Consider the following 56,386-nt stretch of genomic DNA (forward strand, 5'->3'; position numbering starts at 1 on the left):
CCCTCGGCTGGGGGCTGGACGAGCTGCCGGGCGACCGGCTGGAGGAGATCGTGGCCGCTCATCCGCGCGGTGATTTCAAGAAGGATTTCCTCCAGGCATTCGTCGACGGCCTCAAAGACCGCCCCGACACCACCTACGGAACCATCAACGCGGATGTCCTGGAGCATTTCGTTCCCGGTTTCCGCCGTGCCTCCATGGTGGAGCGCATCATCGACGCTCCCTGGCCACGGTGATCGGACCGCGGCGCGGATCGATCCGATTTCGGCCAGAATTCCCGCCGGTTCTCCCGGTCGTCACACACCAAGAAAGGAATGACCGGAACTGCATCTGGTCGAAGGCCACGATGACGACGGCCTGGCCGTCCGTCGCCGCTACTCCGCCCACGGTGAGTCGAGGATGGTGCGGACGAAGTCGCCGCGCCGGAACCCCGGGGCGTAGTGCTCGAGCACATCGGCCTTGACGTTGCCGAAGGTGGTCTCCGGCCTCGGGCGAAGGCCGTCGGTGAAGGCGCCAAGGATGCGTCGCTTGAAGTCGGGGCGGGGATGCAGGGCGACGATGTCCTGACGGTCGATGTCGGAGATGTCCGCGTACCCGATGCCGAGGACGTCGTACTCCACGCCCGCGGTCACGAGCGCGACCTCCGGTTCCATGAACTCGGGGATGCCGGGAGTGGTGTGCAGCGCGATGGCGGTCCACACCCGGCGCACGCTGTCCTCGGGCACGCCGTACGACTGAAGGAAACGACGGGCCTCGTCGGCGCTGTCGACCTCGAAGCGCCGTCCACTGCCGCGGAACCGCTCGTTCAGGCCGAGGTCGTGGAACATGGCGCCGACGTACAGCAGCTCCGGGTCGAAGCTCAGGTCCCGGTTGCGGCCCTGGAGACTGCCGAAGAAGTACACGCGGCGCGAGTGGTGGTAGATCAGCTCACTGGTGCTGTCACGGACCAGCTCCGTCGCCTCGCGGGCCAGCTTCGTGTCGGGCACCTGGATCCCGGACGTGGGGGTCGTGTCCGTGGGCATGGCGGGTCACCTCGTTCAGTGCGGATGCGGGCGCCGGGATGTCGGCGCGCAACCAGTGTTCTGCGCGGGGAGCCGTGCCGGCCATGTCCGTCGAGCCATGTATCCCTCGGATACGGACATGGTCCGCCGGAGAGCGAAGCACTTAATGAGGTGCCCGTGGCCCGCGGCCTGCACTACGGTTGGCCGTGGTTCAGGTGCGACGGCTGCGGCTACTTCTCCTGTAAAGAGAGCAACGCGGGTTCGAATCCCGTCGCCGGCTTCGGCCGGTGTCGTCCAGCGGCCCAGGACGCTTATGTGCCGCCGCCGAACTTGATCTCTGAACCTCTGACGGCATCAGCCGCCCGCCGCGTGGGAGAGCGGGCGGGCGGCTCGCCGGATCTCACCCCCCGCCTTGAGGCCGTCGTTCAGTGACGGCGATACCCGGCCGTACGGCCGACCGTCGCGGCCAGCTTGCGCAAGGTGCGCCAGTCCAGGCGGGGTTGCGGTCGGACCACCCCCGGGCGCCTGCGGGGCACGCGGACGCGGAGTACGCCGGGTGCGATACGGCAGCGGACCGGCGAGGGAAGGACGAGCGCCTCTCCGTCGAGGCCCACCTCCACCTCCCCGCCGTCCGCTTCGACGACGACCTCGCGGGCGGTCAGGACGGTGAGCGCGGCGGGCTCCGGGCCCAGCAGCAGCGCGGCGGCGTCGGCCGCGCCCTCCACTCGTATCCCGAGGACCCCGAGAGCCCCGGAGTCGAGCCGGTCGCGTCGGCCGAACCCGAAGGGATCGCCGGTCCGGTAGGGGTTGTTGCTCACCAGGACCGCCTGCGGGGACTCGAGTACGGTGTCCCCCGCCCGCACGACGAGCCGCGCGCCCTGCTGCCCGGTGAGCAGGTCGGGCAACAGCTCCAGGCTGGTGCCGATCTTGTCGTCGCGGTAGGAGGGGCTCTGCACGATCGCCGCGTACGCGCCGAAGGAGGCGTTGTTGACGAACGGGCGGTCGCCGGCGAAACCGAGGTCGACGCGCAGCTCGACACCGTCCCTGAGCGCGTCGAGGCAGGCACCGGGGTCCTCACGGTCGAGGCCGAGGTCCAGGGCGAAGTGGTTGCGGGTGCCGGCGCTGATCACGAGGAACGGCAGGCCGTGCTCGGCGGCGACGGCCGCGACCAGCGCCTGCGTCCCGTCGCCACCCGCGGCACCGAGCAGATCCGCGCCCTCCGCGACGGCCTGGCGGGCCAGCGCCGTGACGTCCTGACGGTCGTCGGGATCGAGCAGCACCACCCGCGCGCCGAGCCGCTCGGCCTTCTCCTTCAGCCCGAAGCGGTCCACCTTGCCCCCGCCCGAACGCGGGTTCATGATCAGGAACGGTCGGCGCGGCGGGGGCGTACGGCGTTCCTTTCTCCGTATGCGATGGGTGCCGGCGTCCCGCAGCGCGTACCGGCCGCTCCACACGGCCACGCTCCACAGCGCCAGCGACACCGGCAGAGCCCAGAACAGGGTGGTGGCGAACAGGGCGATCAGCCCGGCGGGGACGGCCAGTGTCAGCAGGCCGGCCGCCCACCGCAACGGTCCCCGCAGCGTCAGCGCCCACCACAGCGCCGCTGCGGCCATCGCCAGGCCGAGGGCCCCGCACACCAGCAGCAGCAGACCGGCCAGGCCGCCGTATCCCAGGGGGACCAGGACCGCGAGGACCGCGGCGGCCAGCGCGGCCCTCGCCGCCCACCGCTGTGCCCGGTACGCCCGCGCGCTCACATCCACGACCCGCCACCTCTCACACCACAGGACATCCGCCTGGACCCAGTACGACGGAACACTGGCAGATCCTCTGGGGATCCTCTGCCCCGGTAGGGCCCGCACGCACTTCGTCACCGCCGCCGCCCTTACGGTGACGGCGAGCGACGGCCGGTCTGTCGGCGCCGGACGCGGGCAGCAGCACCCCATGACACCCGCATCGCGCTGCACGCTGGCCGCGACCACGCTCGACGCCCCCGACCCGCATGAGCTGGCGCGGTTCTACCGGAGCCTGCTGGGGTGGCTGCTGCGGAAGGAGGAAGCGGACTGGGTCGAGATCGCGCCGCCCGACGGCGGTGCCGGACTGTCGTTCCAGGCGGCGCCGCACTTCACCCGCCCGCGCTGGCCCGCCACGCGGTCCGAGCAGCAGATGATGATGCACCTGGACATCGAGGTGGCGGATCTGCCGTCCGCCGTCGAGCACGCTGTCGCGCTGGGGGCGACCGTGGCGGACTTCCAGCCCCAGACCGACGTGCGTGTCCTGTGCGACCCGGCGGGCCACCCGTTCTGCCTCTTCACCCGCACGGTCCCGAGCGCCTGACGGGCCCTTGCCGGCGCCGTTGCCGGTCCGGGTATGGGCGGCGGTCAGGCGCATGGGTGACTCGGCGCCCTCCGCGCGGGTAGCCGGGGCCGAACGCCGGAAGAACAGACATGAGCACGCATTCCTCCGGCGAAAGGGAGACGCGCATGTCCGAGTGGCGAGGCTCACGGGACCGCGCGATGAGGCCGGCCGTCGAGGAGCCGATCCCTTCGCAGCCGCGCCGGTTCTACGACGGTGGCGTGGACGCGGTCGACGGGCAACCGGCGGCCCCGCCCGACCCCGGCCGCGATCCGCGGATCGAGCTGGTCCGGGTCATCGAGGACGGCTGCGAGACGTTCTGGATGCGGCGCCGTATCGCCTACCTGGACCGGCACCTCGGTGAGCTGCTCGTGCCCGGGGAGACGCGCACGTTCCGCAGCGATCTGACCTCGGTGCCCGCGTTCTTCACCTGGCTGGTGCCGAAGACCGGGGAGCACCTTCCCGCGACGCTGCTGCACGACGGGCTGATCCACTGGCCGGGCGCCCCGACGTACCTCTCGACCGACGGGCACACGGTTCGGCGTGCGGACGCCGACCGGGTCCTGCGTGACGCGATGGCGGACGCCGGGACGGGCGTGATCCGGCGCTGGCTGATCTGGTCGGCGGTGGCCACGGCGACGATGTTCAGCGGCGCGGGCACGGGGTGGTCCACGGCACGCGCGTGGCGCTACCGCGTGACGGCGGCCCTGACACTGCTGTTGGTCGTCGCGCTGGGCGTCTGGGCGAGCGCCGACCTCCTCGACGTCACGCCCTCCGGCTTTCCGGAGCTGCCCTGGATGGCGGACCGGTCCTGGCCGGTGGAGCTGGCCGGAGGGTTGTCGGGCGCGATCGTGATCCCGTTGGCACTGGCGCTCCTGTGGGGACGGTTCCGGATCGCCGGCGCCGTCGTGGGTGTGAGCCTGGCGCTCCTGCTGCACGTCACGGCCGTCCTGCTGACCCTCACCGGCCTCTACCAGGCATTGGAGTGGCTCACCGCGAAGGCACCGAGGCTGGCATTCGCACTGGCGTGGGCAGGGGTGCCGGTGGTGTTGCTCCTGTTCGCCGCGGTGCTCCTCGGGAGGTGAACTCCCTGACATCTGTCAGGGACCGCTGGGGCCGACGGCCCTTTAGGTTCCCCGGTGGCGGTTCTTCCGTGTTCCACGGCAACCGCCGCTGTCTGTCGGACCGTTGTCACATGGAGGCCTGCGATTTTCGGAAAACTGGCGAGGGCGGCGGCTTCGGCCGTCGCGGTGGCGGGGGCACTGCTGGCCGTGACCGCCGGACCCGCATCGGCGACGCACACCGACTACGGATGCCCGTACGGAGCCGTGTGCATCTACAACACCGAGAACCCCAACTCGGGTATCCAGAGCGGCGGTGTCTACTGGGCGTACGGCCCGCACAACCTCAGCAATCAGTACGGCTACCACTACGTGATGAACAACCAGTACGACGACGCCTGGGTGGAGCTGTGCACCGGCTACAACGGCACGGGCCGGGGAACGACGATCATCTCCGCGGGCTGGGGGTTCGCCCAGAACCTGTCCCCGATCAACTCGATCGCGCTGGGCACCGGCGAGACCTACCCGTGCAGCCCTCCGTGACTCGAACTCAGCCGCCGGCAACGGGGCCTGATGTGACGTCAGGCCCCGACGCGAGGGGCGGCGCGGGCCGCTGTCCGAGCGCGAGCATCGCCTCCGCGACCTCGTCGACCGCCGTGGCGGGGAGCGCGGTGGCGGCCTCGTCGAGGACGAGCAGCCGGGCCCCGGGGATCTCGCGTGCGAGCGCCTCGCCGTTGCCGACGGGGAAGAACGGGTCGCGACGGCCGTGGACGACGAGCGTGGGGACGTCGATCTCCGGCAGGCGCTCGCGCCAGCGGGGTGTGCAGTCGAGCCTGGCGAAGACCATGCCCAGCTGGTTGGCCATCTGGACCGGGGGCGCGGTGCCGGGTGTGCGGTCCCAGACACGTGTGGCGAGGGCGTGCGCGGCGGCGGGGTCGTCGCCGCGGATCTGCGCACCGGCGGCGACGAACTCCGCGACCGCCGCACGGTCGGTCCAGTCGGGCATCGCCCGCGCGAAGAGCTGTCTCATCGTGGCCCCGTCATGGTCCGGGAGGTCGGTGTCGACCGGCCCGGGGGCGATCGCGCGGGTGCCGGCCAGGGTGAGGGCGGAGAAGGTGCCCGGATGGTCGAGCACCGCGACCTGGGCGACCATCCCGCCGACGCCGGTCCCCGCCAGGTGCGCGGGCGCGCCGCCGAGCACCTCGGCAAGGGCCGCCGCGTCGTCGGCGAGGTCGCGCAGGGTGTACGCGGGCGCTTCCGGGTCCGCCGTCGTCGACTCCCCGCTGTCGCGCAGGTCGTAGCGCACCACACGGCGTCCACCGGCGGCGAGGCGCTCGCACAGCGCGTCCGGCCAGGACAGCATCGTCGTCCCGCCGACGAGCAGGACGAGCGGCGCGTCGTCGTCACCGAACGACTCGATGCCCAGGGCGATTCCGTTGGCGTGGACAGTGGTCATCGGATCACGTCGTAGGTGAGGTGTGTCGCGGTCGAGGTCGCGATCACGTCGCGCTGCACCAGCGTGCGCGGCGCTCCGCCGGTGAACAGGGGTGTCCCGGCGCCCAGTACGACGGGTGCCAGGTGCACGATCAGCATGTCGACCAGCCCTGCCTCCAGTGCCGAGGCGATCGTGGCGCCGCCGCCCATGAGGACGACGTCGAGGTCCTCGCCGCGGTCCGAGGACGCCGCCTCGGCTCGCTCGCGTGCGGCGGCGACGGCGTCGGGCAGGCCGGTGGTGACGAAGGTCCAGTCGAGGTTGGTGGTCCGCACCGACTGCGGCGCCGAACTCGTCACGACGACGAACGCGGGCCTGCCGACCTCGCCGGCGCCGTAGCCGGTGGTGTCGTCCCAGCCCTTCGGTCCGTCGACCACGTCGAAGAGGCGGCGCCCGAGGACGACGGCGCCCGAGCGGGCGGTCGCCTCGCGCAGGATCCGGCGGTCGTCGGGGTCGGCGGAGAACGCCCACGTGTGCAGGGCCTCGCCGCCGGTGCCCAGGCCGCTGTCCGGGCCGGGGTCGGGCCCGGTGACGAAGCCGTCCAGAGAGACCGAGATGTCAGCGATGATGCGCGTCATACCAGGGCAGACCCGGCCCGCGAGCAGAACTCATCGCTTGCGGGTGAGGAGCCTGCGGGGGAGGAGAGCGATTCATCGGATCCGCGGGCAACCCTCCGCGGCCCGGACGGGTGGTTAGGGGCAACGCACAGACAAGTCGGTGAGAGCGGGGGAACGAGAGTGGGATCCACAGCACGAGGGAGAACGGCGGCCATGGCCGCCGTGGTGGCCGGGGTACTGGTCACCGGGGCGGTCGCAGGGGGAGGCCAGTCGGCGGGCGCCGCGGACGGCGGAGGACTCGACGGGGCGAAGGCCTCGACGACGGCGAAGCCGCCCGCGACGGTCACGCTGATCACCGGGGACCGAGTGAGCGTCGATTCCGACGGCCAGGTGGTGTCGGTCGACCGCGGCGAGGGGCGGGAGGGGATCGGGATCTCGGTACGGCGTGCGGCCGGCCACACCTACGTCGTCCCGCAGGACGCCCTGCGTCTGGTCGCCGACGGGGTGCTGGACCGCAGGCTCTTCGATGTCGCGGGGCTCGTGAAGGACGGCCACGACGACGGGCGCCGCTCCACGCTGCCGCTGATCGTCGGCTACCGCCAGGACGGCGCGGGGACGACGACGGCCCTCGGCGCCGCCCGCGATCCGTTCGCGAGCGTCGTCGTCCGGGAGCGCCGCCCCTTGCCGGCGGTCGGCGGCGAGGCCTTCAAGGCGCCCAAGTCCGGCGCCGCGGCGCTGTGGGCGGCCGTGACCGCCCATGCCCCGGCCCGTACGGTGAACGGGGCGACCGCCTCCACGCGGTCCGTCGCCCACGTCTGGCTGGACGCGAGGGTCCGGGCCTCCCTTGCCGAGAGCGTCCCGCAGATCGGCGCACCCACGATGTGGCGGTCCGGCTACACCGGCAAGGGTGTCAAGGTGGCGGTCCTGGACACGGGGGTGGACCAGACCCACCCGGACCTCAAGGGTGTCGAGATCGTTCAGAAGAACTTCTCCGAGGCCCCGGACACCAAGGACCGCTTCGGGCACGGAACGCACGTGGCGTCCATCCTCGCCGGCAGCGGCGCGAAGTCGGGCGGCCGTCTCAAGGGCGTGGCGCCCGACGTGCAATTGCTGGACGGCAAGGTCCTGGCCGACCACGGGTTCGGAGACACCTCGGGCATCGTCGCCGGCATGCAGTGGGCCGTCGACCAGGGCGCGAAGATCGTCAACATGAGCCTGGGTTCCCCCGACACCCCGGGTGTCGACCCGATGGAGGCGGCCGTCGCCCGGCTGTCCTCCAAGGCGCTGTTCGTGGTGGCCGCCGGGAACGAGGGCGACAAGCCCAGCACGCTCGGGACGCCCGGCAGCGCCCCCGCGGCGCTCACCGTCGGTGCCGTGGACAAGCAGGACCAGATCGCCGACTTCTCCAGCCGGGGTCCGACCCTCGACGGCAGGCCCAAGCCGGACATCACCGGCCCCGGCGTCGACATCACCGCCGCCCTGACGACACAGCGCGCGGAGCCCTCGGACGAGGGGTACTGGGCGCAGTCCGGAACGTCGATGGCCGCTCCCCACGTCGCCGGTGCCGCCGCGCTCGTGCTCCAGCAGCACCCGGGTCTCAGCGGAGCCCGGCTGAAGGCGCTGCTGACGGGTTCGGCCAAGCCCAACCCCAACCTGAACGCCTATCAGCAGGGCGCGGGCCGGGTGGATCTGGAGCGGGCCGCCACCGCCGCGGTGGTCTCCGAGCCGGGCTCGGTGGGCTTCGGCCTGCAGTCCTGGCCGCACGCGGACGACAAGCCGGTCGCCAAGACCCTCACCTACCGCAACCTCGGCACCCAGGCCGTCACCCTGAAGCTCACCACCGCCGCGGTCGGCCCCTCCGGCGCCCCGGCCCCGGCGGGCATGTTCACCCTCAAGGACGCCCAGCTCACCGTGCCGGCGGGCGGCACCGCGAAGACCACCGTCACCGCCGACACCAGCAGGGGCACCGTCGACGGCGTCTTCGGCGGCACCGTACTGGCGTCGGGCGACGGCCAGCAGGTACGCACCGGCCTCGCCGTCGAGCGCGAGGTGGAGTCGTACGACGTGACGGTGAAGCATCTCGACGCCGCCGGGACGGCCCCGGCCGGCTACACGACGGTGATCAACCGCGCCGACGGTGAGGGCGGGTACGTCGAGCTTCCCGCGCGCGCGGACGGCAAGGTGGTCCAGCGGCTGCGCAAGGGGACCTACCAGGTGGACAGCATGGTCCTGGGCGAGGACAACACCCTGGGCTTCTTCGTCCAGCCGGTGCTGAAGCTGACCGGGAACGTCACGGTCACCCTGGACACCCGCAAGGCGAAGCCGTTCGCGGTGAAGGCCCCGGACCGGGCCGCGAAGATCGTCTCCTCCGTCGTCGGGTACTACGACGAGACGGTCGGCGTGAGCAACGTCTGGTCCACGATCGGAGTGCCGCAGATCCGCACCGCTTCCCTCGGCCCGGCGTCCGACGCGATGCGCGCCCAGTTCCACGGCGTGTGGAAGAACCCCGGCACGGCCGGCAAGAACGTCGACCACCGGCTCGCCTTCCACCGCAAGGGCAGCTTCTTCACCGGTCTGAACCGCACCGTCACCCGCGCCGAGGTCGCCGAGGTGAAGCTCGGTTTCGGCGCGTCCGTCACCGACGCCAAGGGGCGGGTGGACATCAGGCCCCTGGACGAGCGCGGAAGCGGCTTCGACATCGAGGAGGCGCGGGCACAGAAACTGCCGCAGTCGACCACGCACTACCTCAGCACGGAGGGCGTGCGCTGGTCCTGGACGGCCGCGCAGCTCAACGCCCGCAACGAGGAACGCATGGTCTTCACCAAGCAGAAAGTGACCTACAAGCCGGGCTCCAGCCAGACGCTGAGGTTCAACACCGGTGTGGTCGGTCCCGACCTGGCGGCGAAGAGCCCGGACGGGAAGGGCGCCGAGCGGACCGGTGACTACATCAGCGCCAGGATCCCGCTGTTCAACGACGGCAGCGGCAACACCGGGTCGTCGGTCGTCACCGGCGGTTTCGCCCGGCTGGAATCCGGCGGGCAGATTCTCGGGGAGGGCCCGGCCACGGAATGGCTCAGCGCCCAAGTCCCCGCCGCCAGCGCCGCGTACCGTCTGACGGTCCAGGCGAGCCGCGCCGCCGCGGACACCTCCACCAGTACGAAGGTGACCGGGGTGTGGACGTTCACCTCGGCCCGCCCGACGTCGGACGTCGCGACCTGGCTGCCGCTGTCGACGGTGCGGTTCGCGCCGAAGCTCAGCCTGCGCGGCACCGCTCCCGTGGGCAGCACGCTCAAGGTGCCGCTGAAGCTCAGCGGCCCGGCCGCCGCGACCGGTCAGGTCGCCGCGCTGAGCGTGAACGTCTCCTACGACGGCGGCCGGACCTGGAAGCCGCTCACCGTGACGACCGACGCGCAGGGCGCGCGCTCGGTGAGCGTGAAGCCTCCGGCGAGCGCCAAGGCCGTGTCCCTGCGGGGGGACCTGAAGGACAGGGCCGGCAACACCGTCCGCGAGACGATCACGAACGCCTACCGGCTCACTCGGTGAGCTGACCCCACGAGGGTGACTGCCACCCGGCGCCGGTAAGCGCATCGGCCTCTCCCTGGAGGGCCGAAGCGCTTACCGGCGCCGGGCTCGCTTCCAAGTCCTGGGCTGCGGCTGTGCGGGTGATGGCGACCGCGCACGCTCGGGCGGAGTGGCGAGGTCCCTCGTCCAGGCCCAGGGTGAGGGAGTGGATGTCGATCAGGTCGCCGGAGAGCTGTACGCGCTGAGGCCGCAGGAGTTCGTCGCGGCGCGGGACGCACGGGTCGCCGAGGCCCGGCGCGCCAAGGACATGGCGGCGGCGCGCAGGATCGGCGCACTGCGGCGGCCGACGACGGCGGCGTGGGCCTCGAACCTGTTCGTGCGCGAGCGCCCCGAGGAGGCCGAGCGGCTGCTCGCGCTGGGACAGACGCTGCGGGAGGCACACCGCACGCTGGACGCCGGGCAGTTCCGGGAGGCCAGCCGGCAACAGAACCAGATGATCACCGCGTTGGCCCGGGAGGCCGCCACCCTCGCCCAGCAGGCCGGGCCGGCGCTGACCGAGTCGGTACGCCACGAGGTCGAGCAGATCCTGCACAGTGCCCTCGCCGACCCCGCGGTCGCACAGGAGTGGGCCGCGGGCCGGCTGACCAAGGCACCCGACGCCACGGTCGGCTTCACCGCCGTCACCCCCGACACCGTTCCCACCCGACGGCCGGCCCCCGAACCCCGGCCCCCGAAGAAGCCCCCGGCGAAACGCCCGAACCGCCAGGACGCCGCCCGCCGCAAGCAGCTGGACGCCGCCCGGCGGGCCGCGCAGGACGCCGCCGCGGAGGCGGCCCGCAGCGAGAAGGAACAATCCAGGGCCGAACAGGCCCAGGAGTCCGCCGCCGCCCGAGCCGAGAAGGCCGGGGCCCGGGTGAGGGAGCTGGAGGAGCAACTGCGGCAGGCCCGCGAGGACGAACGTGAGGCACGCGCCGCCGCGAGCTCGGCCCGCGACGCGGCACAGCGGACCCGCCGCACCGCCACGACCGCCCGACGCACCGCCGCCCGCGCCGCCGAGAAGCTGGCGGAACTCGGCGAAGCCACGCAAGGGAAGTAGCGCAGGGCGGAGGATTGTTCTGCGGCCGTCCGGCGTCGGCTTCACAGGGGCGGCGGGGTCAGTGCGCCGAGGTCCGGCAGGCGGTGTGGGTGGTAGGTCGACAGGGCCGCGCCGGTGAGCCACCAGCCGCGGTGGACCAGGGCCCGGCACAGGGGTTCGTCGAGTTGGTCGAAGACGGTCGGTACGAGGGACAGGTCGCGGCCGTCGTAGGCACGGTGTTCGGGAAAGGCGTCCCGCCACATGGCCAGGGGCCCGGTGCCCTGGTCGGGGAAGTCCGTGGCCAGGGCCATCAGGACGCCTCGGCGGGAGCCGGGGGGCACGGGCTCGCCGGGGCCGGCGCTGTGACCGCGCTGGAAGCGCTCGACCATCAACCGCGTGCGCAGCGCCGTGCTTTGGCGGTACAGCAGGGAGTTGGCGCGGGCCAGGTCCCGGACGATCGGCAGGCCGCCGTACGCTCCCGGTCGCAGCAGCCCGCCGGAGTTGAGGACGAGCAGGAAGACATCGCGGTAGCGCTCGCTGTCGAGGGCTTCCGAGCCGGTGTTGTCGTAGACGCCGCCGTCGAGGAGGGCGGGCGCGTCCGTGGCGCAGGGAAAGTCCGCGCGGTGAAGGACCAGGGGCGGGAAGGCGCCGGGTACCGCGGCCGAGGCGGCGGCCGCGACGCTGAGCCTCAGACCGGTTCGGGCCGTCGGGGCCAGACCGATGGTGTAGTCGCCGTAGACGTCACGTTCGAAGGTGAAGCGGGCGCCCGTCGTGAGGTTGGCGGCGTTCAGGATCCACCGGACCTGCGGGTCGAGATCCGCCAGCTCGATGCCGTCGAAGAACCACTCGTCCAGGCGCCGGGCAAGGAGTTCGGTGCGCGTCGAGGACCCCACGGTCCGCCACAGGCCGCGTAGGAGTGCCTTCTTGAGCGAGCGGGAGCTGATCTTCCTGATCGTCGGGTCGGTGAGCAGTTCGTCGACCGCCGCCGGGGTGAAGCCCCTCCGTCTCAGGGCGGGCCACCGGGCGGCCAGCAGGCCGTTGGCGATCGAACCCCCGGACACCGACGACGCGTAGCGCAGCTCGGGCAGCATCCCGGCGTCGGCGACGAAGCGCAGGACGCCCAGTGCGGAGAGCGTCGCCCGGAAGCCGCCTCCGGAGAGTGCGACGGCGACCGGGGCGTCGGCCGGGGGCGGCGGGGCGGGGCGCAGGGTGTCACCGCAGGGCCGCGCGCGCAGGCCGGTGCCGCCGGCGGGGGAGTCCACGGCCCAGCGGCTGTCGGCATGACGGGAGCGGGTCATGGCTGCTCGCCGACCTCTATGACCTCGGCGAGGTCCGCGGGCGGGCGGACCCTGACCGTGAAGCGCCGGTGGTGGTGGAGATCCGCGAGGGTGTCCTCGGCGAAGTCGATCCGGTTCGTCAGATGGATGGTGTACTCGTCTTCGCGGTCGCGTGACTCGACCAGCATGCGCAGGGTGTCCTCGCTGGGGTGATGGTGTTTCACCCCGTCGGCCGAGATGACGTAGTGGTCGGCGTGGACATGGTCGAAGAAGTCGCTCTTCACGTTGCGGTCGCTGCCGTGATGGGGCAGTTTCAGCAGGTCGACGTGGAGCGGGCCGGCGCCGTCCAGCAGTCCGGTGTCGCGCAGCCCGGCCAGGATGCGGTCGCCTCTGGCGTCGCCGGTGAGCAGTGCGGTGCGTCCGCGGTGCCTCAGCAGCAGGACGATGCTGGAGAGATTCGGTATGGAACCGTCCGTGTAGGACGAGGTGATGACGCCGGGGTCCTGGAGCCGGCGCGCCGTCAGCCAGCGGTCGGCCAGTTCCTCCAGCGCCGTCTCGTCCGGGGCGACCACGGTGACGTGCAGCTGGTCCAGGGTCGCCGCCCCGCCTGTGAGGAGCGGCCCGTCGAAGAGGGGATTGCCGTCCAGCCCCAGTGCGGCCGCCGCGTCCCGGATGGCCCGTCCCTGGTTGTAACTGGCCCGGACGGCGCCGCTCTCGGCGCTCGCGCGGTCGACGAGCTCCCGCGTCGAGGCACTCAGCCCCTCCTCCTCGTGGTCCACCAGTTCCTCCACCGCGTTGAACCAGACCTTCCGTACGGCGAAGGGATCGGCTTCCTGGTCGTCCCTGGCGTGCTGTATCCGGCGGAGCAGCTTGAGGACGCCGACCGCGTGGTCGTCGTCGACGTGGGACAGGCAGACGACGTCGATCCGCGGGACGCCCCGGGCGTCCGCCGGCAGCTGTGACAGGCGCTCGCGCAGGGACGTCTCGTACACCTGGCTCGGCCCGCCGTCGACGAGCATGACCCTCTCGTTCGCCCCCCACCGGACCAGGAAGGAATCGCCGTGCCGGGCGTTGAGGAAGTCGAAGGTGAACATGGACCGCTCCTTCGGGGGCTCGGCGCTCTCAGACGGACTGCATCGCGCGCAGGACGTCGACCAGGCCGGATCCCTGGTAGTGCCGTTCCCGGCCCAGATCCGTCGCCGTCGCGCACAGGATCTGCTTGATCCGTTCCGGGCGCCCGATCAGTTCCCGGTTGCGGGCCAGCAGCATCGCGGCGGCCCCGCTGACGTGCGCCGCCGCCTGACTGGTGCCGTGCAGCGCGGCGATGCCCTGATCGGGCACGGGCCCGTCGATGTCCTCGCCCGGCGCCAGCAGGTCCGGCTTGGGCCGGCCGTCGCCGGTGGGGCCGCGGCTGGAGAAATAGCTGACCCCGTGGCGGTGCGGGTTGGTGCGATGGGTGGAGCCGACCGTGATGACGGACTCCGCGTTGCCGGGGTCGGAGATGCTCGCACCGCGGTAGTCCCGCCCCAACGTGCGTACGGCTCCGGCGTACCCGGAGTTCCCGGCCGCGGCGACGACCACGACCCCCGACCGGACCAGACGGTCGCACTCGATGCACACCGGGGTCCATCCGGTGGAGTGGCTGGCCACGTCGTGCGGCACCGACAGGCTGATGTTGACCCCGGCGATGACGAACCGTCCCGCCTGTTCGTTGATGTACCGGATGGCCTGCAGGGCCGTCACGATGGAGAACTCGTCCCCCGTTCCCTCGTCGCCGAGGACCCGGAAGTCGTACAGCTGGATCCTCGGGCAGATGCCGCGGAACTCCTCCTCGGGACGCGGCCACCAGCCGCCGATGATCCCGGCGATGTGCGTGCCGTGCGGATCGAGCGGGGTGGTGTACCGCTGATGGCGCGGGACCTCGGCAGGCTGTGTGGTGGCCGGCGCCGCGGCGAGGTCGATCTCCGCGTACGGCAGGGCCTTGGGCCAGTCGATCCGGCCGTCGTTGAGGGCGTCGAGGGACAGGGTCCTGCGCACACCCACGAAATTGAAGGCGCGGGGGATGCGCGAATGGCGCGGCACCGGCTGCGGTGTGGCCGTGGTGTCCCAGTCGTAGAAGGCCGGGTGCCGTGCGTCGATGCCGCTGTCCACCACGGCCCAGCCTATGGAACTGCAGTTCACCGAGAAGACCTGCTCTGCGGCGTCGGCCTTGATGGTGGCCCGGGACCGTACGACCGCGGAGGAGGCCTGCCGGTTGGCGGTCACGGACAGGATGGGATACCGCTGCCTGCGGTCGAGGACGCCGTGCGCGGCCGGATCCGCGGGGGGATCGGTGTCGGACGGTTCCAGGTGGACGCCGATCAGCATCTCGGCGATCTCCGCGCTGACCTCGGGGTCCGACGACGGTCTGTCGCGCAGCGCCGGGCTCGACTCCGTGACGATCGCGCTCAGCAGCCTGAGGAACCACCTCTGGTGGCGGGTGCGCTCCTGCCGTCGCGCGGAGTTGTCGTGGACGTCACTGGCCCGCTCGGGAACGCCGCCCGGCTGCGCCGCGGCCGGAGGGTCGTCGCGCAGCGCGTCCTCGATGCCGGCGCCGCCCTGCCGCTGCGCCAGGTCGTGCGCATCGCGAAGGACGCGGTTGAGATTGGTCTTCGGCAGCACGGTCTGGACGAGCTCGCGCAGGGTCAGCTTCGCCGCGATGAAGCTGCCCGACGCGATCGGCTGGCAGTCGTCCGTCATGCGCAGGTTCCTGAAGCGCTGGAGGATCTGCTGGACGCCGTACTCCTCGTTGATCGCGAGGATCAGGTCCTCCCGCGGCTGCGCCGCGTCCTCGGGGAAACGAGCGAGGGCCAGCAGGGCGTCGAACCGTACGGGGCAGTCCGTCGCCCAGGGGACGGGCCGGGGGCCCTTGCCGTAGAAGAGTTCCTCGAGTCTGTTCCGGTCCATCTGGTCCTCACCCTGGCTCCAGGTGCCGGTGCGGATGCTGATGAAGCGCTCTCGCCCTCAGTGTGGGGTGCGGGACTGGGGCTGCACAGGGCAGAAGGACCCACACCCGGCGGGGCAGTGCTACCCCGTCCAGGGGACCGTGGGGATGATGTCGTGGGTCAGGGCGAAGCGGGTGAGATCCGCCCGGCGTCGGGAGCCGATCTTGTCCCGGAGGCGGTCCAGATGGGAGTGCACGGTGTGCTCGCTGATGCCCAGCCGGAGCGCGATGGCGTGGTCGGTCTCACCGTGGGCGACCAGCTCCAGGATCTGGCGTTCACGGTCCGTGACATGACACGACGGCTCTGTGTCCGGTCGCACGGCGAGTTCCGCGGAGATGTACGAGCAGCCGTCGGCGACGAGCCGGATCGCGGCCAGCAGCTCGCCCTCGTCGGCGTGACGGTCGAGACAGCCACGGGCACCGGCACGCAGCGCGGGCAGCACGCGGCCGTCCCGCGCGGAGGCGAAGACCAGGACCTCGATGCCCCCGGCGGCCAGATGCCCCACCGCCTCCGCCAGGCAGACCGGCGGCAGCTGGAGGTCCACGAGCGCGATGTCCCCCTGGCGCAGCCTGTGCGCGGCCTCGTCGGCGGACCGGGTGGCGAGCGCGAGCGCGAGGTCGTCGGCGCCTTCGACGACATGCGCCACGCCGGTGCGGAACAGCGGACAGTCGCCCACGACGGCGACACGCCTGGCCTCCGCACTCATCGGCACCTCACGTCCACCCGGGCCGGCGCCCCGGGCCGCGCGGGCACGGGCTGACAGCTCCAGCGTTGTGGGTCCAGTGTTGTGGGCCCGCGGCGGTCCGGCACGCCGAGGCGTGGCACGCGGGTGTGCGCGGACCGTCGGGGGCATCGGGGCGAGCAGGGCGGGGTCGATGCGGCAGGCCCGCGGGGGCGCGCACCAGGGTGGGGGTGCCGCCCTCCCGGCTGACGACTTGAAGAGCGGGGTCCGTGCGGCGCAGCGGGCCCAGGGGCCGGGGCACCAGGAGGCGCATCACGACACGGCCGGCCGGCGTGAGCCGCACGCCCTCTCCGGCGCACCCGACCGCGTTTCACCAGCGGCACCGGACGCGATTTTCGTCGCGCCCAGGCCGGCAGGTCGAGAAAGCGGCGGCGGTTCCGTCCCAGGGGTATCAGCAACCGGAGCGGACACCGCGATCAAGAAGGAGCACCCCGTGGCGATTCAGCGGATGGACAACGTAGGCATCGTCGTCGACGACCTGGAGGCCGCCGTCGCCTTCTTCACCGAGCTCGGTATGGAGCTGGAGGGCGAGGCGCGGATCGAGGGGATCGTCGCGGACCGGATGGTCGGCCTCGACGGGGTCCGCAGCGCCATCGCGATGATGCGTACGCCGGACGGGCACGGCAAGCTGGAGCTGACGAAGTTCCACAGCCCCGCGGCGATCACCGCCGGACCGCCCGCCCCGGCACCCCACACTCTGGGCCTGCACCGCGTCATGTTCGCCGTCGACGACATCGACGACACGATCGCCCGACTGCGCCGACACGGCGCCGAACTCCTGGGCGAGGTGGCGCAGTACGAGAACGCCTACCGACTGTGCAACCTCCGCGGCCCGTCGGGAATCATCGTCGCTCTGGCCGAACGGATCGGCTAGGCGCGGGTGATCGACGTCATCGTCGGGCGCCGGGCGTCGGGCCGTCGCGACATGGGGTAGAGTTGATCACGAGCTGGTCGCCGCAACTCACGTCGCCCGGTGCTGCGTTGGTGGTCCAAGGAAAGACGCCCCGCTTCCTGCGGGGAGATGCAGGTGCAAGGCCTGCCCGGCGCTCCATATGGGGCCTGTCCGCAAGCGGACAGGCCCCGTTCCTTTGCCCGCACGCGCGGACAGGGTCTGGCCTCCCTCGAAGTGCCTTCGCGCCGCGTCGTCCTTGGTCAACCCGCTCCGGCCGCACCGGAGATCGACGACCCAAGGTCAGCGCAGGGTCTGGGTGACGTACAGGGCTCCCAGGGCTGAGGCGGACGTGCCGAGCATGAGGCGCAGGGTTCGTTCCGGCAGGCGGGGTTGGAGGCGGGCGCCGAGATAGCCGCCGAGCAGTCCGCCGGTGCCGCAGGCGAGCCCGAGCCACCAGTCGGGGGCGACGTCCGCGGAACTCACCAGGGACAGCAGCGCGTAGGCGGCCGCGCCGACCAGGGACGTGACGAACGTGGCGGACAGCGCGGCCGGGGCGACCCGCGCGACCGGCAGACCGCGTCCGGCGAGGATCGGACCGAGAAGGGAGCCGCCGCCGATGCCGTACGTGCCGCCGATCACTCCGACCACCAGGGCGAGGCAGGTGAGAGTGCGTGGGGGCAACTCACCCGCAGGCAGGCGTCCCTCGTGCCGTGCCGGGGTGAGGGCGCGCAGGCAGAGCCACAGGCCGAGCGGGAGCAGCAGGACGGCGATGAGGAGGCGGAAGACGTCCGGGCCGGGGAGGGCGAAGACGCGCAGGGCGGCGCCGATGACGACGCCGGGAAGCGTGCCCAGCACGAGGCGGCGTGCGAGGTCCCCCCGCAGGGCGCCTGCGCGGCGGTAGCGCCACAGGGCGCCCGGACCCGCGACGACGTTGAACAGCAGGTTGGTGGGGGTCACCGCCGGACTGGGCACACCGAAGACGCTCAGCTGGACGGGGAGGAGGAACACGGCGCCGGACACGCCGACGGGCGCCGTCACGGTCGCGATCAGCAGACCGGCGGCCAGTCCTTGCGGCAACGTCCAGTCCACCAGTGCCCCCGTTTCGCCCGCACGGCCAGTATCAGCGGCTCGGCCTTCGCGATGAGGGGCTGCAACAGGATGTTCATGAGCGGCGGGGAGGCCGGAACGGGGATTCGGCGCCCGGGCCCGGTGACGCGGTGCATGACGAACCGGGCACCCCGGCGAACCGTCGGCGGATCAGCGTCCGCGCCTTGAGCGCTCCGGTCGGCCGGACTGGCCTGCCGGAGCGCTCAAGGGGGAGGGGCGGTGCGGTCGCGCGCCTCCGGTCAGCCGTTGGCGAGGAGTTCGAGCGTGTCGATCACGCGGTTGGAGAAGCCCCACTCGTTGTCGTACCAGGCGACCACCTTGACGTGGCGGCCGTCGACGCGGGTCAGGGCCGAGTCGAAGATCGACGAGGCGGGGTTGCCCACGATGTCGGAGGAGACCAGCGGGTCCTCCGAGTACTCCAGGACACCGGCGAGCGGGCCCTCCGCGGCGGCACGGTAGGCGGCGAGCACGTCCTCGCGGGTCACGTCCCGGGCGACGGTCGTGTTGAGCTCGACGATCGAACCGACCGGCACCGGGACGCGGATCGAGTCGCCCGACAGCTTGCCGTCGAGATTCGGCAGCACCAGGCCGATCGCCTTGGCGGCACCGGTCGTGGTCGGCACGATGTTGACGCCGGCGGCCCGGGCGCGACGGGCGTCGCGGTGGGGGCCGTCCTGCAGGTTCTGCTCCTGGGTGTAGGCGTGCACCGTCGTCATGAACCCGTGCTCGATGCCGGCCAGGTCGTCGAGCACCTTGGCCAGCGGCGCGAGCGCGTTGGTGGTGCAGGAGGCGTTGGAGACGATCGTGTGCAGCTCGGCGTCGTAGGTGTCGGAGTTGACTCCGTACGCGAGCGTGACGTCGGCGCCGTCCGACGGCGCACTGACGAGCACCTTGCGGGCACCCGCGTCGAGGTGGGCGCGGGCGGCCTTGGCCGAGGTGAAGCGGCCGGTGGCCTCCAGGACGATGTCGACGCCGAGCTCGGCCCACGGCAGCTGCGCCGGTTCGCGTTCGGCCAGCACGGTGATCCGACGGCCGTCGACGACAAGGGTGTTGCCGTCGACGGTGACGGGGCGACCGAGGCGGCCGGCCGTGCTGTCGAAGGCGAGCAGCCGGGCGAGCGCGGCGGGCTCGGTGAGGTCGTTGACGGCGACGATCTCGAGGGCGCTGTCGCGCTCCAGGAGCGCGCGCAGCACGTTGCGTCCGATGCGGCCGAAACCGTTGATGGCGATGCGAGTCATGAGTGAGGTCCCTTCCCTTCGCCACCCCAGCCTCGCGCGCGGCGCGTCCCGCTGACAGTGGCGAGATCGCCACGGTTCAAAAGGATCTCGCCACCACCGTTGCCACAGCCGCCTCCGCTGCCGTCCTCGTGCTACTCACCCCGCGTGAAGGTGCGCCGGTACTCGCTCGGTGTGGTGCCCAGGATGCGCTGGAAGTGCAGGCGGAGATTCGCCCCGGTGCCGAGGCCCACGTCGTCGGCGATCTGTTCCACGCTGCGCTCGGAGCGTTCGAGCAGTTCACGGGCCAGGTCGATGCGGGCGCGCATCACCCACTGCATCGGCGTGTAGCCGGTCTCCTCGACGAAGCGCCGGGAGAACGTGCGCGCGGAGACCCCGGCCTGCCGGGCCAGGATGTCGAGGGTGAGCGGCTCGCCGAGCCGGTGCAGCGCCCACTCGCGGGTGGTGCCGAAGCGCTCGCCGAGCGGTTCGGGGACGCTGCGCGGCACGTACTGGGCCTGGCCGCCGCTGCGGTAGGGGGCCGCCACCAGACGGCGGGCCGCGTGGTTGGAGGCGGCCACGCCGAGGTCGCCCCGCAGGATGTGCAGGCACAGGTCGATGCCGGAGGCGGCGCCGGCGGAGGTGAGCACGCTGCCCTCGTCGACGAACAGCACGTTCTCGTCGACCTGGACGAGCGGATGGCGGGCCATGAGCGCGCGTGTGTAGTGCCAGTGCGTCGTGGCGCGTCTGCCGTCGAGCAGGCCGGTGGCGGCGAGCGCGAAGGCGCCCGTGGAGATGGCGGCGAGCCGTGCGCCCCGGGCGTGGGCGGCGATCAGCGCGTCGACGACGGGGGGCGGCGGGTCCTCGCGGTCGGGGTGCCGATAGCCGGGGACGAAGACGATGTCGGCCCACGCCAGGGTGTCGAGGCCATGGGCGACGGCGTACGACAGACCGTCGCCGCCGGTCACCAGCCCCGGTGCCGCCCCGCACACCCGCACCTCGTACGGCATGCTCGCGCGGGTCGTGAAGACCTGTGCGGGGATTCCGACGTCGAGCGGCTTCGCCCCTTCGAGCACGAGGACGGCGACGCGATGCAGGGGCGTGGCTGACATGGGAAGAGGCTACGTCGGGTCCTCGACGATCCCTGACTGCCCGTCACCGCCCCGCCGGGGAGGACGCCTCGGTGTCTGAAGGCCTCGGCGAAGAGGCTACGTCGGGTCCTCGACGATCCCTGACCGCCCGTCACCGCGCCGCCGGGGAGCATGCCTCGGTGTCTGAAGCCCCGGTGAAGGGGCCGGTTCCACGCGGCTGAGTCTGTGGCGCGCCTTCCGCCGGGGGATGCCCCCCGGTGTGTCCTGCGGCTGCCCCCACCCGCGAAGCGGCGGCCAGCCCGAGTGACCCCGCCGGGGCGCGTGCCTAGCGTTGTGGCGCATGGCTTCCTCCCGCATCACCTCGACGCTGCGCAGACGGACCGGCGTGGCGGCCCTGCTCGCCGCCCTGGTCGTGCCTGTCGCTCCGGCCGCCGCACAGCCGTCCCCGGCTCGGCAACACGCCGACTGCGGACCGCACGACGAACTGCGCCGGGCACTACGGACCCTCACGGAACGCGACCGGATCACCGGGGCCGCCGTCCTGGTCACCGACACCGCCCCCGGTGCCCCCTGTCCGACCCGGACCGCGACCGCCGGGACGGCCGACCTCGGCACCGGGCGCCCCATGAACACCACCGACCGATTACGCGCGGGCAGCGTCACCAAGACCTTCACCGCGACGGTCGTGCTCCAACTCGCCGCCGAGCACCGCATCGCGCTCGACGCCCCCGTGGAGCGCTACCTGCCCGGACTGATCCGGCGCGGCGGCTACGACGGCCGCCGGATCACCGTACGGCAGCTGCTGCGGCACACCAGCGGGCTGCCCGACTACCTCGACGCGCCCGAGTGGGAGCACTTCGAAGCCCTCCGATACCGGCACTTCGAGCCGCGCGAACTCGTCGCCCGCGCCCTGGACCTTCCGCGCCCTAAGGAGGCATGGCACTACGCCACCACCAACTACCTGCTCGCGGGCCTGATCATCCGCGAGGTCACCGGCCACTCACCGGAGGCGGAGATCACCCGCCGCGTGATCCGGCCCCTGCAGCTGCGAGACACGTACTGGCCCGGGGACGACCCCCGCATCCACGGCCCGCACTCACGCAGCTACTTCACCGCCGAGGACGGCCGCCTCGCCGACGGCACCGAGTGGAACACGACCTTCGGCGGCGTCGGCGGCGCCCTGGTCTCCACGCCCGCCGACCTGACCCGGTTCGTCACCGCGCTGTTCGGCGGCAGTCTGCTGCCGCCCGCCCAACTGGCCGACATGCGGCGGACGGTGGCCGCCGACCCCGAACGGCTGTGGCCCGGCGCCCGCTACGGGCTCGGCCTGATCGCCTCCCCGCTGCGCTGCGGCGGGCTGTGGTGGGGCCACGCCGGGACCGTACCCGGAGGCCATCGCGCGCTGGCCGCCATGGGCCCCGGCGGGCGGAGCGTCGCGGTCGCACTCAACAAGGTGCCGGACACGCTCCAGAGCGAACAGGACTTCCTGGAGCTGGTCCAGACCGCCCTGTGCGAAGGGCGGCCTTCCGAAGGAACGGAACCGACAGAAGGGGAACGCCAGTGATCCGCTCAGCCCGTTCGCAGCAGGGCACTTCGAGGACGGCGAGGAAAACCGCGCTGGGCCTGGCCGCCACGGCACTCGCACTTACCGCGCTGCCCGCCACGGCCCTTCCGGCCCAAGCGGCCTCCGACCCGCTCGCGCGCTATCACCACCAGCGCCTCGCCTGGAAAAGCTGCGTGCTCGGCTCGGACGACGCGACCGGCAAGGAGTTGGAACAGGCCGGCGCCCGATGCGCCGACGTGACCGTGCCGTTGGACTACGGCGATCCGGGCGGCCGTACGATCACCGTCGCGATCTCCCGGATCCGCGCCACCGACACCGGTCACCGCGTCGGTCCGCTGTTGCTGAACGGCGGTGGCCCCGGCGGGCAGACGCTCGGTGACCCGCCGTGGGTGCGCCAGGCGATGCAGGACGTCGGAGCGCGCTATGACGTCGTGGGCGTGGATCCCCGCTTCGTGGGCCGCAGCACCCCGCTGGACTGCAAGTGGCCGACCGGCTCCGCGTTCCGCGGTGCGGGCGTCGACCGCGCCGGGTTCGACCGCGTGGCGGCGTTCTCCGAGGACCTCGCCCGGCGCTGCCGACAGCACGCGGGGGACGTGCTGCCGTACGTCACGACCCGCAACACCGCGCGGGACATGGACGTCATCCGCGCCGCGCTCGGCGAGCGGCGGATCTCCTACCTGGGCTACTCGTACGGAAGTTACCTCGGCGAGGTGTACGCCACGATGTTCCCCTCCCGTACGGACCGGGTGGTCCTGGACGGTGTCATAGACCCGGACCGGTACGGTCCCCGGCTGCTGCGGGGCACCGAGAAGGCCAACCGCCACGCCCTGCGGGACTGGGCCTCGTGGGCCGCCGCCCGTGACGCGACCTATGGCCTGGGCCGTACCCGAGGAGCGGTTCTGGCGGTCGTGGACCGGGTCCAGGCGGCCGCCGCCCGCTCACCACTGCGGATCGGAGAACACCGGGTGGACGAGCACAGCGTCCCCCTCGTCGTCCTCAACGGCCTCTCGCAGGACAACGACACCGCCTACGGTGAGTTCGCGCAGGGCGTGCGGGACATGCTGCGGGCGGCGGGCGGGCGACAGGTCACCCCGTCACCGTGGCTCGCCGGGGCTCTCTCGTTCATGCTGACGGGTGCCGACTCGCACTACGGCAGCGTCCAGACGGCGATCCTCTGCGGTGACGTCGCCGCGCCGCGGGATCGGGAGGTCTACTGGCGCGACATACAGCACGCCCGCGCCCGGGACGCGCTGTTCGGCCCCGTCGCCCACAACCTGAACCCCTGCGCCTTCTGGGACCGGCCCCGCGAGCGCCCGACCACCGTCAGGGACGACCTGCCCGCCCTGCTCGTCAACGCCACCGGGGACCCGCGCAGCACCTACGAGGGCGCCACCGCGATGCGCCGTGCGTGGCCCTCGTCCCGTCTGGTCACCCTGCGCGGCGCCGACCAGCACGCGGTGTACGGCGTGTTCGGCAGCCCCTGCGTCGACGCCACGGTCAACACCTACCTCGCCACCGGCCGCCTCCCGGCGAGGGACGTCACGTGTGAGGCGCGCGACCGGTGAGCGCGTAGGGGCGGAAAGGTCTCCGGAGCATGGGCATCGGCCCGTCATCATCCGGTTTCCCGCCCCCGCCCGACGGTGGCCGGGCCCCTGCGGGCCGGCCACCGTCGATGCGTACCGCTCGCCTACGGGGCCATCTCGTACGCGCCGGCCAGTGCCTCGACCCGCTGCCAGACGCGTTCCGTGCGTGCCGTGTCGACGACCGGCCGGCGGACCGAGCCCAGGGCCCACTCCTGCTGCCGTTCGGTCGCGGAGTCCTTGCCGTGGAGTTCGACGGCGTGGCCGGAGAAGTCGCGTACGAGGACGGCGAAGAGTTCGTCGAGGACGTCCTCGTCGAGTCCGGTGAGGGCGGCCTGCTCCAGGACGAGCTGGCCGTGCACGACGAGTGCGAAGAGCTGGCCTATGGACAGGACGAGGTCGAGGTCGCGGCTCTGGTCCGCGTCGGGCCCGGCGGTGGCGACGAACTCGCAGAGCGCGTCGGCCTGTTCGCGCAGCCGGGCGACGTTGGGAAGGTGGGCGTACGTGTCGAAGGCCGGGCGCCAGTCGTGGAAGCGCACGGAGCCGAGGCCGCGGGCGGGGCCCTGGCGGAACAGGAAGTCGTCGTCGGCCGCGTCGAGTCGGGTGGGCACGCTCGGGTAGTCGGCCGGGTCGAGGAGGTGGTTGCGCATGAACTTGAGGATCAGCGCCAGGTTGACGTGGACGGTGCCCTCCAGCTTCGGCAGGCTGCGGATCTCGATGGCGGCCTGGGCGAAGTAGTTGTCCTTCTCGAAGCCCTTGGCGGCGATCACGTCCCACATCAGGTCGATGACCTTCTCGCCCTCCGTGGTCACCTTCATCTTCGTCATCGGGTTGAACAGCAGGTAGCGGCGGTCCTCGGGGCCGGCGGAACGGAAGTAGTCGACGGCGCGGTCACTGAACAGCTTCATGCCGACGAGCCGGACGTAGGCGTCGGTCAACTCGCGACGCACGTGCGGGAAGGCGGTGACGGGGCGGCCGTACAGGACGCGGTGGTGGGCGTGGGTGACGGCCTCGTACATCGCGTGCTCGCAGATGCCGATCGAGGCGGTGCACAGGTTGAACTTGCCGACGTTGACCGTGTTGAGGGCGGCGTCGAAGGCGGCCCGGCCGGTGTGCAGGACGTCCTCGGCCGTGACGGGGTAGTCCGCCAGGCGGAACTCGCTGACGAACTTGGAGGAGTCGACGACGTTCTTGACCAGGTGGTAGTTCGGGTGGCGGCTGTCGGCGGCGAAGAACACATAACCGTCGGGGCCCTCGACATCGGTGCGGCGGCCGAAGACGGAGACGAGTCCGGCGGCGTTGCCGTTGCCGATGTAGTACTTGGAGCCGGTGGCGCGGAAACCGCCGTCGCCGTCGGGCTCGAGGAGCATGTCGGTGGAGTAGATGTCGGCGCCGTGGGCCTTCTCGGACAGGCCGAACGCGAACACCTCTCCCTGGGCGAGGAGTTCCGCGGCGCGGGCGCGGGCGGCGGCGTTCTCGCTCTGCCAGACCGGGCCGAGACCGAGGATGGTGACCTGCCAGGCGTACCAGTAGTCCAGGCCGTAGAAGCCGAGGATCTCGTTGAGGGCGGCGATGCGGGCGGTGTCCCAGCGCTTGTCCGGCTCTTCCGGTCCGGCGGCGGCGGTCGGCGTCAGGAAGGTGGCGAAGAGGTTCTCCTTCGCGGCGAAGCCGAGGAAGTCCCCGAGCCAGGCGCGCGTGCGGTAGTCCTCGATCAGCTGTCGCTTGCCGCGCTCCTCGAACCAGTCGACGGTGGCACGCAGCAGGCGGCGTGTCTCGGGGTCGAAGTGCGCGGGGTCGTACGTGCGCGGGTTGAAGAGCAGCTGGTCAGCCATGGTGAGGGTCTCTTTCGACAGACGGGCGGACGGGAATCGTGGAACCGGGTATGGGGGAGTCGGGTGGGGCGGCGGTCAGTGGCTCGGGCCGAAACGGGCCAGCGTGGTGAGCACGTCGTCCAGCCAGCCGATCATCATGCGCTCGTAGGCGATGCCGCCGCGCAGGACGACGTGCTGGAGCTCTCGCTCCGGGTCGAGCGGTGCCTTCGCGGCGGCCGCGCTCGCCTCGGGCCCGGTGAAGTCCCGCTCCTCGCCCACGAGATAGTGCTTCAGCCGCTCCTGGTGCGCCTGCCGGTGCCGCTCCACCTCGCGCACGAGTGCGGCGGGGTCGTCGAAGGCGGCGCCCCGGATCTTCACCGCCAGGTCGTGGCGGACGCTTTCCGGCTCGATCGGGTCGTGCAGCCAGGAGGACAGCGCGGCGCGGCCGAGGTCGGCGACGGAGTACTCCTTCTTGTCCGGCCGGCCTTGCTGCGGGACGTCCCGGACGTCGACCCAGCCGTCGTTCTCCATGCGCTTGAGCACGCGGTAGATCTGCTGGTGGGTGGCGGTCCAGAAGTAGCCGATGGACCGCTCGAAACGGCGGGCCAGCTCGTAGCCGGAGCCCGGCTTCTCCAGGAGCGACACCAAGATCGCGTGTTCGAGCGCCATGACACCGATCGTGCTATGCAACTCGTTGCATAGCAAGTCCCACCCGCCTCGATGCGACGTGGGTCACCCCGGAGCGCGGAGCGGGCGACCTCCCCACGGGCACCGCCCGGCACCGGCGCGAGTCCCGGCCGACCACGAAACGTTGCGCTGACTGTCGACGGACGAGCCGTTGTTGGACATTCTTTCAACAACGACGTCCCGAGTAACGCGAGGGACAGCTGCATCCGGGGTGGTGATGGGTGTGAACGACGACACGCGGGGCGCCTTTCCGGTCCGCACCGTCGGTGTGGCCGGGCTCGGCTCACCGGGGGCACGCGCCCTGCCACCCGCGCCCCGCGCGACCATCGCGCCGCGTGCCTGCGACGCGGCGTCCCGACGGGCCCTGGCGCATGGTCAGGAGCAGTTGCGCGACGGCCCCGTGGCGGATGCCTGCTCGGCGCTGCTCCGTGCCGCCGCCGGGCTGCGTGAGACGGACCCTCCGGCGGCACGCCGCGCCCTGCTGGCAGCGGCGTCGGCGGCCTGGGCTGCCGGTGACCAGGACAGCTACCGGCGCGTCTTCGCGGTGGGTCCCTGCCACGTCTGCGGGGCCGACCACACGTCCACACTGTGCGCCCCGGGATGTCCCGAGGCCGGCTGGAGAGGCCACTGGATCGGCATGAGCGCGGTGGTCCAGGGGGACTTCCCCCGCGCCGTCACGGTCCTGGAACCCCGGCTGCGGCAGGTCACGACCCGCGCGGACACCGAGGAGCTCTGCGAGGCCGGAAGCGTGGCCCTCCTCCTGGGCAGGCTGCCCCTCGCGCGCCGGCTTCTCAGCCTCGCCCTGGCGTCCGCGCGCTCGGCGGGAGCGGAGACGGCGGTCCCGGGCATCCTCGCGCACCTCGCCTGCGCCGAGCTGCGGGAGGGCCGGCACCCCCAGGCCCGCGCCCACGCCGAGGAGGGGCTGGTGCTGGCGCGGAGATTCGGTCAGCGCAACGTCGCCGCCGAACTGTCGGCCGTACGCGCGCTCGTGGTGTCGATGGCGGGTGACCTGCCCACGGTCCGCGCCCAGGTGGCGGAGGTCATGGCGGTGGCGCAGCCGCACGGGCTGGCCCAGGCCGCGTTTCTCGCCGCGTGGGCGCAAGCGCGTGCGGAACTGGGGGCGGGCAAGGTCGAGCGGGCGGCCGCCCGGCTGGCCCCGCTGGTCCAACCCGGCGCCCGGCAGGGCCATTTCGGGCTGTGGTTCCTGGCCGTGCCCTGCTTCGTCGAGGCCTGCGTCCTGTCCGACCAGGCCCTCGACGCGACCGGGATGGTCGACCTGTTCGCCGTCTGGGCGGATCTCGGCGCCGACCCGCAGGCACCGGCGCAGCTGGCGCGGTGCCGCGCACTCCTGGCGTCCGCGGACCGCAGCGAGGAGCTCTACCGTGCCGCGCTCGCCCACCACGAGCGGGCGTCCGGGCCGTACGAGCACGCGCGCACCCACCTGGCCTTCGGCATGTGGCTACGGCGTCGACGGCGGCCCACCGAGGCACGTACCCAGTTGCGCGCCGCGCTGATGGGCTTCGAGCACTGCGGCGCCGGGCTCTGGGCCAAGCGGGCGGGCGCGGAGCTCCGGGCGGCCGGCGAGGTGACCGGAGCGGGGGAGACGGGGCTGTTGTCCTCGCTCACACCGCAACAGGTGCGCATCGCCCGGGACGTGGCGCACGGCGCGACGAACAAGGAGATCGCCGCGGAACTGTCCATCAGCATCCGCACCGTCGAGTACCACCTGCGCAACGTCTTCGCGCAGCTGGGCGTCCGCTCGCGCACCGGCCTCGCGCATCTGCTGGCGAACGTCGACACGGACGAGGACGAGGAGCAGGTCCGGGCCTGAGAGCAGCCGGCACCGAACTGAGGGCGTCGCGGGGCGCGTGGGTGCCCTGTGGCATGACTGGTGATTCCACGGATGACTGACTTTCGGTCGGCTTCTACGTTGTTCACCGCCGGATGACTCGTGTCACGCCGGGCGACCGCGCCCCTCCCGCGGCGGTCGCCGCCAGGCCCGCGGGCGCCGGAACCCTCACCCTCGAAGGAGCCGTGATGAGCGACGACCCTGAGACCTTCCGTCCCCCGAGCACCCCGCACCGCCACCACCGGCGCCGCCGTTTCGGGCGCCTCGCCTCCGGCGTCGCCACGGCCGCGGCGCTCGTCGGCCTGCTGACCTCGCAGACCGGGGGCGCCCAGGCGGCCGACAACCCGTACGAGCGGGGCCCGGCACCCACCCGGGCGAGCATCGAGGCCAGTCGGGGCCCCTACGCCGTGTCGCAGACCAGCGTGTCGCGCCTCGCGGCGAGCGGGTTCGGCGGCGGCACCATCTACTACCCGACGAGCACCGCCGACGGCACGTTCGGGGCCATCGCGGTGTCACCGGGCTTCACCGCCTACCAGTCCTCGATCGCCTGGCTCGGCCCGCGGCTCGCCTCCCAGGGCTTCGTCGTCTTCACGATCGACACCCTGACCACCTCCGACCAGCCGGACAGCCGAGGAACGCAGTTGCTGGCCGCGCTGGACTACCTGACCCAGCGCAGCACGGTCCGCGGCCGCATCGACGCCTCACGCCTCGGAGTGATGGGCCACTCCATGGGCGGCGGCGGCACCCTCGAAGCGGCCAAGTCCCGCCCCTCCCTCCAGGCCGCCATCCCCTTGACCGGCTGGAACCTGGACAAGACCTGGCCGGAGGTCAGGACACCCACCCTGGTCGTCGGCGCCGACGGTGACACCATCGCGCCCGTGGCCACGCACTCCGAGCCGTTCTACGCGAGCCTGCCGTCCACCACCGACCGCGCCTACATCGAACTGCGCGGCGCGACCCACTTCACCCCGAACTCCTCCGACACGACGATCGCCAAGTACAGCATTTCCTGGCTGAAGCGGTTCATCGACAACGACACCCGCTACGAGCAGTTCCTCTGCCCGCTCCCGGCCGTCAGTCTGTCGATCGCCGAGTCCCGCGGCAACTGCCCGCACACCTCCTGATCCCCGGCCCCCGGGCCCGTCACGCTGTCGCCGTCGCACGGTCGCTTCCCGGCCGAGCGGCGGCGACAGCGCCGTCATGCGCGCTGTCCGCGCGACACCACGGGGTCAGGGCGCCCCACGAGGTGATCTACGGCCCCAAGCGGGCACCCGCACAGGTGGCCCGTCTCCGCCGGTCAGGTGACGGGGTCCGCCTGCGCGGCGGGCCGGACCGCGCTCGACGGCGGGGTGGGCACGATGCTCGACCAGGTCAGCGCCGACCTGCGCGGCACCTCGTCCCCCGACACCAGCCCACCCCGCACCAGAGGAACGCCATGACATCGACCAGCCCGTCCTCTCCCCGCGGCACCGCCCTCCTCGCCGACCCCCTGCTCAACAAGGGCACCGCCTTCAGCACCGAAGAGCGTGCCGAACTCGGCCTGGACGGCCTGCTGCCACCGGCCACGGAGACCCTGGAGGAGCAGGCGAACCGCGCGTACGAGGCACTCCTCGGGTACGACAAGCCGCTCAACCGGCACATCTACCTGCGGCAGTTGCAGGACACCAACGAGGTGCTCTTCTACGCCCTCCTCACCCGGCATCTGGAGGAGCTGCTGCCGATCGTCTACACCCCGACGGTCGGCGAGGCCTGCCGCCGCTTCAGCGAGATCTACCGCAGGCCGCGCGGACTGTTCCTCACCTACGAGGACCGGCACCGCTTCCGCGACATCCTGCGCAACCGGCCGGGCCGGGACGTGGACGTCATCGTCGTCACCGACGGCCAGCGCATCCTCGGCCTGGGCGACCAGGGGGTGGGCGGCATGGGCATCCCGATCGGCAAGCTCAGCCTCTACACCGCCATCGGCGGCATCCATCCGGCGCGCACCCTGCCGATCCTGCTGGACGTCGGCACCGACAACGAGGACCTGCTGGCCGGTGAGCACTACCTCGGCCGTCGCCGCCACCGGGTCACCGGCGCCGAGTACGACGAGATGATCGAGTCCTTCGTCGACGCCGTGCGGTCCGAACTCCCCGACACCCTGCTCCAGTGGGAGGACTTCGCCACCCCTCACGCCCGCCCGATCCTCACCCGCTACCAGGACGAGCTGCTCACCTTCAACGACGACATCCAGGGCACGGCCGCCGTGGCGCTCGGTGCGCTGACCACCGCCACCCGGGTCGCCGGAGCACGGCTGACCGACCACCGTGTCGTGGTCCTGGGCGCCGGATCGGCGGCGATCGGCGTCGCCGACATGATCCGCACGGCACTCGTCGGCGAAGGCCTCACCGAACAACAGGCCGCCGACCGCTTCTGGTTCGTCGACATCGACGGCCTGCTGGTGCGCTCCCGCACCGGGCTCACACCGGAGCAGCGGGTCTACGCCCGCGACGACGCGGAGGTACGTCCGTGGGGCGAGGGCGCCCACGACCTGGCCAGGGTCGTCGACGAGGTGAAGCCGACGGTGCTGATCGGGCTGTCCACGGCGCACGGCGCGTTCACCGAGCAGATCGTGCGGAGCATGGCCGAGAACGTCGACCGGCCGGTCATCCTGCCGCTGTCCAACCCGACCTCGCACGCCGAGGCCGACCCCGCCGACCTGGCTCGCTGGACCGACGGCAGGGCGCTCATCGCCGCCGGTTCGCCGTTCCCGCCCCTGAAGCTGGGCGAGCGTGAGGTGCCGGTCGCGCAGGCGAACAACGTGTACGTCTTCCCCGCCGTCGGTCTGGCCGTCACCGCGTGCCGGGCCACCCGGGTCACCGACCGGATGATGGTGGCGGCGGCCCGCGCCGTGGGGGAGTGCGCGGTGCGCGCCGGCGACGGCGACGCGACCCCGTTGCTGCCCCCGCTGGCCGGAATGCGGGACGCGGCCCGCGAGATCGCGCTGGCCGTGGCGAAGGCCGCGGTCGAGGACGGCGTCGCCCCCGAGGCGACGGAGGACGCACTCCGCGAGGCGATCGCACGGACCCAGTGGACCCCGCGCTACCCGTCCTGACACCGCCGCGCACCCCAGGCACGGGTCCCGTGGCGGCCGGCCGTCATGGGGTCCCCCGACCGCCCTCTACGCGTCGACGCGCAGGTCCAGTTGATCGGCCACGCTGCTCAGGGCCGGCCCCAACGGCAGCGCGACGCGGGTGAGGGCGTGCCGGTCGCCTCGGGTGGGGTCCCGGTTGACGATGAGTACCGGCTTCCCGGCCTCGGACGCCTGGCGGACGAACCGCAGCCCGGACATGACGGTCAGCGAGGAGCCCAGGACCAGCAAGGAGGTCGCCTCGCGGACCAGGTGGCGGCAGTGCTCGACCCGTGCCGCGGGGACGGCCTCGCCGAAGAACACGACGTCCGGCTTGAGGATGCCGCCACAGCGCACGCAGGGCATCACGCGGAAGTCCCCGACCTGCGCGTCGGTGAGGTCGGCGTCGCCGTCGGGGTTGATTCCCGCGGCCACCGGCTCGAAGCCCGCGTTGGCCTCCTCCAGACGCAGGGCGAGTTCCCGGCGGGAGCTGACGGCACCGCAGGACAGGCAGACGACCCGCGCCAGGCTGCCGTGCAGCTCGACGACGTCCGGGGTGCCGGCTGACTGGTGCAGGCCGTCCACGTTCTGCGTGATCACGCCCGTGAGCAGCCCGGACCGTGCGAACGCCGCCACCGCCCGGTGCCCGGCGTTCGGGCGGGCACGGCCGAAGGTGCGCCAGCCGAGGTGGCTGCGGGCCCAGTACCGGCGGCGGGCCTGGGCGCCGGCGGTGAAGTCCTGGTAGGTCATCGGCGTGTGCCGACCGAGGCTGCCGCCCTCGCCCCGGTAGTCGGGGATGCCCGACTCCGTGGAGATGCCCGCACCGCTGAGCACCAGCACACCCCCGGTCCGCAGGGCGTCGACGACCGGCGCGAGATCCGTGGTGCCGGGCGGCAGGTCCTCGTCGGGCGTCCAGCTCAGAGTGGGGCGCATGCGCATGCCGCCAGGGTACGGAACCCGTGAGCGCACAGGCGTCGCACCCGCGAGGGCGCCGCTGGACCGTGTGCGCTGCCCGGGAGGGGGTAGATGGTGGTTTGTCCGGAGGTGTCGGCCGGGACGGTGGGCCGACCTGCGAGGGCTGGGAACGCGTTCAGGAGGCCCAGGGCACCGGGCGCGGCGAGCGGTGGGTGCGGCAGGAGGCGAAGGACGTGGTGGAGCGGGCCGCGGTGGCGTCGAGGCTGATGCGGCTGATGCAGGACAGCCACTTCGTCACGCTGGAGATGCTGCCGGCGCTGATCGCCGGGCACTCCGCCGAGGTCGGGATGCATGACGTGACCGTCTATGTCGCGGACCTCCGGGAGACGGTGCTGCGCCAGCTCACCGGCGAGGGGCGGACCGCGGGAGAGGGCGGGCAGGAGTTCACCGTGCGGGGCACCCTGCCGGGGCAGGCGTACCAGCGGGTGGACCTGCTCGCGCAGACGGACCACGGGACCGGCGACCCGCAGCACCGTCGGCGCTGGTGGGTGGCCGTCACCGACGGCGTGGAGCGGCTGGGTGTGCTGCGTGCCGACACCGACACCGACGACGAAGCCACGCGTGACGCGGTGCGCGATCTGGCCTCCATGACGGCCCTGCTCCTGTTGAGCAAGCGCTCCTTCAGTGATTCGCTCGCGCGTCTGGTACGCACCGAGCCGATGAACGTGGCCGCCGAGATGCAGTGGAACCTCACCCCGCCGCCCGCCTTCGCCGGAGCCGAGGCCACCGTCGGCGCGGCGATGGAGCCCGCCTACCAGATCGGCGGCGACGCCTACGACTACGCCGTGGCGGGCGGCGTCCTGCACCTGGGCGTCTTCGACGCCATGGGCCACGACACCACCGCCGGGATCACCGCCAACGTCGCCGTGTCCGCCTGCCGCAACGCCCGCCGCCAGGGCGCCTCCCTCGCGCAGACCAGTCAGCACGTGGAGGCCACCCTCGTCGAGCAGTTCGGCAGCAGCCGCTATGTCACCGGCATCCTGGCCGACCTCGACCTGACGACCGGCCACCTGACCTGGATCAACCGCGGCCACCGCTTGCCCGTCCTCATCCGCGGCAACCGGTGGACCACCGAACTGGCCTGCCCCCCAGCCGGTCCGATGGGCGCCTCCCTCGGTCTTCCGGTGACCGAATGCACCGAGCAACTCGAGCCCGGCGACCGGCTGTTGCTGTACACCGACGGCGTCATCGAGGCGCGTGACTCCCAGGGCAGGCAGTTCGGCCGGGACCGGTTCGTGGACTTCGTCCTGCGCCACCATTCCGGCCGGCGCACCCTGCACGAGACCCTGCGGCGGCTGATGGCGGCCGTGCTGCTCCATCACGACGGAACGCTCGAGGACGACGCCACCGTGCTGCTCACCGAATGGCGTGGCGCCCATCAGGAGAAGCTGACGCCTTGACCGTGCGCCGGAATGGGGCCGGTCAGTGCACCAGCAGGTCGATCAGGCCCGTCAGGTCCTCCTCGCCGCTGCCCTCGGCCAAGCGGCGGCGCATCAACTCGAAGTAGGGGCTGAGCAGTTCGGTGCTGACCCCCTGCTGCTCCGCCGTGCGCAGAAAGGTCGGGATGCCCGCGACCTGCATGGCGAGGTTCGAGACGACGCCCTTGGTGTGGTCACCGCTGCGCAGCTGGTCGGCGGTCTGGTGCACGGCCGGAGCCATCGCGACCAGCCAGTCGGCGAGCAGCGGGGCGAACGTCGTGGGGTCGACGTCCTCCTTGCGGATCAGGGCGAACGCGTGCGCGGCCCCGGCGAACATGCCGTACATGGCGCTGAGCAGGGCCACATCGTGCAGGGCGGCGAAGCCCGCGTCCTCGCCGACGTACGTGGTGCCCCCGGGCACGCGCAGCGTCTGCCGGCGCTCCTCGAACAGCTCCCGCGATCCGCTGTAGAAGACGTATCCGCCGGACTCCGGGACGCCGATCATCGGGGGGACGGCCATGATCCCGCCGTCCAGGTAGCGGGCGCCGCGCGCACCGGCCCACTCGGCGCGGGCGCGGGCCTGGGCGGGGGTGCTGGTGGTCAGGTTCACCAGGTCCTTGCCGGCCAGGTCGGTGCCGCTCAGCACGTCCTCGACCGAGGCGTCGTCCAGCAGACAGACGACGACCAGGGTGTTGGCCGCGACCGCGTCGGCCACGCTGTCCGCGACCGTCGCCCCCTCGGCGGCCAGCGCCACGGCGCGGGCGGGGGTGCGGTTCCACAGGGTGAGCGGGTGGCCGGAGGCGAGCCAGGTACGGGCCAGCGCGGTGCCCATCGCACCGAGGCCGAGCAGGGTGAGGGACGTCTTCTCAACGGGGTTGTGTGTCATGCCGATTAGGCTGGCCACAGGCCCGGAGATGATCAAGTACCTACTTCGGAGTGGGTGGTTACCCCGGGGTGAGCGAGCACGTCGGAGGGGTGGGGGCATGACGACGCTGAACCGGCCGGGCGGTCCGGACGGACACGTCTGCGGGATCGACACCGCGATGGAGGTGATCGGCGGCAAGTGGAAGGTGCTGATCCTGTGGGCACTGCACGAGCATCCCGAGCGCCGCTTCGGTCAACTGCGGCGACTGCTGCCGGGGATCACCGAGAAGGTGCTCGCCTCCCATCTGCGGGAGATGGAGGTGGACGGGGTGGTGCGTCGCGTCTCGTACGAGGAGGTGCCGCCTCGCGTCGAGTACTCGCTGACGGAGGACGGCGTACGGCTCAACGAGGCGCTCCAGCCGCTGGCCGCCTGGGGTCGCGAGCGGCCGGTCCCTCGCTGACGAGCACGACCCGGACTCGTCCGCCGGCTGTGCGAGCCCGCGCCTACCGCGTGTCCTCCGGGCGGCCGAGGAAGCCGAGGAGCTCTTCGGTGAAGCCCGGGTCGAGCAGTGCTCCCAGATGATCGCCTGCCACCAGGCGCAGGGTGGCGCGGGGGACGGCCGCCGCGAGGGTCTGGGGACGGGCGGCGAAGGGGTCGTCCCGTCCGGCGATGACGAGCGTCTCCGCCGTGATCGTGTGCAGCGGGACGGGGGCGCCGTGGGCCGCCGAGGCCTGGGCGGCGAGAGCGAGCCGGTCGGCGCCGAGAGAGTCGGCGAAGGTCCGGAACGCGGCCGCCGTCTCGTCCGTGATCGACGCCGGGTCGTCGGTGCGCAGCGCGTGCTGGAGCGCGCCGGGGGCGATGACCCGGGTGTCCACGCCGCCGCGTTCGACGACGGCGCAGCCCACCCCGCCGACGACGAGACGGCGTACCCGGGCATCGCGGGTCGCGGTGATCAGCGCGACGATCGCGCCCATGGAATAGCCGACGAGATCGACCCGGGACTCGCCCAGCCGGTCGATCAGGGCCGTCACATCCCGTGCCATCCGGGCCTCGCCGTAGCGGGCGGGGTCATGGGGTTTGCCCGAAGCGCCGTGTCCACGGGCGTCGATGGTGGCGACGCGGTGCCCGCGGGCGATCAGCGCGGCGACGATGCCCGGCGCCTCCCAGTTCGTCGCTCCCGAGGCGATGAAACCGTGGTGGAGCAGCACCAGGGGCTGCCCGGAACCCTCCCCTCGGGTGGCATCCGGCTCCCAGACCCGGTACGCGATCTCCGTACCGTCGTCGGCGTGAAAACGCTGCATGTCCCGGTCCTTCCAGGCGGCGGCGGACCGGCCGACGGCGCGAGTGGGGCGTGCCGTCGGCCGGTCCCGACTCGTCAGGAGGCGACGAAGTCGGCGATGTCGCCGAGCACGGACGTGTCGGTGAGGAAGCCGATGTGGGTCTGGCAGGCCACGGGATGGTTGGTCGCGCCGTCCAGCCGGGTGCTGGTGTACGGAATGATGATGCCGTCACACGGCGAGTACCAGGTGGCGTACCTGGTGCTGCCCGGAGTCTCGTCGCCCGCGGTGATCTGGCCGATGAACGAGGAGCCGGGGTACATCTGCTGACAGGTCGTGTAGATGAGACAGGCGCCGGCGTACGTCGTCCCGTGGTTGGCACCGGCGATCGAGGCGAGGTGGCTGACGCTGGTGTTGCCGCCCAGGACCTTCAGGTAGTACTGGCTGACGAGGCCGCCCATGGAGTGGTTGACGAGGGCGACCTTGCTCGCGCCGGTCCGCGCCTTGACGTTGTTGACGAAGGACGCCAGCCCCTGCGCGTTGGTGACGTTGTTGCCGTAGGAGTTGTACTCGTAGGCGAACAGGTTGGAGCTGGACCAGCCGTTGAGCCGGAAGACGCTCATGGCGGTGGTCCAGTTCGACGCACTGCCGGTGTACCCGTGCACGAAGACGACCGGGGTGCTGGTCGACAGGACTCCGGTGGCCGCCTCGGCCGCCTTCGCGGAGGCGACGGTGGCGGCGGTCGTGTCGGCGGCACCGGCCGAGGTGGCCGAGGAGAACAGGGCGAGTGCCGCGGCGACGGCCGCGACGGCGCCGGTACGTCGACGTGCTGAACGACGGCTCATGGAGTTCTCCCAACAGGGGTGCGGGTGCTTGACCCGACCAGAGTCGGCGCCCGGCTCGGCGCTGACATCAGCGGAATCACCAGTCACCGCACCCGGTCGGACACCGTCGGCGGCGCCAACTAGGCTCCCGCCCATGAGTGAGGCAGACGGAGGCCCTGGCAGACGAGTCGTCGACGGGCGCTTCGAGTTGGAGGGCCGCCTCGGTGGCGGCGGGATGGGCATGGTCTGGCGGGCCCGGGACCAGGTGCTGCACCGGCTGGTGGCGATCAAGGAGGTCCGGCCGCCCGACCGCGACCTGGCCGAGTACGACCCCGAGGCCGCGCGGATGCTGCGGGAGCGTGTGCTGCGCGAGGCCAGGGCCCTGGCCCGGATCGACCATCCCAACGTCGTCACCATCCACCACATCGTCGACGGCGGCGAGGGCACCTACCCGTGGATCGTGATGGAGCTGGTCGGCGGCGGCTCCCTGGCCGACCGGCTGGCCCGGGGACCGATGCCCCCGGCCGAGGCGGCACGGATCGGCCGCGGGGTACTGGCCGCGCTGATCGCCGCGCACGAGGCCGGAATCCAGCACCGCGACGTCAAGCCCGCCAACGTGCTGCTACGCCAGGACGGGCGCCCCGTCCTCACCGACTTCGGCATCGCCGCGATCCGTGAGGCGACCAACCTCACCGTCACCGGGTCCCTCATCGGCACGGCCGACTTCATGGCGCCCGAGCGGATCTCGGGTCAGGAGGGCGGGCCCGCGTCCGACCTGTGGTCACTGGCGATGATGCTGTACGCCGCCGTGGAGGGCCACCACCCGTTGCGCCGGGGCACCACCCTGGCCACCCTCGCCGCGGTCCTCCACGAGGAGGTGCCGCCGCCGGTCCGGGCCGGCGCTCTGGGCGACGTCCTGATGCGCGTACTGGTACGGGATCCCTCGGCGCGCCCGTCCGCCGCTGCCCTGGACCGGGAGCTGGCCGTGATCGAGGCGGCGCCGACCGGTCCCGCGTACCCGCGCGACGAGCCCACCTCCTATCCGCTGCCCGCACCCGCCACGCCCGGATTCGGACCCTCGCCGGCCCGTCCCGCACCGGGGATGACGGCGCCCCAGTCGGTGGTGGCCCCGGTGCGCGCGCCACGCCGGAGGGCTCCCGGGCGCCCTGCCCTGCTGGGCGTCTCGGGCATCTCGCTGGTGGGAGCCATAGCCCTGCTGTGGTGGTTGCTGCCGCTGGGCGGCGGCGATTCGGCCGACCTCAACACCGGTTCGCCGACGACGACTTCGGCTCCGCCCCCGACCGCCTCCTCGGAGCCCAGAAAGACGGCGACCGCGAGCGATACCGCGACCGAGATCGCGAGCGGGAGCATGCTCACCCCCGACAACATCCGCATCGCCATCAAGGCGCTGGAGGAGGAGAGCGGTCGGAAGAGGTTCGGCAGCTTCTCGGTCTACCCGGAGTACGTGACGGCGCGGGTGATGGTCGAGGGCAGCGACACCGCCTACGAGACGTACGACTACCGCCCGGGCCGGGGCGCGGAGAAGGGCATCATCGACGGCACACTGATGAGTACCTGGGAACCCTTCACCGTCGAGAGCTTCAACTGGGACAGCGTTCCGGGGCTCCTGGCGGAGGCGGAGAAGAAGCTGAACGTCAAGGATCCCGAGACCCGTTACGTGCTCGTCCGGCAGCCCGACGTCTTCACCCCCGGGTTCGGGCTCTCTGTCTACCTTTCGGACAAGTACAGCCGCAGCGGCTATCTGAAGACCGACAAGCAGGGCAAGGTGCTGGACGTGCACCCGGCGGAGGACTGACGCCGGGCCGCGTCCGGCTGTCGGCTCAGTAGGTGAGCGCGTCCTCGGCGGAGCCGAAGAAGCTGGTGACCTGGCCGTCGTTGACCGTGACCGGGCCGTCGCCGATCACGACGGTCGTCGGGGACTCGGCGGGACTGAGGGCGATTTCGACCTGGTCGGCGCTCTTGCCGCCCTCGGTGTCGGCGCGGGAGAACATGATCCCGGCGTAGGCGCTCTCCCCGGCCTTCAGGATCCAGTCCTTGCCCTCGGGGCCGGCGTGCTCGGCAGCGCCGTCGAGGCCCGGGATCGTGATCACCAGGTCGTTGGCGGGCAGCAGGCACGGATCGGTGCCCTTGTTGGCCGCGGTGAGCAGGGCGTGGTTGACGGGGCTGGAGGCGACGGTGACCTTGTAGGTCAGGTCGGTCGTCTCGCACATGCCCACGCCTCCGTCCTGGTCGTCCTCGGCGCCGGGCTCGGAGGACGGGGCGCCGGCGTCGGTGGAGGCGCCGCCGTCACTCGGGTCCACCGTCGCGGGTGTGCCGTCGTCCTGGCTGCCGGTGGAGGGAGAGGGGCTCGCCGAGGTGTCCGCGGCGGCCGCGTCCTCCGCGTCGCCGTTGCAGGCGGTCAGGGCCATGACGCCGAGTGAGAGTGCCACGAGGACGGCGGCGGTCCGGCGTGAGCGAGTGGTGTGAGCCATGAGGAGTCCCCCGGGAAGTCGGAATGTCGCGGTGATCGTGCCTCACCGGAGCCGTGCCGCGGCCCGCTGACACCGACAGAGATCCGTCTCCGAACAGCCTTGTGACAATGTGACGGTGAGGGAGGCGCGCCCATCGGACCTGCCGCTCGGGACCGTCCGCCCGCCACGCGCCCTCGGAGGGGACGCGCCCGGCCCGTCACAGCCCGCCGCACGGCGCCCCGCGGACCGTGGTCCACCGCGGAGGCCGGTGCCGTCCTGATGGCGGTCCGCGCCGGGGCTCGGCTCAGCCGGGGAAGCGGCCCGTCGAGCGCAGGTGCCAGCGTCGTTCCGCGTAGGCGAGGTCGTCACGCCACAGTCGTCCGGCGGCGGCCCGCATCAGGGGACGCAGCACCGGCCCCATCCGGCGCGCCACGGCGAACCCGGGCCGGTCCGAGGTCGCCACGACGGCCTCCACGACCGCCGTCCGGGGTCTGCCGTGCTCGTCGGGGCCCAGTGGGGTGGCGTGGGTCTCGACCACCGATCCCGCGCCCTCGCCCCGGGTGATGCGCATGAGGACCGTACGCGGCTCGGGTGCGGTGAACACCGCTCGCACCGGCACGACAAGGCGTCCGGCGACTTTGAAGGAGACGTCGACGGTGAACCCGTCCTCGTCCCCCGCACCGGTGGAGTCTCCCTCGTGCGGCGTGGTCGCGGGGACGACGTCGAGGTCGACGAAGGAGTACGGGTGGAACCAGGCGCCGTGCCATGGGTCGAGCCGGTTGGCCACGACGTCCTCGGGTTCACAGGTGCCGACGCCGACGTACACCGTCGAGACCGCTCCCGCCAGAGCGGGCCGTACCGGCACCACGGGGGCGTCCAGGGGCGGCTCGCCGCCCACGTCGTCCAGGCGCACCCACACCAGCACCCCGTCGTCGTGCACGGGCAGGGGCTCCCAGCCCGCGAACGCGGTGCCCGGCAGGCCGAGTCCGTGCCAGTGGCAGACGAGGGTGCCGCAGCGCACCGGGCTGTCGCGCAGCGGTGCGCCCAGATGCGGGCAGACACCCGGACCGGCGACCAGCCGGCCCTCGGCGTCGCGCCAGACGACCACCTCCCGCCCGGCGATCGTCCGGGCCAGCGGCCGGTCGCCGGGCACGTCGGCGGTGGCGCCGACGACGTACCAGTTGCCGGACGGCCGCGCCTGCGCGCGCTTCAGGGCGCGGGCGATCAGGACCGGGCGGGCCTCACGCCAGGTGGGGCGCTGGCGCTCCCAGGCGACGGCGTTCCGGCGCAGCGACAGTGGATATCGTGCGCGGCGGACGGGACGCTCGCGGCGGCCGTCCGAAGAGTCGGGGTTCACACGACCTCCTCGTGCAGTGCGGGGGACACGGACGGCACGGGCGACACGGGCGGTGCCGGTCGCCCTGTCCGGCGCCGCCGACGCGCCGTGATCCTGGCGCTCGTCAGCCGCACCACCCCGTCGACGGCCACCGCGGCACGCCGCCGCCGGGGCACCACGGACCGGCGGTGCAGTACCGCGTACCCGTCGTCCGCGATGGCGTCCAGGATGCCGCCGTACAGCACGAACGCCGTACGGATGCAGGGGCGGGCGACCGGGTCGAGCATCGCCAGCCCGGGGGCCGCCTCGCGGTAGACACCGCGGGTGAGGTCCTCGGCGGCTCGGAACGCCCCGGTGATGCGCGGGTCGCGGCGACCGGTCGCGCGGCTCCAGGACAGCAGGTCCCGGTGGACGCCGTGGGCGCGCAGCAGGTCGGCGGGCAGGTAGACGCGGCCGCGGTCGAGGTCCTCGCCGACGTCGCGCAGGAAGTTGGTGAGCTGGAAGGCGACGCCCAGGGCGGCGGCGTAGGGGGCGGCCTCCTGGCGTGCGACCACCGTGCCGAGGACGGGGAGCATCTGGAGGCCGATGACGGCGGCGGAGCCGTGCATGTACGCCCGCAGGTCCTCGTAGGTCGGGTAGTCCGTGACCTCCAGGTCGCTGCGCATGGCGGTCATGAAGTCGCTGAAGTGGCGGTGGTCGATGGCGTGGCGGCGGGCGGTGTCGGCGAGGGCCAGGACCACCGGCTCGGGGCTGTCGCCGTCGCGGAGGCCCTGCTCCAGGCGCCGTTGCAGGAGGGCCAGTTCGCTCGCGCGGCGGTGCGGCGGAACACCCGGGTCCAGGGAGTCGACGATGTCGTCCGCCCAGCGGGCGAAGCCGTACAGGGCGTGCACGGCGGGGCGGCGTTCGACGGGCAGCAGCCGGGTGGCCAGGAAGTAGGTGCGGCCGTGCCGGGCGTTGAGCCGGCGGCAACGGGTGTAGGCCTCGCGCAGTGCCGGGTCGCTGATGCCCGCCGCGTCGAGTTCACGGCCGGTCATGGGGTGGGTCCCTTCGAGAGAGCCGAAGTGGCACGGCGGGGGAGGGTGGGCGTGTGCCGTCCGGTGATCCGGGCCGCGGCGAGCTTGCCGGACAGCAGCACGGTGGGGACGCCGACGCCCGGGGTGGTGCCGCAGCCGGCGAGGACGGCGTTCTCGGTGCCGCGGACGAGGTTGCGCGGCCGGAACGGGCCGGTCTGCGCGAAGGTGTGGGCGGCCGAGAAGGGGGTTCCGGCCGCGTGTCCCTGGGCCTGCCAGTCGGCGGGGGTGACGAGGGTTTCCTCCTGTACGGCGTCGGCGATGCCCTCGAAGCCGCGCCGCTCCAGCTCCCGCAGCAGGCTGTCGCGGTAGCGCGGCCCGAGTTCGGACCAGGTGGCGGCGTCGGGGCCGATGGCGGTGTTGGGGCAGGGGGCGAGGATGTAGTGGAGGTGGCGGCCGGGCGGGGCGAGTGTCGGGTCGGTGGCGGTGGGGCGGGTGATGAGCAGGGACGGATCGCTCATCAGCCGCCCGGTACGGGTCAGTTCGTCGAAGGTGCGCCGCCACCGCGCCCCGAAGGACAGGGTGTGGTGGGCGAGTTGCGGCCAGCTCCGGTCGGTGCCGGCGTGCAGGACGACGGCCGACGGCGCGTACCGGAGCGGCGCGGGTCGGTGTGGTGTGTGGCCGAGCAGGCGGTACGCGGCCGGCAGGTCCGCGGTGAGGACCACGGCGTCGCAGGCGATGCGCTCCTGGTCGGTGACGACGGCGGTGACACGGTCACCGGCGCGCTCCAGCCGGGTCACGTGCCGTCCGAAGCGGAGGTCGGCGCCCGCGTCCTGGGCGGCGTCCGCCATGGCCCGCGGCAGCGCGTGCATGCCGCCCCGCGGGAAGTACACCCCGGCGACGGTGTCCATGTAGGCGATCACGGCGTACGCGGCGAGCGCCCGCTCCGGGGGGACGCCGGCGTACAGCGCCTGGAAGGAGAACACCCGGCGCACCCGCTCGTCGCGCAGGTGGCGGCCGATCCGCGCGTCGAGCCGCCCGAAGCCGCCGAGCGCGGCGAGCCGCGCCAGGTCCGGGGTCAGCAGGGAGAAGGGCGAGTCGAAGTTGGCGTCGATGAAGCGGCGCATCTGGACCCGGTACAGCTCCGTCAGCCACCGGCGCAGCCGTCGGTAGCCCGCGGCCTCCCCGGGGCCTGCGAACCGCTCCAGTTCCGCCTCCATCGCCTCCGCGTCGGTGTGCACGTCGAGGCCGCTGCCGTCGGCGAAGAGCGCGCGGTAGGCCGGGTGCAGGGGGATGAGGTCCACGCGGGCGCGCAGGCTGTCGCCGACCGCCGCGAAGGCCTCGTCCGCGAGGTCGGGCATGGTCAGCACGGTGGGGCCGGTGTCGATGCGGTACCCGTGCCGCTCCAGGCGTCCGGCCCGGCCACCGGGCAGCGGGTCCCGTTCCACAAGCGTCACCCTTCGGCCGGCGCCGAGCAGATGCAGGGCGGCGGACAGACCGGACAGGCCGGCGCCGACCACCACGACGTGGTCGGTGGGTCCGGGAACGGTTCGGGTCATCGGCCGGCTCCCTCGGCGGCGGCGACCGGGAGCAGCGAGAGGGGCAGGCCGTCCTCGGCGCCCGGCCGGTCGGGTGCGGGTGGGGGAGTGGCGCCGGAGCCGGCCGTGGCGAGGAGCAGCTCCCGCAGGGGCAGGTGACCTTCCGGCTCCAGCCGCGCGGACTCCAGATGGCGCACCGCGTGGCCGGCGAGCCGGTCGATCTTGGCCTCGACGAGGTCCCGCGCGCCCGTCGCGACCAGCACGTCACGGACCTCGGCGAGCCGGCTGTCGGGCAGGTCGGCGCGGCCGAGCGAGCGGCGCAGTACGGCGAGGCCGTGACGGTCACCGGCCGCCTCGGCCCGCGCGTGCGCCACTGCCACGAGGTAGGTCGGCTTGCCCGCCCGGATGTCGCCACCGAGGGGTTTGCCGGTGCGCCGGGGGTCGCCGAAGACGTCGGTGAGGTCGTCGCGCAGCTGGAAGGCGATCCCGACGCACCGGCCCGCCGAGCACAGGGCCCGGGTGCGCGCGTCGTCCGCGCCCGCCAGGGCCGCGCCCAGCGCCAGGGGACGTTCCACCGAGTACAGGGCGCTCTTGAGGCAGGCGGCGCGGATCGCGCGGGTCAGGGAGCGTGCGGAGGTGGCCTGCCCCTGGATGTCGAGGTACTGCCCGGCGACCATCTCGGTACGCATGACGCTCCACAGGTCGCGCACCGCGCGGACGCGGGGCGGGGGTGCCTCCAGGGCGGCCACGATGTCGTCCGCCCAGGCCAGGGCCAGATCCCCGGCGAGGATCGCCGCGGCCTCCCCGAAACGCGCACCGGCCGCGTCGGGCACGCGGTCGGCGTACTGGGCGGCGAGGTCCGCGTGCAGGGCGGGCCGTCCGCGCCGCACCCGGGAGCCGTCCATGACGTCGTCGTGGACCAGGGCGCAGGTCTGGATCAGCTCCAGCGCGGCCCCGATTCGCAGGGCCGCCTCGGTCTCCGCGGCCCCGCCCCCGCAGGCGCGCAGCGCCCACCACACGAACCGGGACCGTATGCGCTTGCCGCCGTCCAGGGTGAAGCGCGCCAGCCGCGCGGCGAGATCGCGGCCGAAGTCCGGGTCGAGGGCGGCGGCGCGCTCCACTCGTTCGGCGAGCACGCTCTCCAGCACCCGCCCCACGGCCGCGGACACATCCGAGTCGACGGCGCGCGGTCCCCCGCCGTCCTGCGGGAACCGGGCGGGGACGGGACCGGGGTCCGCCACTGTCGCGGCCACAGGGTGATCCTTCGCCTCGATCGGGCGCATCCCGGTTCCTCTCCTCCTGCTCGCGCATCGTCTGACCGAAGACCTTCCGCGCCGGATGCCTGCTCGGATGCGCTGTCAGAGTGGTTGTGGGCGCTTGTCGGCCATCGGAGTGCCGCCGCGCGCCGGACGGTGCGGCCGGAGATCCTGGGCGGGCGGGCCGTAGTGGGATGGTTTCCCCTCGGCTCACCCGACTGCCTGCATCCGCGTCGGACACCCGCGGGGAAGAGGTCGGACAGACCGCTGCCGGATCGCCCGGCGCGGCGAGCCGGTGGTGTGCGCGGGGAGGAGAGGGCGGGTGCGGGAGGCCGAGGTGGCCATCGTGGGCGGGGGAGCGGCGGGGCTGTCCCTGGCCCACCGCCTCGCGCGGCCCGCTCCCGGAACCCGCCGTGTGACGGCCGTCCTGCTGGACGCCCCGCCCGGCCCGCTCCGGCCACCCGAACGGACCTGGTGTTTCTGGGAGGACGGCCCCGGGCCCTACGACAGCGCGCTGACGGCGTCCTGGCGGCGGCTGCGCGTCCACACCGCCGCGGGGCAGCCGCTGGAGGACGACATCTCGCCGCTGTCCTACAAGATGCTCCGCTCCGCCGACTTCGAAGGCCTGGTCGCGCGTGAGCTGGCGGACAGCCGCGACGTCCGCCGGCTGGAGGCGGCCGTGGAGACGGTGGACGCCGTCGCCGACGGGGCCGTGATCCGCGCCCGGGACGGCGGGGGGAGGCCCGTCACGGTGCGGGCCCGCTGGGTCTTCGACTCCCGGCCGCTCGGCAGCCTCCCCGCGGCCCGGACCACCCTGTTGCAGCACTTCCACGGCTGGTTCGTCCGCACCGACCGTCCGGTGTTCGATCCCGGCACGGTGGAGTTCATGGACTTCCGGGTGCCCCAGCCACCTCGGGGCCTCGCCTTCGGATACGTGCTGCCCACCGGCCCGCGCGAGGCACTCGTGGAGTACACCCGCTTCTCCCGTGCCGTGCTGTCGCGGCCGGCCTACGAGAGCGCGCTGCGCCGGTACACCACGGACGTGCTACGCCTCGGGCGCTTCGACGTCTTGGCCACGGAGACCGGTGTCATCCCCATGACCGACGCGCGCTTCGCCCGCCGCTCGGCGCCGTCGGTCTTCCGGGTCGGGGCCGCGGGCGGCGCCACCCGCCCCGCGACGGGCTACACCTTCTCCGCCGTCCAGCGCCAGACGCGGGCGATCGCGCGGGCCCTGTCCGCGGGCCGCACCCCGGAGCCCCCGCCCGCCCATTCGGCCCGCTCACGGGCCATGGACGCCGTCCTGCTCCGGGCCTTGGACAGCGGGCGGCTCGACGGCGCGGCGTTCTTCACGCGCCTGTTCTCCCAGGTGCCGACAGCGCGGCTGCTGCGGTTCCTCGACGGCCGGACCCGGCTCGACGAGGACCTCGCCCTCGGCCTGCGCACGCCCGTGCTGCCGATGCTCCACTCCGCCGCGGAGCTGCTCTGGCTGCCCCGCACCCCCTTTCCCCGACCGTGATCCCGGCACGAAGGAGTCCCGTGCACCCCGACCGAGGCGACCACCTGACCCTGCTGCGCGACGAGGACCTGGCCACCGCCTTCGACCACGCCGCGCGCAGCTACGACACACTGGTGGCCGCGAACCCCGGCTACCACGCCCACCTGCGCCGCTCCGCGCGCCGCCTGGGCCTGTCCGACCATGGCGGCGGGCTGCGCGTACTGGACCTCGGGTGCGGCACCGGCGCCTCGACGGCCGCGCTCGCCGAGGTGCTGCCCGGCGCCGAGATCGTCGCGGTGGACGCCTCCGCGGGCATGCTGGAGCGGGCGGCCGCCAAACCGTGGCCGCAGGGCGTGCGATTCGTGCACTCCTCCGCGGAGCGACTGGCGCACGCGGACGTCCGGGGACCGTTCGACGCGGTCTTCGCCGCCTACCTCTTCCGCAATGTCGGGGACCCCGACGCCGTCCTCGCGGCCGTGCGCGAAGTCCTCGTCCCCGGTGGCCGGCTCGCGGTGCACGAGTACACCCTCAGCGGCCGGACCGTCGACCGCGCGGTGTGGACGGGCGTGTGCCGGGGCCTGGTCCTGCCGGTCGCGACCCTGCTCGGCGACGGTGACCTGTACCGCCACCTGTGGCGCAGCGTCTTGGAGTTCGACACGGCGGGCGACTTCGCCGCCCGGGTCCGCTCGGCCGGCTTCACCGGCGTCCGGGTGCTGCCGCTGCCGGGATGGCAGACCGGCATCACCCACACCGTCGTCGCGCGCCGCCCGGGCACCGGCGTCGAGGACGGCCGGTGAACGCGCCCGGCAGGGGCGCCGCCGCCCGGCGCGGCAGGGACCGCCGCGCCCGCACCCTCCTGCCCGCGCCCGGCGCGCCGCGCCTGAGCGGCGACCGTGCGGTGAGCACCGCGGTCGTCGGCGGCGGGATCGCCGGGCTCGCCGCCGCGACGGCCCTGGCCGAGCGAGGCGCGCGGGTCACGCTCTACGAACGCGAGCCCGTCCTGGGCGGCCGGCTCGCGGGATGGCCGACCGTCCTCGCGGACGGCAGCACCGCCACCATGAGCCGCGGCTTCCACGCCTTCTTCCGCCAGTACTACAACCTGCGCGGACTGCTGCGGCGCACGGATCCGGGGCTGGAGCGCCTGCGCGCCCTGCCCGACTACCCGCTGCGGCACGCCGACGGAGCGCACGACAGCTTCCGGCACGTTCCGCGCACACCGCCCTGGAGCGCCCTCGGCTTCGTCGCCCTGAGCCCCACCTTCACCCTCCGCGACCTCGTGCGGATGAACCCGGTCGCCGCCCTGCCCCTCCTGGACGTCCGCGTCCCCGGCGTCTACACGCGGCTCGACGACGTCAGCGCCCACGACTTCCTCGAGTCGATCCGCTTCCCACCGGCGGCGCACCACCTGGCGTTCGAGGTGTTCTCCCGCAGCTTCTTCGCCGACCCGCGTCACCTGTCCGCCGCGGAGATGGTGTTGATGTTCCACATCTACTTCCTCGGCTCGTCCGAAGGACTCCTCTTCGACGTGCCCGACGAGCCCTTCCCCACCGCCCTGTGGGACCCCCTGGCCCGCTACCTCACCGACCACGGCGTCGACCTGCGCACCGACACCCCCGTCGCCTCGGTCGACCCCACCGCGGACGGCGGCTTCGTCATCGCCGCCGACGGGGGTGAACACCGCCACGACACGGTGGTGCTGGCCCTGGACGCCGCCGGTCTGCGCTCACTCGTGGAGCGCTCCCCGCGCCTCGCCGACGCCGCGTGGCGCGAACGGATCGCCAGGCTGCGCAGCGCGCCGCCCTTCCTCGTCTCCCGGCTGTGGCTGGACCGCCCGCTGTCCGCCGCCCGGCCCGGCTTCCTGGGGACCAGCGGCTACGGCGGCCTCGACAACGTCAGTGTGCTGGACCGCTGGGAGGGCGAGGCGGCGCGCTGGGCCTCCCGCACCGCAGGATCCGTCGTGGAACTGCACGCCTACGCCCTGCCGGAGGACGCGGCCCGGGACGTGGAGCAGAAGCGCCTGCTGGAGCAGCTGCACCAGGTCTACCCGGAGAGCCGCACGGCCACGGTGGTGGACGAACGGCATGAATGGCGGGCCGACTGCCCGCTGTTCCCGGTCGGCGGATACGCGGACCGGCCGACCGTGCGCACCAGTGACCCCGGCCTGGTGGTGGCCGGAGACCTGGTCCGTACGGAGCTGCCGGTGGCGCTCATGGAACGCGCGGCGACGAGCGGCTTCCTCGCGGCCAACGCGCTGTTGGAACGGTACGGGGTCCGGGGCCAGACCCTGTGGACCGTGCCGGACCGCGGACGCGGCGCGGTCTTGCGCACACTCGCGGGCCTTGGCTGAGCCGGAGCCACACAGAGCGGGGGTGGGATGGCGAAGGCGGGGTAACCGCGTTCGTACCGGGGTCTCGCCACAGGGGCCTTGGCACCGCTAGTTGGGGAGGACGTCGTGGCAGGCATGTTGGACAAGATCAAGCAGTTCGGCAGGAGCCCGCAGGGCCGCAGGACCATCGAACAGGCCCGCCGTGCCTCCGCGGACCCGCGGCGCCGGGCCCAGGCGCGGCAGCTGCTGGGCCGGCTCCGGGGACGGGGCCGCTGAACCGACCACTGAGAGACGTCGCGCGTACGACGCGCGTCAGCGTCCGTGCCGCCCGGGAAGACCGGCGGCACGGACGCATTGTCAGTGGTCGGCGCGAGAATGCGAGCTGCAAGATCAACACCGGGCCCGGACGGGGTATGCGGTGTCCGTTCCTTCTGTCGGAAAGGCCCTGCCGATGCCCCAAGCCCCTACTCTCGCACCGGTCCCGCGCGGTGGGACCGCGGCCGACGTGCTGCGCCTGGTGTCGGACTCCCGCACCCCGGTGTTCGTCACCGAGTACCGGAGCGGACGGCTCCGCTACGGCTACTGGCGCTCGATAGACTCCGCCACCGGTCGCGGCGGCTGTTACGTCGCCCTGCCGACCGACGTGTGCGAGGAACTGCGCTCTACCGGCCGTATCACCCTGGGCGAGCCCATCACCGATCCCGCCAGAACCACCTACCGGGTCAGTGCCGCACGCCCGCAGACCGGTGCCGCACGCGCCCGCGCCCGCTGCCGCGCAGCGTGAGGTTCTGACCCCGGCGGCCCTGTCCGAAGGAACGTCACCCTGCACGCCTGACACGGCTCGGGCGGGACGCGTTCTCGTGTCGTGGGTGACAGACGAGCCGCTGGATGGCATGGATTCGTGCTCCGTGGTGAGGTGATGCGGGAGGACGAAGGCACGGGCGACGGGAGAGGTCTGGGGATGACGGGCAGCGATGAGTTCGTCGGGCGGCTGGATCCCGAGATGTGTGTGGTCACGGCCGCGGCGGGCGGTGAACGGGCGGGCTGCCTGGTCGGCTTCTCCTCGCAGTGCTCCCTGCGGCCCGTACGGTTCGTGGTGTGGCTCTCCGAGGTCAACCGCACCTTCCGGGTCGCCCACTCCGCGACGTTCCTGACCGTGCATCTGCTGACCCGTGAACAGCGTGGCCTGGCCGAGGTGTTCGGCGGGCGAACCGGTGACGATGAGGACAAGTTCCAGCACGTCCGCTGGCGGGAAGGGCACGCCGGGTCCGTGATCGTCTGCGACGCGGCCGCCTGGTTCGTCGGCCGGATCCTCACGCGCGTCGACGGCGGTGACCACGTCGGATTCGTCCTCGACCCGGTTGAGTGGGGAGGGAGCGCGGCGCACGACGGGCCGCTGCTGCGACTGGGCGACGCCGAGGGCATCTCGCCCGGCCACCCGGTGGACTGACCGCCCGATCCGGGCAGGCGGGGACGCGCTCCGCCCGGGCAAGCGGGCCGACCCGTAGGAGGGCGCCGCTTACCCGGACGAACGCGGTGCGCGGGGATCAGGCGGGGGAGACGACGCCGCTCTCCTCGACGACGATCTTCTTCGACGTGGCGCCGTTACGGCTGCCGAGCGCCTCGATCGCCTTGACGACGTCCTCGCCCTCGACGACCTCACCGAAGACGACGTGCTTGCCGTCGAGCCACGGGGTCACCACGGTGGTCACGAAGAACTGCGAGCCGTTGGTGTTCGGGCCGGCGTTGGCCATGCTCAGCAGGAACGGCCGGTCGTGCTTGAGCTGGAAGTTCTCGTCGGCGAACTTCTCACCGTAGATGCTCTTGCCGCCGGTGCCGTTGCCGTTGGTGAAGTCGCCACCCTGCAGCATGAACTCGGGGATGACGCGGTGGAAGGGCGAGCCCTTGAAGCCGTAGCCGTTCTGGCCGGTGGCCAGCTCGCGGAAGTTGCGGGCGGTCTTCGGCACGACATCGTCGAAGAGCCGGAAGACGATGCGGCCGACGGGCTCGCCGTTCGCGGAAACCTGGAAATAGACGTTCTCACTCATGAAGGCAATTCTCCACTGTCGCGGTTCAGGGCGAAGCACCCCCCTCCCAGGTCGTGTCGAATGAACCGATCTGTCTCAGTTGACCGAGTCCGCCTGCGTCACGGGGTGAGCTTCCAGGCCCGGGGTGGCGAGCAGGTCCGCGACGCAGGCCGCGGTGCCGCCGACATAGGTGCTGACGAGGTCGACGTCGCCGCCGACGCACCAGGCCCGGTCCTCGGGCCACCACAGGTCGGGGATCTCGAGAGCCGCCGCGGTGGTGTCCCGTGCGGGCGAGTCGACGTGGTCGAGCGGACCCGCGAGGAGGATCTCGTCGCGGCCGGGAGTACGGAAGACCGGCAGACCGTCCCAGTCGTAGCGGCCGTAGCCCTCCCACAGGCCGTACCAGCAGTGGCCGGGGGTGCGGGTGTGCCGGGACAGCACGGGAATCATGAGGCGGGCCACGTCGGCGGGGGTGGGGCCCTCGTTTGGGTGCTCGTCCCAGACACCGGGGACGGCAGGCGTGTCGTCGTTGCGGTACAGGAAAGGATCAGAAGCGCCGATCACCTCGTCCCAGCGTGTTTCGGCGGTGACCGAGCGGCCGTACACCTCGGCCACCCGGTCCCACCGAACCGGCGCCGCATCGAGCCGGGCGGGATGCAGGATGCGCGCGTACGCGTCGAACCCGGGTGCGCACACTCCCGCCACCGTGCCGAATCCGTCGTTGCCGGGCGGACGTTGCTCCAGCCAGCGGGCGGGGGCGAGGTCGCTCGGCTCGATGCGCAGGCTTCCGTAGCGGCGCGGGGGCGGTGACTGCTGGACATACATGCCGCCAGTGTCGCCTGTCGCGCGGCGCGGGGGTGGGCGCGGTCTCAGCGGAGCCGACGCGCGCGCAGGACCACGTCGTCGGTGTGGTGCGCGCCCGCGCCGCCCTCCGGTGCCACGCGGGGACGTTGTTCGTCCACCTCGATCCGCCAGTCGTCGTCGAGCAGGGCGGCGACCATCGAGGGCCAGACGTAGTCGGCCGGATCGAATCCGCTGTCGTGCGCCTGGGGCTGGTCCATGCCCGCGTGGTGGACGAGGAGCAGGACGCCGCCGGGTGCGACCGCCGCGAGCAGGGCGCGCTCGGCCGCGGCGTCGGGGGTGCGCAGCAGGGCCGGGTACTGGGCGGAGACCAGGTCGAAGGAGGCCGGCGGGAGGTTCGCCTCGGCGAGGCCCGCGTGGACCCAGCGAACGGTGACGCCGGCGTCGCGGGCGTGCCCGGCCGCTCGTTCCAGCGCCACCCCCGATACCTCGACCGCGGTCACCTCCCAGCCGCCGCGGGCGAGCCAGACGGCGTCCGCGCCCTCGCCGCAGCCGACGTCGAGGACCCGCCCGGGGGTGAGCCCGGCGACCTCGGCCACGAGGGCGCCGTTGGGCCGCCCGCTCCACAACTGCTGTCGCTCGGTGTACCGGCCGTCCCACTCGGCCCGCACGGCGGGGTCTCCGGCGTATCCGTCGGTGGGCGGCGATCCTGCTGCGATGTTGTCGGTCACGGGCCCACCGTCGCGCACCGGCTCCCGCGCGGCCACTTTTGTTGCCGGTCCGGCAAAAGCAGAACGCTCGGCCGGGGATCCCGGCCGAGCGCTCTGTCCGCACCGTTCCGCGGTCAGCTCACCTCGGTGATCCGCCACCGCTGGTTGGACCCGGAGTTCGCCTGCCACGTGGTGACGGCCGCGCCCTCGTTCGTGGCCTGGCCGCCGACCTCCAGCAGGCGCCCGGTCGCCGCGTTCACCAGCGTCCAGGTGCCGTCGCCCGTGGTGGACAGGATCCACTCCGTCGCCGGGTCCCGCTCACCGGTGTCGGCCTCGATCATCGGCACGTTGTCGCGCACGGCGAGCCGCTTGCCCTCGGCCGGGTTGGCGAAGACGTAGCGGGCGCGGTTGCTGCCCTTCTTGCCGTACTTGGCCTCCAGCCGCCACTCCTGCGCGACCGTGGAGTCGGCCGACTTGATGACCAGGTTGGTGCCGTTGGCGCCGACGGTCACGGCCTTGCCGCTCTGGACACCGGTCAGGGTGTAGGACTCGCCCTTGCTGAACAGGCTCGCGTCCTTGGCGACGCCGGAGACGCCCTTGATGGCGAACGAGGTGACGGACTGCGCGGGGACGGTGAACGTCGCCTTGTCGTCGACGACCCGGACCGGGGCCTGCTTCACGAGCTTGCCGGCCGCGTCGGTGACGGTCGGGGTGACGGTCGCCGAACGCTTGACCGTCCCGAACTTCGACAGGTCGATCGTCACCGCGCGAGGCGCGGTCGTGGAGTTGACGTGGACCAGCGAGGCGCCCTTGCCGTCCTTCGTCACCGCGGCGGCGCTGGAGGTGTCGTCCACCTTGACCAGACGGTCACCGGGCTTGATGAAGTGGGTGAAGTTGCGGGCCGTGTCGAACTTCGTGTTCGTGTAGATCGGGCAGGTCTTGAGGGTGTCGGCCGACGTGCAGCTGAACGGCAGCTGGATCGAACCCCAGTTGCCGCCCTTGGCGGACTCGCCGCCCGGCTTCATGTTGACGTGGTCCTCGACCGGCTGCCAGAACACCCAGGCCTTGGGCTCCAGTTCACGCAGGTCGTTGACCATCTGCTGGGCCAGGCCCAGGCCGGGGCGCATGTCGGTGAAGCTCTGCCCGTCGCCCCAGTCGCCCTCGACCTCGCTCATCCACAGCGGCTTGTCGGCCGCCTTGGCCAGGTCACGGACCGTGGTGCGCTGACCGGTGCCGTAGGTGTGGACGTTCATCTGGTCGACGAGGTCCTTGGAGGCCTGCGAGTAGGAGTTCCAGTTGGTCGCGAACAGACCGGGGTTGGTCTCGTCCATCGCCGATATGCCGGCCTTGACCTTGGCCTTCTTCAGCGCCGGCGCCAGCGCGGCCAGCACCTTCTCCTGCATCGCGGGGCCGATGTGCGCCCCTTCCTGACGACCGCCCACGGGCTGGCCGCTCGCGTCCAGACGGGTGCCCCAGTAGCCGGTGTTCGGCTCGTTGAAGGGGTCGACGGTGTCGACCTTGATGCCCTCGGACCTCTCCAGCCGCTTCGTCACGCCGGCCACGTAGGCGGCGAAGTCGTCGACCGAACTCTCCTTCAGCTGCTCGGCGTTGGCGTTGAAGCCGCCCGAGACATAGCCGCTCTCCGTCATGAACCACGGCGGGGAGTTCGAGAAGGTCTCCCAGTGCGTGATGTCCTTTTTGATGCGGTCGACCCACCAGCGCTGCGTGGCGTCCGCCTTGTCGTTCCAGTCGGCGGGGTCGTCGGCGCTCCACCAGTCGGTGTCGGTGCGGGTGGTGCCCGCCGGGGCCTTCCACCAGCCCTCGACCGCGCCACCGGCGCGCAGGTAGTCCTTGACGTCGGGGGCGTTGCCGCCGCCGATGTTGTACCGCGCGATGTTCAGCGCCAGACCGTCGTCACCGAACAGCAGCTTGGCGAGCTTCTCGCGGATCTCCTTGGGGTAGTCGCCGGTGGCGTTGGCGAACCACACCAGGCTGGTGCCCCAGCCCTCGAACTTGTCCTGCTTGTACGACGGGTCGGGCTGGACGGTGACCGACGCGGTGGCCGAGTCGGCCTGCGCGAGCGGCGCGGGCACGGACAACAGCGCCGCTCCGGTCGCCAGCGCGGTCATCGACGCGGCCCCGAGGAGCCGTCTGCTGCGGGTGAGTCCTGCCATCGTGTGCTCCCAGCTTCATAGGTGGAAACGCTGCGGTGGTCCCTCCCGCCGGACGTACCGGGAGGGGTGGCCCCGGGCGGGCTGTGTGCCGCCCGGGGAGCCGGAGGTGGGGAGGGGGTCAGGCCCGCGGTCGGCGCACCACGGCGACCTCGCGCGGCCCGAGTTCGAGCCCGTCGCCGGTGGCCGTGCCGTACAGCACGTCACCGGGGAAGCCGGGCAGCGGCACGGTGTCGTCGGTGCGGTTGACCAGGAACAGGAACGTCTCCTCGGCGTTGCCGCGGACGACCAGTTCGACACGTCCGCGCGCCTCGGCCGGCAGCTCGCTCGTCACACCGGCCGGCTCCAGCAGGCGCGGCAGCAGCGCGGTGAGCCCCGCGACGCCGAGGCGTGTGGAGACGTAGGCCGCCGAACCGGCGTTCGTCGTACGGCGGGTCAGGGCGGGGCGGCCGGCCTGGTCGCCGGTCTCGTAGCGGGCGAGGACCTCGGTCCGCTCGTCGGTCAGGGTGATGCGGTCGGTCCACAGGGTGCCGGTCGAGCCGTCGTCCAGGGACACCCCGTCGTCGGCGAGCAGCGGGGCGAACTCCTCGACGCGGATGCCGAGCAGGTCGCGCAGGGCGCCGGGGTAGCCGCCGAGCCAGACGTGGTCGTTCTGGTCGACGACGCCGGAGAAGTAGGTGGTGATCAGGTGGCCGCCCTGCTCGGCGTAGCGGGTGAGCTCCTTGGCGAGGTCCGCCGGGACCACGTGCAGGACGGGCGCGATCAGCACGTCGTAGCGAGCGAAGTCGCTCTTGGTGGTGACGAGGTCGGCGCGCACGCCGAGGGCGAGGAGCGCCGAGTACCAGTCCAGGCCTTCCTGGCGGTAGTTGAGCAGGGAGGTGGGGTGGGAGTCCTGTTCGCTGGCCCACCAGGAGTCCCAGTCGAAGACGATGCCGACCCTGGCGCTGTCCCGGGTGGAACCGGCCACCGGGGCAAGGGCCTTGAGGGTGGCGCCGAGCTCGGCGACCGCGCGGAACAGCTCGCTGTCGGCGCCGGCGTGCGGGACCATCGCGGAGTGGTACTTCTCGGCACCGGCCGCCGACTGCCGCCACTGGAAGTAGCAGACGGCGTCCGCGCCGTGCGCCACGTGCAGCAGGGAGTCCCGGGCCAGCTCGCCGGGCCGCTTGGCCACGTTGACCGGCTGCCAGTTGACGGCGCTGGTGGAGTGCTCCATCAGGAACCACGGCCGGCCGCCCGCGATGCCGCTGGTGAGGTTCGCGGAGAAGGACAGCTCGTCGCGGGACTGCGGTCCGGGGTGGACGTAGTGGTCGTTGGAGACGAAGTCGATCTCCTGGGCCCAGTCCGCGTAGTTCATGCCCTTGGTCTCGCCCATCACCATGAAGTTGGTGGTGACCGGGACGTCCGGGGTGATCGCCTTGAGGAGGTCCCGCTCGGCGCGCAGATAGTCCTTCAGGGCGTCGGAGGAGAAGCGCTTGAAGTCCAGCTGCTGGGTCGGGTTGGGGTGCGAGGCCGCCAGCCGCGGGGGCAGGATCTGCTGCCAGTCGGTGTAGCGCTGGGACCAGAACGCCGTGCCCCAGGCGTGGTTGAGGGCGTCGAGGGTGCCGTAGCGGGCGCGCAGCCAGTCACGGAAGGCGTGGGCCGCGTCGTCGGAGTAGTCGTAGACGTTGTGGCAGCCCAGCTCGTTGGAGACGTGCCAGGCGACGAGCGCCGGGTGGTCGGCGTAACGGGTGGCCATCTCGCGGACCAGGCGCAGGGCGTGCTCGCGGAAGACCGGGGAGGTGGGACGCCAGTGCTGGCGGGCGCCCGGCCACAGGGTCTCGCCGGTCGCGGTGACCGGCAGGATCTCCGGGTGGGCCGTGGTCAGCCACGGCGGCGGGGAGGCGGTGGCGGTCGCCAGGTCGACGCCGATGCCGCCGGCGTGCAGCAGGTCCATGACCTCGTCCAGCCAGCCGAAGTCCCACGTGTCGGGGCCCGGCTGGAGACGGGCCCAGGAGAAGATCGCCACGGAGACGACCGTGACACCGGCCTCCCGCATCAGCCGGACGTCCTCCTGCCACACCTCCCTCGGCCACTGCTCGGGGTTGTAGTCGGCGCCGAAGCCGAGACGCGGGGTGGGATCACCGTCCGCCCCGCTGCGGCGGGAGTGGAGGGTGGAGATCATGGCGGTCCTTCCGAAAGGGTGGTGCACAGGGGCGGCGCGGCCCGGAGCCGCGCCGCCCGGTGTCGTCTGCTTCCGCGAGAACTACTTCTCGACGGTGAAGCCCTGCTCCCCGGCGTACTTCACCGACGCGTCCTGCCAGGCCTTCAGACCCTGCGCGAGCGTGGTGCCGGAGACGTAGGCCTTGCCGACGGTGTCGTTGAAGATCGAGTTGGCGTACGGCTGGAAGGGCAGGTACGACCAGTCGCTCGCCACGTTCGCCGCGGACTCGGCGAAGATCTTGTTGGCCTCCTGGCCGCCGAAGTAGTCGAACTTCTTGCCCTGGAACTCGGCCGAGTCCAGCTCCGCCTTGGTGGCGGGGAAGGCGCCCTCGGACACGCGCGTGGCGACACCGGCACCGGCGTTGGCGTACTCGGTGAAGGCGTAGGCGAGAGCCTTGTTCTTGGCCAGCGCCGGGACGGTCAGGGAGCTGCCGCCGTTCTCCGCGCTCGCCTTGTCGCCCTTGGTCCAGGCGGGCATCGCGGCGGCACGCCACTGGCCCTTGGCGCCCGCGACGCCGGTCTCGAAGTTGGCGGGCATCCAGGCGCCGGTGGCCAGGGTGGCGATGGTGCCGTCGCCGAGGCCCTTGTACCAGTCGTCGGTCCACCCGGTGACCGGGGCGAGCAGCTTCTCGTCGACCAGCTTCTGCCAGACGGCCTCGTACTTCTTCGCGCCGGCGTCGTCGAAGTCGATGCCGACCTTGGTGCCGTCGACCTTGTACGGGC

Annotated in this window: 49 protein-coding genes and 1 tRNA gene (2 of these 50 running past the window's edge); 22 read left to right on the forward strand and 28 right to left on the reverse strand. The window is 72.5% G+C overall.

Annotation, left to right across the window (positions count from 1 at the left end):
* Positions 1-233 carry the end of an HD domain-containing protein gene (locus tag ACZ56U_RS04120; RefSeq protein WP_469082840.1) on the forward strand. The gene continues 406 nt to the left of window position 1, outside the view, so the window shows 233 of its 639 coding nt (coding positions 407-639); its start codon lies off the left edge, out of view; the stop codon is at positions 231-233.
* Positions 234-371: 138 nt separating this feature from the next.
* Here ACZ56U_RS04120 and ACZ56U_RS04125 read toward each other — a convergent pair whose 3' ends face one another.
* Positions 372-1,019, reverse strand: coding sequence for an HD domain-containing protein (locus tag ACZ56U_RS04125; protein ID WP_469082472.1), 648 nt, complete (start codon positions 1,017-1,019; stop codon positions 372-374).
* A gap of 182 nt (positions 1,020-1,201) precedes the next feature.
* Between ACZ56U_RS04125 and ACZ56U_RS04130 the strand changes: the two genes are divergently transcribed.
* Positions 1,202-1,278, forward strand: a tRNA-Tyr gene (locus tag ACZ56U_RS04130).
* A gap of 145 nt (positions 1,279-1,423) precedes the next feature.
* Here ACZ56U_RS04130 and ACZ56U_RS04135 read toward each other — a convergent pair.
* Positions 1,424-2,758, reverse strand: a complete 1,335-nt coding sequence (locus tag ACZ56U_RS04135) for a diacylglycerol/lipid kinase family protein (protein ID WP_469082473.1) — start codon at positions 2,756-2,758, stop codon at positions 1,424-1,426.
* A 181-nt stretch (positions 2,759-2,939) separates the two neighbouring features.
* On the opposite strand from ACZ56U_RS04135, the gene ACZ56U_RS04140 reads away from it, so the two are divergent.
* The 3 genes from ACZ56U_RS04140 (at position 2,940) to ACZ56U_RS04150 (ending at position 4,954) form a co-directional block, all read left to right on the forward strand.
* Entirely contained in the window at positions 2,940-3,332 is a 393-nt protein-coding gene (locus ACZ56U_RS04140) for a VOC family protein (protein WP_469082474.1), read from the forward strand.
* A gap of 146 nt (positions 3,333-3,478) precedes the next feature.
* Positions 3,479-4,435: a DUF1353 domain-containing protein gene (locus ACZ56U_RS04145; protein ID WP_469082475.1), complete on the forward strand. Its 957-nt coding sequence runs from the start codon at positions 3,479-3,481 to the stop codon at positions 4,433-4,435.
* 186 nt (positions 4,436-4,621) lie between these two features.
* Positions 4,622-4,954 carry a hypothetical protein gene (locus ACZ56U_RS04150; protein WP_469082476.1) on the forward strand — a complete coding sequence of 111 codons (333 nt, stop codon included), beginning with the start codon at positions 4,622-4,624 and terminating at the stop codon, positions 4,952-4,954.
* Between the two features lie 7 nt (positions 4,955-4,961).
* Here ACZ56U_RS04150 and ACZ56U_RS04155 read toward each other — a convergent pair whose 3' ends face one another.
* Complete coding sequence (locus tag ACZ56U_RS04155; RefSeq protein WP_469082477.1) at positions 4,962-5,867, reverse strand: alpha/beta fold hydrolase; 906 nt, start codon at positions 5,865-5,867, stop codon at positions 4,962-4,964.
* Positions 5,864-6,481, reverse strand: a complete 618-nt coding sequence (locus tag ACZ56U_RS04160; protein ID WP_469082478.1) for a dihydrofolate reductase family protein — start codon at positions 6,479-6,481, stop codon at positions 5,864-5,866. Before ACZ56U_RS04160 ends, ACZ56U_RS04155 begins: the two co-directional genes overlap by 4 nt.
* A 192-nt stretch (positions 6,482-6,673) precedes the next feature.
* On the opposite strand from ACZ56U_RS04160, the gene ACZ56U_RS04165 reads away from it, so the two are divergent.
* Positions 6,674-10,003, forward strand: coding sequence for a S8 family serine peptidase (locus tag ACZ56U_RS04165; RefSeq protein ID WP_469082479.1), 3,330 nt, complete (start codon positions 6,674-6,676; stop codon positions 10,001-10,003).
* Positions 10,004-10,187: 184 nt separating this feature from the next.
* The gene (locus ACZ56U_RS04170; protein ID WP_469082480.1) at positions 10,188-11,078 is read left to right on the forward strand and encodes a hypothetical protein; all 891 of its coding nucleotides are present in this window, start codon (positions 10,188-10,190) and stop codon (positions 11,076-11,078) included.
* Between the two features lie 41 nt (positions 11,079-11,119).
* On the opposite strand, the gene ACZ56U_RS04175 is transcribed toward ACZ56U_RS04170, so the two are convergent.
* From ACZ56U_RS04175 to ACZ56U_RS04190, 4 genes are all read right to left on the reverse strand, one after another.
* Positions 11,120-12,355 carry a patatin-like phospholipase family protein gene (locus tag ACZ56U_RS04175; RefSeq protein ID WP_469082481.1) on the reverse strand — a complete coding sequence of 412 codons (1,236 nt, stop codon included), beginning with the start codon at positions 12,353-12,355 and terminating at the stop codon, positions 11,120-11,122.
* The gene (locus tag ACZ56U_RS04180) at positions 12,352-13,428 is read right to left on the reverse strand and encodes a ComEC/Rec2 family competence protein (protein ID WP_469082482.1); all 1,077 of its coding nucleotides are present in this window, start codon (positions 13,426-13,428) and stop codon (positions 12,352-12,354) included. Before ACZ56U_RS04180 ends, ACZ56U_RS04175 begins: the two co-directional genes overlap by 4 nt.
* Before the next feature lie 28 nt (positions 13,429-13,456).
* Positions 13,457-15,280 (reverse strand): S8 family serine peptidase, encoded by a 1,824-nt coding sequence (locus ACZ56U_RS04185; protein ID WP_469082483.1) that lies wholly within the window; start codon positions 15,278-15,280, stop codon positions 13,457-13,459.
* Between the two features lie 120 nt (positions 15,281-15,400).
* Positions 15,401-16,024, reverse strand: a complete 624-nt coding sequence (locus ACZ56U_RS04190; RefSeq protein WP_469082484.1) for a LuxR C-terminal-related transcriptional regulator — start codon at positions 16,022-16,024, stop codon at positions 15,401-15,403.
* Positions 16,025-16,493: 469 nt separating this feature from the next.
* Between ACZ56U_RS04190 and ACZ56U_RS04195 the strand changes: the two genes are divergently transcribed.
* Complete coding sequence (locus ACZ56U_RS04195) at positions 16,494-16,934, forward strand: VOC family protein (protein WP_469082485.1); 441 nt, start codon at positions 16,494-16,496, stop codon at positions 16,932-16,934.
* Positions 16,935-17,252: 318 nt separating this feature from the next.
* On the opposite strand, the gene ACZ56U_RS04200 is transcribed toward ACZ56U_RS04195, so the two are convergent.
* The 3 genes from ACZ56U_RS04200 to ACZ56U_RS04210 form a co-directional block, all read right to left on the reverse strand.
* Complete coding sequence (locus ACZ56U_RS04200; protein ID WP_469082486.1) at positions 17,253-18,041, reverse strand: TSUP family transporter; 789 nt, start codon at positions 18,039-18,041, stop codon at positions 17,253-17,255.
* A 257-nt stretch (positions 18,042-18,298) separates the two neighbouring features.
* On the reverse strand, positions 18,299-19,297 hold the full coding sequence (gene gap / locus ACZ56U_RS04205; RefSeq protein ID WP_469082487.1) for a type I glyceraldehyde-3-phosphate dehydrogenase: 999 nt from the start codon (positions 19,295-19,297) through the stop codon (positions 18,299-18,301).
* Between the two features lie 131 nt (positions 19,298-19,428).
* Positions 19,429-20,385, reverse strand: a complete 957-nt coding sequence (locus tag ACZ56U_RS04210; protein WP_469082488.1) for a GlxA family transcriptional regulator — start codon at positions 20,383-20,385, stop codon at positions 19,429-19,431.
* A gap of 319 nt (positions 20,386-20,704) precedes the next feature.
* On the opposite strand from ACZ56U_RS04210, the gene ACZ56U_RS04215 reads away from it, so the two are divergent.
* Both ACZ56U_RS04215 and ACZ56U_RS04220 read left to right on the forward strand, forming a co-directional pair.
* The gene (locus ACZ56U_RS04215) at positions 20,705-21,928 is read left to right on the forward strand and encodes a serine hydrolase domain-containing protein (protein WP_469082489.1); all 1,224 of its coding nucleotides are present in this window, start codon (positions 20,705-20,707) and stop codon (positions 21,926-21,928) included.
* Positions 21,925-23,493 (forward strand): alpha/beta hydrolase, encoded by a 1,569-nt coding sequence (locus tag ACZ56U_RS04220; RefSeq protein ID WP_469082490.1) that lies wholly within the window; start codon positions 21,925-21,927, stop codon positions 23,491-23,493. The genes ACZ56U_RS04215 and ACZ56U_RS04220 overlap by 4 nt, the downstream gene beginning before the upstream one ends.
* A gap of 122 nt (positions 23,494-23,615) precedes the next feature.
* Here ACZ56U_RS04220 and ACZ56U_RS04225 read toward each other — a convergent pair whose 3' ends face one another.
* Entirely contained in the window at positions 23,616-25,340 is a 1,725-nt protein-coding gene (locus ACZ56U_RS04225) for an acyl-CoA dehydrogenase family protein (RefSeq protein ID WP_469082491.1), read from the reverse strand.
* 75 nt (positions 25,341-25,415) lie between these two features.
* Positions 25,416-25,988, reverse strand: coding sequence for a PadR family transcriptional regulator (locus ACZ56U_RS04230; protein WP_469082492.1), 573 nt, complete (start codon positions 25,986-25,988; stop codon positions 25,416-25,418).
* A gap of 241 nt (positions 25,989-26,229) precedes the next feature.
* On the opposite strand from ACZ56U_RS04230, the gene ACZ56U_RS04235 reads away from it, so the two are divergent.
* The 3 genes from ACZ56U_RS04235 to ACZ56U_RS04245 all read left to right on the forward strand — a co-directional run bounded on the left by ACZ56U_RS04235 (position 26,230) and on the right by ACZ56U_RS04245 (position 30,949).
* The gene (locus ACZ56U_RS04235) at positions 26,230-27,837 is read left to right on the forward strand and encodes a helix-turn-helix transcriptional regulator (protein ID WP_469082493.1); all 1,608 of its coding nucleotides are present in this window, start codon (positions 26,230-26,232) and stop codon (positions 27,835-27,837) included.
* Positions 27,838-28,043: 206 nt separating this feature from the next.
* Positions 28,044-28,979, forward strand: coding sequence for a bis(hydroxyethyl) terephthalate hydrolase (gene bdeA / locus ACZ56U_RS04240; RefSeq protein ID WP_469082494.1), 936 nt, complete (start codon positions 28,044-28,046; stop codon positions 28,977-28,979).
* 311 nt (positions 28,980-29,290) lie between these two features.
* On the forward strand, positions 29,291-30,949 hold the full coding sequence (locus ACZ56U_RS04245) for an NAD-dependent malic enzyme (RefSeq protein ID WP_469082495.1): 1,659 nt from the start codon (positions 29,291-29,293) through the stop codon (positions 30,947-30,949).
* 66 nt (positions 30,950-31,015) lie between these two features.
* On the opposite strand, the gene ACZ56U_RS04250 is transcribed toward ACZ56U_RS04245, so the two are convergent.
* The gene (locus ACZ56U_RS04250; RefSeq protein ID WP_469082496.1) at positions 31,016-31,903 is read right to left on the reverse strand and encodes an NAD-dependent protein deacetylase; all 888 of its coding nucleotides are present in this window, start codon (positions 31,901-31,903) and stop codon (positions 31,016-31,018) included.
* Positions 31,904-32,145: 242 nt separating this feature from the next.
* On the opposite strand from ACZ56U_RS04250, the gene ACZ56U_RS04255 reads away from it, so the two are divergent.
* Positions 32,146-33,339, forward strand: a complete 1,194-nt coding sequence (locus ACZ56U_RS04255) for a PP2C family protein-serine/threonine phosphatase (RefSeq protein ID WP_469082841.1) — start codon at positions 32,146-32,148, stop codon at positions 33,337-33,339.
* A 22-nt stretch (positions 33,340-33,361) separates the two neighbouring features.
* Here ACZ56U_RS04255 and ACZ56U_RS04260 read toward each other — a convergent pair whose 3' ends face one another.
* The gene (locus ACZ56U_RS04260; RefSeq protein WP_469082497.1) at positions 33,362-34,243 is read right to left on the reverse strand and encodes an NAD(P)-dependent oxidoreductase; all 882 of its coding nucleotides are present in this window, start codon (positions 34,241-34,243) and stop codon (positions 33,362-33,364) included.
* Between the two features lie 97 nt (positions 34,244-34,340).
* On the opposite strand from ACZ56U_RS04260, the gene ACZ56U_RS04265 reads away from it, so the two are divergent.
* Positions 34,341-34,682, forward strand: coding sequence for a winged helix-turn-helix transcriptional regulator (locus tag ACZ56U_RS04265; RefSeq protein ID WP_469082498.1), 342 nt, complete (start codon positions 34,341-34,343; stop codon positions 34,680-34,682).
* Between the two features lie 43 nt (positions 34,683-34,725).
* Here ACZ56U_RS04265 and ACZ56U_RS04270 read toward each other — a convergent pair whose 3' ends face one another.
* Positions 34,726-35,523 (reverse strand): alpha/beta fold hydrolase, encoded by a 798-nt coding sequence (locus tag ACZ56U_RS04270; protein WP_469082499.1) that lies wholly within the window; start codon positions 35,521-35,523, stop codon positions 34,726-34,728.
* A gap of 74 nt (positions 35,524-35,597) precedes the next feature.
* Positions 35,598-36,344 carry an esterase/lipase family protein gene (locus ACZ56U_RS04275; RefSeq protein WP_469082500.1) on the reverse strand — a complete coding sequence of 249 codons (747 nt, stop codon included), beginning with the start codon at positions 36,342-36,344 and terminating at the stop codon, positions 35,598-35,600.
* 133 nt (positions 36,345-36,477) lie between these two features.
* Here ACZ56U_RS04275 and ACZ56U_RS04280 point away from each other — a divergent pair, with 133 nt between their 5' ends.
* Positions 36,478-38,139, forward strand: coding sequence for a serine/threonine-protein kinase (locus ACZ56U_RS04280; protein WP_469082501.1), 1,662 nt, complete (start codon positions 36,478-36,480; stop codon positions 38,137-38,139).
* A 25-nt stretch (positions 38,140-38,164) separates the two neighbouring features.
* Here the strand turns inward: ACZ56U_RS04280 and ACZ56U_RS04285 are convergent, their stop codons facing one another.
* The 5 genes from ACZ56U_RS04285 to ACZ56U_RS04305 all read right to left on the reverse strand — a co-directional run bounded on the left by ACZ56U_RS04285 (position 38,165) and on the right by ACZ56U_RS04305 (position 43,961).
* Positions 38,165-38,815: a DUF4232 domain-containing protein gene (locus ACZ56U_RS04285; protein WP_469082502.1), complete on the reverse strand. Its 651-nt coding sequence runs from the start codon at positions 38,813-38,815 to the stop codon at positions 38,165-38,167.
* A gap of 283 nt (positions 38,816-39,098) precedes the next feature.
* A complete protein-coding gene (locus ACZ56U_RS04290) occupies positions 39,099-40,151 on the reverse strand; it encodes a DUF5914 domain-containing protein (protein ID WP_469082503.1) in 1,053 nt (350 codons plus the stop codon).
* On the reverse strand, positions 40,148-41,164 hold the full coding sequence (locus tag ACZ56U_RS04295; RefSeq protein WP_469082504.1) for a phytoene/squalene synthase family protein: 1,017 nt from the start codon (positions 41,162-41,164) through the stop codon (positions 40,148-40,150). The genes ACZ56U_RS04290 and ACZ56U_RS04295 overlap by 4 nt, the downstream gene beginning before the upstream one ends.
* Complete coding sequence (locus ACZ56U_RS04300) at positions 41,161-42,699, reverse strand: phytoene desaturase (RefSeq protein WP_469082505.1); 1,539 nt, start codon at positions 42,697-42,699, stop codon at positions 41,161-41,163. Before ACZ56U_RS04300 ends, ACZ56U_RS04295 begins: the two co-directional genes overlap by 4 nt.
* Positions 42,696-43,961, reverse strand: a complete 1,266-nt coding sequence (locus ACZ56U_RS04305; RefSeq protein ID WP_469082506.1) for a polyprenyl synthetase family protein — start codon at positions 43,959-43,961, stop codon at positions 42,696-42,698. Before ACZ56U_RS04305 ends, ACZ56U_RS04300 begins: the two co-directional genes overlap by 4 nt.
* 295 nt (positions 43,962-44,256) lie before the next feature.
* On the opposite strand from ACZ56U_RS04305, the gene ACZ56U_RS04310 reads away from it, so the two are divergent.
* From ACZ56U_RS04310 to ACZ56U_RS04335, 6 genes are all read left to right on the forward strand, one after another.
* Positions 44,257-45,450, forward strand: a complete 1,194-nt coding sequence (locus ACZ56U_RS04310; RefSeq protein WP_469082507.1) for a lycopene cyclase family protein — start codon at positions 44,257-44,259, stop codon at positions 45,448-45,450.
* A 44-nt stretch (positions 45,451-45,494) separates the two neighbouring features.
* Positions 45,495-46,226 (forward strand): class I SAM-dependent methyltransferase, encoded by a 732-nt coding sequence (locus ACZ56U_RS04315; RefSeq protein WP_469082842.1) that lies wholly within the window; start codon positions 45,495-45,497, stop codon positions 46,224-46,226.
* The gene (locus ACZ56U_RS04320; RefSeq protein ID WP_469082508.1) at positions 46,157-47,776 is read left to right on the forward strand and encodes an FAD-dependent oxidoreductase; all 1,620 of its coding nucleotides are present in this window, start codon (positions 46,157-46,159) and stop codon (positions 47,774-47,776) included. The genes ACZ56U_RS04315 and ACZ56U_RS04320 overlap by 70 nt, the downstream gene beginning before the upstream one ends.
* 105 nt (positions 47,777-47,881) lie before the next feature.
* Positions 47,882-48,031 carry a hypothetical protein gene (locus ACZ56U_RS04325; protein WP_469082859.1) on the forward strand — a complete coding sequence of 50 codons (150 nt, stop codon included), beginning with the start codon at positions 47,882-47,884 and terminating at the stop codon, positions 48,029-48,031.
* Between the two features lie 175 nt (positions 48,032-48,206).
* Positions 48,207-48,539, forward strand: a complete 333-nt coding sequence (locus ACZ56U_RS04330) for a hypothetical protein (protein ID WP_469082509.1) — start codon at positions 48,207-48,209, stop codon at positions 48,537-48,539.
* A 177-nt stretch (positions 48,540-48,716) separates the two neighbouring features.
* Positions 48,717-49,205 carry a flavin reductase family protein gene (locus ACZ56U_RS04335; RefSeq protein WP_469082510.1) on the forward strand — a complete coding sequence of 163 codons (489 nt, stop codon included), beginning with the start codon at positions 48,717-48,719 and terminating at the stop codon, positions 49,203-49,205.
* A gap of 97 nt (positions 49,206-49,302) precedes the next feature.
* Here ACZ56U_RS04335 and ACZ56U_RS04340 read toward each other — a convergent pair whose 3' ends face one another.
* From ACZ56U_RS04340 to ACZ56U_RS04365, 6 genes are all read right to left on the reverse strand, one after another.
* A complete protein-coding gene (locus ACZ56U_RS04340) occupies positions 49,303-49,803 on the reverse strand; it encodes a peptidylprolyl isomerase (protein WP_469082511.1) in 501 nt (166 codons plus the stop codon).
* A gap of 75 nt (positions 49,804-49,878) precedes the next feature.
* Complete coding sequence (locus tag ACZ56U_RS04345) at positions 49,879-50,607, reverse strand: hypothetical protein (RefSeq protein WP_469082512.1); 729 nt, start codon at positions 50,605-50,607, stop codon at positions 49,879-49,881.
* A 44-nt stretch (positions 50,608-50,651) separates the two neighbouring features.
* On the reverse strand, positions 50,652-51,314 hold the full coding sequence (locus tag ACZ56U_RS04350) for a class I SAM-dependent methyltransferase (protein ID WP_469082513.1): 663 nt from the start codon (positions 51,312-51,314) through the stop codon (positions 50,652-50,654).
* Between the two features lie 113 nt (positions 51,315-51,427).
* Positions 51,428-53,467, reverse strand: coding sequence for an RICIN domain-containing protein (locus ACZ56U_RS04355; RefSeq protein ID WP_469082514.1), 2,040 nt, complete (start codon positions 53,465-53,467; stop codon positions 51,428-51,430).
* Positions 53,468-53,585: 118 nt separating this feature from the next.
* The gene (locus ACZ56U_RS04360; protein ID WP_469082515.1) at positions 53,586-55,625 is read right to left on the reverse strand and encodes a beta-galactosidase; all 2,040 of its coding nucleotides are present in this window, start codon (positions 55,623-55,625) and stop codon (positions 53,586-53,588) included.
* An 81-nt stretch (positions 55,626-55,706) separates the two neighbouring features.
* Positions 55,707-56,386, reverse strand: partial view of an ABC transporter substrate-binding protein gene (locus ACZ56U_RS04365; RefSeq protein ID WP_469082516.1) — the 3' portion only. It continues 658 nt past the right edge of the window; only the last 680 of its 1,338 coding nucleotides appear in the window; the start codon falls outside the window, past its right edge — the gene reads right to left on this strand; its stop codon occupies positions 55,707-55,709.

Source organism: Streptomyces sp. NPDC034103, from assembly GCF_055575395.1.

What these genes read in the sequence shown, in the direction of transcription:
- ACZ56U_RS04250 (WP_469082496.1), bottom strand. Translation starts at nt 31,903, where the DNA reads ATGCGCATGCGCCCCACTCTGAGCTGGACGCCCGACGAGGACCTGCCG.
- ACZ56U_RS04335 (WP_469082510.1), top strand. Translation starts at nt 48,717, where the DNA reads ATGACGGGCAGCGATGAGTTCGTCGGGCGGCTGGATCCCGAGATGTGT.
- ACZ56U_RS04355 (WP_469082514.1), bottom strand. Translation starts at nt 53,467, where the DNA reads ATGGCAGGACTCACCCGCAGCAGACGGCTCCTCGGGGCCGCGTCGATG.
- gap (WP_469082487.1), bottom strand. Translation starts at nt 19,297, where the DNA reads ATGACTCGCATCGCCATCAACGGTTTCGGCCGCATCGGACGCAACGTG.
- ACZ56U_RS04210 (WP_469082488.1), bottom strand. Translation starts at nt 20,385, where the DNA reads ATGTCAGCCACGCCCCTGCATCGCGTCGCCGTCCTCGTGCTCGAAGGG.
- ACZ56U_RS04215 (WP_469082489.1), top strand. Translation starts at nt 20,705, where the DNA reads ATGGCTTCCTCCCGCATCACCTCGACGCTGCGCAGACGGACCGGCGTG.
- ACZ56U_RS04255 (WP_469082841.1), top strand. Translation starts at nt 32,146, where the DNA reads ATGCGGCTGATGCAGGACAGCCACTTCGTCACGCTGGAGATGCTGCCG.
- ACZ56U_RS04175 (WP_469082481.1), bottom strand. Translation starts at nt 12,355, where the DNA reads ATGACCCGCTCCCGTCATGCCGACAGCCGCTGGGCCGTGGACTCCCCC.
- ACZ56U_RS04245 (WP_469082495.1), top strand. Translation starts at nt 29,291, where the DNA reads ATGACATCGACCAGCCCGTCCTCTCCCCGCGGCACCGCCCTCCTCGCC.
- ACZ56U_RS04145 (WP_469082475.1), top strand. Translation starts at nt 3,479, where the DNA reads ATGTCCGAGTGGCGAGGCTCACGGGACCGCGCGATGAGGCCGGCCGTC.
- ACZ56U_RS04280 (WP_469082501.1), top strand. Translation starts at nt 36,478, where the DNA reads ATGAGTGAGGCAGACGGAGGCCCTGGCAGACGAGTCGTCGACGGGCGC.
- ACZ56U_RS04285 (WP_469082502.1), bottom strand. Translation starts at nt 38,815, where the DNA reads ATGGCTCACACCACTCGCTCACGCCGGACCGCCGCCGTCCTCGTGGCA.
- ACZ56U_RS04260 (WP_469082497.1), bottom strand. Translation starts at nt 34,243, where the DNA reads ATGACACACAACCCCGTTGAGAAGACGTCCCTCACCCTGCTCGGCCTC.
- ACZ56U_RS04140 (WP_469082474.1), top strand. Translation starts at nt 2,940, where the DNA reads ATGACACCCGCATCGCGCTGCACGCTGGCCGCGACCACGCTCGACGCC.
- ACZ56U_RS04360 (WP_469082515.1), bottom strand. Translation starts at nt 55,625, where the DNA reads ATGATCTCCACCCTCCACTCCCGCCGCAGCGGGGCGGACGGTGATCCC.
- bdeA (WP_469082494.1), top strand. Translation starts at nt 28,044, where the DNA reads ATGAGCGACGACCCTGAGACCTTCCGTCCCCCGAGCACCCCGCACCGC.
- ACZ56U_RS04230 (WP_469082492.1), bottom strand. Translation starts at nt 25,988, where the DNA reads ATGGCGCTCGAACACGCGATCTTGGTGTCGCTCCTGGAGAAGCCGGGC.
- ACZ56U_RS04340 (WP_469082511.1), bottom strand. Translation starts at nt 49,803, where the DNA reads ATGAGTGAGAACGTCTATTTCCAGGTTTCCGCGAACGGCGAGCCCGTC.
- ACZ56U_RS04155 (WP_469082477.1), bottom strand. Translation starts at nt 5,867, where the DNA reads ATGACCACTGTCCACGCCAACGGAATCGCCCTGGGCATCGAGTCGTTC.
- ACZ56U_RS04165 (WP_469082479.1), top strand. Translation starts at nt 6,674, where the DNA reads ATGGCCGCCGTGGTGGCCGGGGTACTGGTCACCGGGGCGGTCGCAGGG.
- ACZ56U_RS04190 (WP_469082484.1), bottom strand. Translation starts at nt 16,024, where the DNA reads ATGAGTGCGGAGGCCAGGCGTGTCGCCGTCGTGGGCGACTGTCCGCTG.
- ACZ56U_RS04225 (WP_469082491.1), bottom strand. Translation starts at nt 25,340, where the DNA reads ATGGCTGACCAGCTGCTCTTCAACCCGCGCACGTACGACCCCGCGCAC.
- ACZ56U_RS04300 (WP_469082505.1), bottom strand. Translation starts at nt 42,699, where the DNA reads ATGACCCGAACCGTTCCCGGACCCACCGACCACGTCGTGGTGGTCGGC.
- ACZ56U_RS04305 (WP_469082506.1), bottom strand. Translation starts at nt 43,961, where the DNA reads ATGCGCCCGATCGAGGCGAAGGATCACCCTGTGGCCGCGACAGTGGCG.
- ACZ56U_RS04160 (WP_469082478.1), bottom strand. Translation starts at nt 6,481, where the DNA reads ATGACGCGCATCATCGCTGACATCTCGGTCTCTCTGGACGGCTTCGTC.
- ACZ56U_RS04295 (WP_469082504.1), bottom strand. Translation starts at nt 41,164, where the DNA reads ATGACCGGCCGTGAACTCGACGCGGCGGGCATCAGCGACCCGGCACTG.
- ACZ56U_RS04125 (WP_469082472.1), bottom strand. Translation starts at nt 1,019, where the DNA reads ATGCCCACGGACACGACCCCCACGTCCGGGATCCAGGTGCCCGACACG.
- ACZ56U_RS04320 (WP_469082508.1), top strand. Translation starts at nt 46,157, where the DNA reads ATGGCAGACCGGCATCACCCACACCGTCGTCGCGCGCCGCCCGGGCAC.
- ACZ56U_RS04185 (WP_469082483.1), bottom strand. Translation starts at nt 15,280, where the DNA reads ATGGACCGGAACAGACTCGAGGAACTCTTCTACGGCAAGGGCCCCCGG.
- ACZ56U_RS04345 (WP_469082512.1), bottom strand. Translation starts at nt 50,607, where the DNA reads ATGTATGTCCAGCAGTCACCGCCCCCGCGCCGCTACGGAAGCCTGCGC.
- ACZ56U_RS04265 (WP_469082498.1), top strand. Translation starts at nt 34,341, where the DNA reads ATGACGACGCTGAACCGGCCGGGCGGTCCGGACGGACACGTCTGCGGG.
- ACZ56U_RS04275 (WP_469082500.1), bottom strand. Translation starts at nt 36,344, where the DNA reads ATGAGCCGTCGTTCAGCACGTCGACGTACCGGCGCCGTCGCGGCCGTC.
- ACZ56U_RS04180 (WP_469082482.1), bottom strand. Translation starts at nt 13,428, where the DNA reads ATGTTCACCTTCGACTTCCTCAACGCCCGGCACGGCGATTCCTTCCTG.
- ACZ56U_RS04330 (WP_469082509.1), top strand. Translation starts at nt 48,207, where the DNA reads ATGCCCCAAGCCCCTACTCTCGCACCGGTCCCGCGCGGTGGGACCGCG.
- ACZ56U_RS04270 (WP_469082499.1), bottom strand. Translation starts at nt 35,523, where the DNA reads ATGCAGCGTTTTCACGCCGACGACGGTACGGAGATCGCGTACCGGGTC.